Origin of the sequence: Mycobacterium sp. IS-836, assembly GCF_001954275.1 — a bacterium.
In the GTDB taxonomy this organism is placed as follows: domain Bacteria; phylum Actinomycetota; class Actinomycetes; order Mycobacteriales; family Mycobacteriaceae; genus Mycobacterium.
Genome location: NZ_MBEU01000002.1, coordinates 170,858 through 213,709, shown reverse-complemented (window position 1 = coordinate 213,709; position 42,852 = coordinate 170,858). Strand labels below are relative to the sequence as shown.

The following is a 42,852-nucleotide window of genomic DNA, read 5'->3' as shown; positions in this document are numbered from 1 at the left end:
GACGACAACATCGTCACCGGCGTCTTCTCCGTGAAATCCCCCCGAAACTGCAGATACACCAACCACAACACCAACGCCGCAATCAACAAGACCGCCACACCGACCAACTTGTAAGGGCGCGTCGGCGGCTTGTTGACCTTCAATCGCGGAGTTGTCATGGCAGCTACACCGTGAAAGCGAAGTTCGGGTTGACGCCGTAGAGCGCCATTTCGGCCAACAGGACGATGACATTCACCGAGACGAGCGAGAAGCGCATGGACCGCCCGACGGCCTCGCCGACCCCGACCGGTCCGCCGCTGGCGTTGTACCCGTAGTAGCAATGGGTGAGCATCACAACCCCCGCCATGATGATGACCTCGCCGAACGACCAGAACACGTCATTGGGACGCAAGAACGTCCGGAAGTAGTGCTCATAAGTTCCGGTGGCCTGTCCGTACAGCACCGTGGTGACGACGGCCGGAGACAGGAAGGACATGATCAGCCCCAACGAGTACAGCGGGATGATGACCACCAGCCCGGCCAGCGCCCGGGTGGAGACCAGGTATGCCACCGAATCGATCCCCATGACCTCCAGCGCGTCGATCTCCTCGCTGATCCGCATGGCGCCCAGTTCCGCGGTGGCGCCGGCACCGACCGTGGCCGCCAGCACAACGCCGGAGACGACGGGGGCCACAAGACGCACGTTGATGAGCGCGGCGACGAATCCGAGGAGGGCCTGGATACCGATTTGGCTCAGCGACGCGAAACCCTGAAGGGCGACCAGCGAGCCGGCGGATAGCGTCACGAAGGAGATGATCACCGCGGTGCCGCCGACGACGGCCATGGCGCCGGTGCCCATGCCGACCTGGGCGATCAGCCGCAAGATTTCCTTGCGGTAACGGGTCAGCGCCCAGCCCATGCCGCGACCGCCGATTACCGCGAACCAGCCCAGCTTTCCGGCTTCGTCAAGTGACCCGGTGGTGAAGCCACCGACGCGACTAAGGTTGGCGGCCAACCGCGGGAAGCGGGCGCGAACTACTCCGCTCGTCGTCATTTCACTGCGCTCGTTCCGAATTTGACACCGATGGTGGTCAGCACCACGTTCACTGCGTACAGCGCGACCACGGCCATCACGACGGTCTCGTTGACGGCGGTCCCCAAGCCCTTTGCGCCGCCGCGGACGGTCAGGCCGCGGTAGCAGCCGATCAGGCCCGCGATCATGCCGAAGGTCGCCGCTTTGACCGTTGAGATGATCACTTCGGGCAGCCCGGTGATCAGGGTCAGCGTGGCGAGGTAGGCACCGCCGGACACATTCTGGAGGTAGACGCCGAAGAGGAAGCCTCCGACCAGTCCGACCATGCTCACGAGGCCGTTGAGCAACATCGCGACGGTCGCACAAGCCAGAACCCGGGGCACCACCAATCGGTGGATCGGGTCGATGCCGAGCACCTCCATCGCATCGATTTCTTCGCGGATGGTGCGAGCACCGAGGTCGGCGCAGATGGCCGTGGCCGCCGCGCCGGCGACCACCAGCACGGTCACGATCGGGCCGATCTGGGTGACCACAGCGACGCCCGCGCCCGCCCCAGAGATATCGGCGGCGCCGACCTGGAGCAGCAGGATGTTGAACGTAAAGATGAAGAGCACCGTCACCGGCACCGAGACCGCCATGGTCGGCAGCAGCGCGACGCGCATGATGAACCAGCACTGCAAGACGAACTCGCGCCACTGGAACGGCCACCGGAATGTTGCCCTGCCGGTCAGCACACACATCCGGAAAAAACCGCCGACGAGCGTGAGGAAGGGGGCCACGCGGTCGCGGGCATAGTCGGTCAGCCGTGGCCCTGTGGCCGTCGTCGTCACCGCTGTCCCCTCCCGCAGGCACCGCGCGCTTGCCAGCGCCGCGGCGAATCGTGTCGCACGCCCTGTCCTTGCCCGGACCCTTCGTATGTGACCATCGGCTCCCTACTCGCAAGTAGTAACGGAGACCACAGGAATGTACCCGATGGCCGAGCACGTGTGAACCGACATCTGCACAATTAACCCTTCGTCAATAACGGGCAAACGTTTCGGTTTTCGTCAGCCCTCCTCTCCGGCCGTTGAACCACTTGACGCAGAACGGCTTTCAGACGCGTCCGCGCCGCCGTAGCGCAGACGCAGCTCAGTCTTGAGCACCTTCCCGGCGGGGTTGCGGGGCAGCGCATCGACGATCTCGAGCGCCTTGGGGTGCTTGTAGCGGGCGAGCCGCTCGGTCAGGAAGCCGTCCAGGTCATCGAGCCGAAGCTGGTCGCCGCTGACGGCCGCGACCGCTATGGGCACCTCGCCCCACTTCTCGTGAGCGCGCCCGATGACGGCAACCTCGACGATGTCGGGATGGCCGGCGAGGACGTTTTCCACCTCCGCGCAGTAGATGTTCTCGCCGCCGGAGATGATCATGTCCTTTTTGCGATCCACCACCCAGACGTAACCCTCGTCGTCCATCCGCACGAGGTCCCCCGAGTGGAACCAGCCGCCCGCGAACGCCTCCTCGGTGGCCGCCGGGTTGTTCCAGTAGCCGCTCATCAATGTTGGTGCGCGGTAGACGATTTCGCCGACTTCGCCGACGGGCACGTCATTCATGTTCTCGTCGACGACGCGGGCGGCGACGGTGGGGATCACCTTTCCGACCGATCCACGCTTACGGATCGCGTCGTCGCCCAGCAGCATGCAGGTGACCGGTGACATCTCGGTCTGACCGAATGCGGCCAATATCTGGGTGCCGGGGAACGTCGCCGACATCTCGCGCAGCAGGGCGTCGGGGGCCGGAGCGGCTCCCCACGACATCACCCGCAGCCGCAGATCACGCGGTCGCGCCTGCTGTTCGTTGCATACCGCCTGCCATTGTGCGGGCACCAGAAAGATACCGGTGACCTTCTCCGCCGCCAGCACGTCGAGCAGCTGGCCCGGGTCGAACGCACCGAGCGGGTAGATCACGGTGGGGATGCCGAGCAACAGCGACGTCAGCATGTTGCCGATCCCGGCGATGTGGAAGAACGGGACACCGACGAAGCCGACGTCGTTGTTGATGTCGGCGCCGTTGGTGTACAGGCCGGTCATCGTCTGGCCGGTCAGGTTGGTGTGGGTCAGCACGGCGCCCTTGGGGCGGCCGGTGGTGCCCGAGGTGTACATGATCAGGGCGGGCGAGTCGTTCGGGATGTCGACGGGTTCGTGCGGATCACCGGTCTCGTTGATGAGGTCCTCGTAGCCGAAAACCCCGTCGTCGGTGGAAGCGGCCGCGACGATGATCGTGCTCAGCACCGGCTGGATGTCGCGGACCCCGGTGGCCACCGGGGCGAGCACGGGTTCGGTGATCATGACGCGGGCTTCGCAGTCCTCGACGAGGAAGGCGATTTCGGCCGGGGTAAGCCGGAAGTTCAGCGGGACTGCGATGGCCCCGAGCATGTTGGCGGCCAGCACCGACTCGATGAATTCGGTGCGATTGAGCATCAGGATCATGACCCGGTCGCCGAAGCCGACTCCCCGCCGGCTCAATCCGTCGGCCAGTGCCGACACCCGGTCCTGTAGTTCACCCCACGTCACGGTGTTGCCGAGGAAGCGCAGCGCCGTCGCGTTCGGCTGCATCATCGCGTGCCGCTCGAGCTGGTTCACCCAGTTCTGCCGCCGGGCGCGGTAAGGCTGCTCGGTGAGTGCGGACGTCGTGTGGCTGGCCAACTGTGCGGTCAACTACTACCTCCCCTTACACTCGCGCACCGCTTGCGCCAGGTTGATATTTGATAAAACATGGTGTTGTGTGGGTCACACTATGGCTTTAGTGCCCCAAAGACAACCCCCGCCGAGCCCCTGAAAGCCCTGGCAGTCCCCGTGAACGCACCGATTTCCACGAAGCCGCGGAGCCGGCGGCCACTGCGCAGGGCGCAGTTGTCCGACGAAGTCGCGGGTCGCCTGCGCGCGGCGATCATGTCCGGGACATTGCGTCCGGGGACTTTCATACGCCTGGACGAGACCGCGGCCGAACTCGGGGTCAGCATCACCCCGGTGCGCGAGGCGCTGCTGAAACTGCGCGGCGAGGGCATGGTGCAACTGGAACCGCATCGCGGTCACTTCGTGTTGCCGCTGACCCGCCAGGACATTCAGGACATCTTCTGGTTGCAGGCGACGATCGCCCGGGAGCTGGCCGCCGCGGCCACCGACCACATCACCGACGGCGAGATCGAGGAGCTCGACCGCATCAACAAAGCGCTGGAGGCGGCCGTCGGCTCCGGCGACGCCGAGGCCATCGCGGGCATTGAGTTCGCGTTTCACCGCGTCTTCAACCAGGCCAGCGGGCGGATCAAATTGGCCTGGTTCCTGCTGAACGCCGCGCGTTACATGCCGGTGCTGGTGTACGCCGGCGACCCGGAATGGGCTGTGGCCGCGGTCGACAACCACCGGAAGTTGATCGCCGCGCTGCGCAAGCGCGACGCTGCCGCCGTCATCGAGCACACCGTCTGGCAATTCACCGACGGGGCGCAGCGGCTGACCGAGATGCTGAAGCGATCGGGGATCTTCGACTGAGCCCCGGGATTTATTAGGTCGCGGACAGCTGCTCGGCGCGCTGCTTGAGGTTGTCGGCGAGGTGGTCTAGCACGGTGTTGAGCATGGACTTCACCATCGGCGCGGGCACGGGCATCGAGGGTTCGACATCGATGTCGACCGTCAACAGGCTCGATGCACCGATCTCGACCACGCTGAACAGTTGTTCCTGCTTGGCGAACAGGTCGCCCTGCTGCATGACGGTCTGAATCTGGTTCTCGCCGGGGTAGTACACGGCCTGGATATAGGTACCCGCAACGCCTTGGACCTCGGTGTCGAGCCGCAGCTGGCTGGGCCGCCCGTCGTCGTAGCGGGCGAGCACCCACAGGCCCTTGATCTCGTCGTTCCACTGCGGGTACGCCTCGAAATCCGCAACGATGCCCATGATCGAGGCGGCGTCGGCACCGACCTCGACGGTCTTGCTCAGGACTGGCATTGGCGAAGCATAGCCAAGCCGCGAAAAGCCCAGTGCTGGGCGCCATCTCGGCGGCTTCAATTTATTGCTTCTATTTATTGCGGCTCCGCCGGTGCCACGCAGGCCGTCGACAGCAGTGCGCGGATGGTGTCCGGAATCGGGACCGGCTTGCGGCTCGTCCGGTCGACGTAGACGTGCACCCAGTGCCCCAGCGCGGTGATCGGTTGGGCCCGGGCGTCGTCTAGCCCCCCTTCGGACCCGAACAGCCCGAGCCGGTAGGTGACGCTGCTGCGACCCAGCCGGGTCACGGCGAGGCCGACCACCAGGTTTTGCGGGAAATGCAGCTCGGAGAAGTAGCGGCAACCCGACTCGGCGACGATGCCCAGCTCGGGCATGGTGGTCGGGTCGAGCCCGGCGCTGGTGTTGATCCAGGCGTTGATCGCGGTGTCGAACAGCTGGTAGTAGACCGCGTTGTTCAGGTGGCCGAACATGTCGTTGTCGGCCCACCGGGTTCCCACCGGCCACAGGACGGGGAAGTCGCGGCTGGTCAACCCGTCCGGTGCGGGCGGAATCGCTGGAGCCGAAGTCATGCGTCTTGACTACCAGTAGCGCATGGCTTGCCGAAACAAGTCCGCCAGAACGGGCTTGCTCATCTCGCGTGGAGCATTCTGCAGGAGGCGCTGCTGGGGGTGGGCGCCTTCGGTGAGTACCGCCACGTCGTCGTCGGTGTAGCCCACCCCGCCGAGCCCGTTGGGCATGCCCACCGCTCGCATGATGCGGATGAGTTCGTTGGCCAGCACCTCGCCCGCGTCTGGCGCGCCGGCACCGCGCGTGTCGGCGCCGAGCAGCCGCGCGCCCTCCAGGTGGCGCGCCGGGCTGACCTCCGCGGTGAAGCGGAACGACGACGGTGCGTTCAAGATGACGGCCATGCCGTGCGGCACGAGCGGCTCGTCGGCCGGATAGCCCGAGGGCCGGAAGTCACGCACCAGCCCTGCGACGGCGTAGGCCATGCCGTGCGGCGCGTGAACGCCCGCGTTGCCGAAGGCGATGCCCGCAAGCGTTGCGGCCCACATCATCTGCTCGCGGGCCTCGCCGTCGGACGCGTCGCTCACGGAGCGCTCCAGAAACTGCCCCAACAGGCGCAGCGCCTCACGACAGCCGAGGTCGCTCCACGGGTTGGCGCCCTGGCTCATGGGCCGCAGGCTGGGCCGTTCGGGTGCGTGCCGCTGGACGTAGGGCCGCGCCGTGAAGGACTCCAGCGCGTGCGAGAGCACATCGAGCCCGGCCGAGGCGACCACTTCGGGCGGCAGGCTCGCGGTGCAGTCGGGGTCGACGAGCGCCTCCGTGGGACGCAGAGCGTGCGAGGCGATGCCCGTCTTCGCCTTCAGCGACAGGAGATCGAAGATCGTGATGCCGGTTACCTCGCTGCCGGTGCCGGCGGTCGTGGGGCACGCGATATGCGGCTTGAGCGGGCCGGGCACCGGTTTGCCCTCGCCGATCGGCTTGTTGACATAGGTCAGGAAGTCGGCGGGATGGGTGGCGTACAGGTTGGCGGCCTTGCACGTGTCGATGACGGAGCCGCCGCCCAGCGACACGTAGCCGTCAGGGTTCGACTCCCGGGCGAATCGCGCGGCGTCGAGGAAAGACGCGTCGGTGGGCTCGACATGGGCGTCGGTGTAGGTGACGACGTCCAGTCCGGCCGCGACGAGCGACTCGTGCGCCGTCGCGAAGATGGGCAGTTCGGCCACGCCGGCGTCGGAGAACAGGGCCACCCGCCGCACCCCGAGAGCGCGTGCCCTGTCGCCCAATTCCGCCAGACAACCGCGCCCGAAAGTCACCCGCGACGCGTCGACGGTGAAGGCTGCGTCGCAGCCCTCGGCGACGATCGAGAAATCGCAGCACGCCATCGGTGCCATCCTAGGGGCGTTCAGATCTCCCAGGCCCGCCGCAGCGCTTCGCCTTGCAACGCGAACAGCCGCTCGGACACGGACCAGTCGGGCAGCAGCGAATCGAACCCGTGGCAGGTGCGAGCGAACACGTGCAGTTCGGTGGAGACGCCTGCGCGCAGCAGTCGCAGCGCATAGTCCACCGCCTCGTCGCGGAAGGGATCGATCTCCGCGCACGTGATCAAAGTGGGTGGTAGGCCGTCGAATCGGTCTCGGCGCGCGGGCACGGCATCCCCCGAGGCGGCTGCCGGGCCCAGGTAGTGGCGCCACATCAGCTCCGCCGCCTCGCCGTCGAAAGCCGGGCTGGTGCGAAACTGCGCCTTCGACGCGGTGGCCCGATCGTCCAGCACCGGCTGGTGCAGCAACTGGAACACGATCTGCGGTTCGCCCACGGCGCCGTGCGCCAGGCAGGCGGCCAGGGCGGCACCGGCGCTGCTGCCGGCGACGGCCAGGCGTGCCGCATCGATGCCGAGTTCGGCGGCGCCGGCGGCCACCCAGCGCAGCACGGCGATCGCGTCGTCGAGGGCGGCCGGATAGGGATGCTCGGGGGCGAGCCGGTAGTCGACCGACACCACGGTGCACCGGCCGCGCCGCGCGAGCTCCACGCACTGGCGGTGATCGGCGTCCAGGTTTCCCAGCGCGAAGCCCCCGGCGTGGCAGTACACCACCGCCGGGGCCGGCGGCTTTGCGCCGCGATAGATCCGCACCGGCACGCCGCCGGTTTTGGTCGCCGCGGTGTGATCGATGATCTGGATACCTTGCGCCGCAACGTATTCCGCCGCGATGCGGCGCCGCTCGTTGAACGGTCCGCGCATGAGTTCGATGGCGGCCGGCGTGAAGTCCGTCCGCGTGGTGGCGACGGTGCGCAGCGCGGGATCGAGCCGATCGAAGCCGTCCAGTTCGGTCATGTTGTTTCCAGCGCCCCCACCGAGTCCCCGTCCCTGGCGGAGCGGGCCTCGGCCCGGAAGCTGAAGTCGGCGGGCCGGAACCGGCGCGTCATTCCCCAGAAGCTACGCGCGCTTCGCGGCCACTGCGTGACCACCCGGCCGTTCGGGGCTCGGAAGTAGTTGCTGCACCGGGTGGTCCAGACGGTGCCGACCATCCACCTATCGATCTTGGCGACGAACTCCGCCAGCGCCGCGGGCCGCACCGCGATGTACGTCTTGCGTTTGCGTCGCAGGTATTTCAACGCCCGCACGATGTAACGCGCTTGGGCTTCGAGCATGAAGATGACGCTATTGGAGCCGACGTTGGTGTTGGGCCCGTACAGCATGAAGAAGTTGGGAAACCCCGGCACGGCCATGCCGAAGTACGCGTGCGCGCCGTCGCTCCAGGCCTCGCGCAGTGTCGTTCCGTGTTCTCCGGATACGTCGAGTTCCCCCAGATAGTCGGCCGCCGCGTAGCCGGTGGCGCACACCACGACGTCGACGTCGCGTTCGCGGCCGTCCTCGGTGACCAGCGAGCGCGTCCGCAGGTAGCGGGCCGGGCTATTCACCACCTCGACGTTGGGCAGCGTCAATGCGGGCAGATAGTCCGACGAGAACACCAGTCGCTTGCAGCCCATCGGGTGATCAGGGGTCAGCTTTCGGCGCAATTCCTCGTCGGCGACGGCCTTTTCGAGCATGCTCAGGGCTAGCGCGGTGAACTCCTGGGTCTTTTCGCTGCCGTGCTCGATCACCGAGATGTTGGATTCGCTGCGCAGCCACAGCCGGGTCCGGTACAGCTTCTTGGCGAACGGCACGTGGGCGAGAATCCAGCGCTCCCGGCGCGTGTAGTGCCGGTCCGGCTTGGGCAATATCCAGGTCGGCGATCGTTGCACCGAATACACGCGGTCGGCGACCTTGGCCAATTCCGGGACCAGCTGCGAGGCCGTCGAACCCGTTCCCAGGACGGCCACCCGCTTTCCTTCAAGTGGGATCGCGTGATCCCATCGCGACGAGTGCATTACGGTTCCGGTGAACGGCTCCTGCTCGACGAGATCCGGTAGCAGCGGCCGGGTGAACAATCCGACCGCGGAAACCACGACGTTGAAATGATGTCGCGTCCCGTCCGCGGCCGTAAGGCACCAGCGCTGCGTGTCGTCATCCCAGCTGGCGGAACGGATTTCGGTGCGCAGTTTCAGGTGGGGGCGAAGACCGTATTCGTCGGCGCAGCGTTCGAAGTAGGCCAGGATCTCCGGCTGCGGTGACCACAGCCGCGACCAGTGCGGGTTCAGGTCGAACGAGTAGGAATAGAGGTGCGACTTGACGTCGCATGCCAGGCCCGGATAGGTGTTGATCCGCCACGTTCCGCCCACGTCGTCTTCGCGGTCGAAGACGGTGAAGTCGTGAAAACCGGCCCGCTTCAGCAGGATTCCCAGCGCCAAGCCGCCCGGCCCTGCACCGATGATGCCGATCTTCATCGGATCTGCAGGCATTGCCCACCGTCGACGACCAACTCCGAACCCGTGATGAACGACGCCTCCTCGGAGACCAGAAACGCGACGGCGTCGGCGATCTCGCGGGGCTGTCCGAGCCGTCCGAACATCGCCGTCTCGGCCAGCCGTGACTGTGTGTCCGCGTCGAGCATTTCGGTGGCGACCGGTCCCGGGAACACCGCGTTGACGCGAATGCCCGACGGCGCGAGTTCGGCGGCGGCGGTCTGGGTCAGCCCCCGCAATGCCCACTTGGACGCGCCGTACGCGCTGTGGTGCGGGAACGGGCGCATCGCCCCGGTGCTGCAGATGTTGACGATCGCCGCGTGTTCGGCCGCCAGTAGCAGATCCAGGGTGACGCTCATGCCGAGGAACGCGCCCAGACAGTTGACCCGCCAAGCCTTTTCGAAATCCTCGGCCGTCTCGTCGGCCAAGGCTGCCCGGTGCAGCACTCCGGCGTTGTTGACCAGTGCGCTCAGCGACCCGAACGCCTCGACGACGCGCTCGACGGCCTCGCTCCACTGCTCCTGGGACGTCACGTCGAGCTGGACCGCGATCATTTTGTCGTCGCCCAGCTCGTCGACCGCCGCGGCCATTTCACCGGGCCGCACATCGCAGGCCGCCACCGAATATCCGTCTGCGCGTAGCCGTTTAGCGATGGCCCAGCCCTGCCCGCCGGCGGCGCCGGTCACCAGCGCGACACGCTGATTCATGATCACGGAACCTCGGGGCTGTCGGAGAGGCCGTGGCTGGTCACGAACTGGCAGCGCCGCCGCCGGAAAGACCACCGCCCGCTATTCGTGGGGTCACGGGCCAGTTCGTCGTCGTACAGCGCGGGCCGCAGGTGCAGGTCACCGGCGCGGACGAACAGCACCTGGGATCGGGCGGTCGCGGTGTCGACGCGGACATCGATGCGCGAGGCCCCGGTCAGATGCAGGCCGCGCGGCGCATCCCGGAACATCTTCGCTATCTCGTCGAGGCCGGCGAAAGACCGCCCGTAGACGACAAATTTGGCATCGTCGCTGAACAGCCGTAGGCAGCCCTCGATGTCGCCGGCGTCGAGGGCCAGCGCGTAGCCGGCAATCACTTCGCGAATCGCGCCTTGGTCGTCGGTCATTGTCCGGTCGCCTCACGGAGATGCTCCGCGGCGCCGCGCCGCAGCGCCTGCGATTCGGCCGCCAGGGTGATCATCCGAAATCCCAGCTGCGCCATGGCGTGACCGGTCTTGCCCCCTCCGGCATGGATCCCGGTGAGCAGCCCGGCGTCGGTCGCCACGCGATGAATTCGCTCGATCGCGTCCCGCACCTTCGGATGGCCGGTCGCCCCGACGACGTCGACACCCATCGAGATGGCCAGATCGGCCGGCCCGACATAGATTCCGGCCAGGCCGTCGACGGCACAGATCTGATCCAGGACCGACAGCGCCCCGGCGGTTTCGATCATCGCGAACACGCTCACGCGGGATTCGTGCTCGGCCGGGTCGAGACCGAGGCTGGCGCGCAGCGGGCCGAAACTGCGCACGCCCGCCGGCGGGTAGCGGGAGGCGGCCACCGCCGCGGCGGCCTCGTAGGCCGACTCGATCATCGCGATGACGACGGCGTCGGCGCCGGCGTCCAGCACCCGCCCGATGGGTGCGGCGTCGGCGTTGGGCAGGCGCACCACGGTAGCGATGGGGAGGTGTTCGATGCGGCGCAGTATGCCGGCGATGTCGGCGTCGTCGAGGTAGCCGTGCTGGGCGTCGAATCCCAGGTAGTCATACCCGGCGCGGGCGAATTCCTCGGGCCCGATCAGCGTCGGGCCGGTGATCCAGCCACCCCACAGCGGGGCCGGGTGGTCGCCGCCGAAGATGCTCATTGCGCGATCGCGATCTTGATGCGCTCCGGCACCGGCCGGCAGGCCAGCTCGAACGCCGCCTGGACGTCTTGCACATCTTGGACGCCGAAGGTGTGGGTGAGATACGAACCCAGCAGCCCGGGATGGTCCGCGGCGAACTTGCCGGCGAGCTCCAGCATTCGCCGCCGGTCAAGCGTCACACCGGATTTCAGCGTCAGGTTGTTGCGCAGCATGAGTCGCATGCTAATCGGGTAGGCCTCGTCGTCGGCGACGCCGAAGTAGAAGACGGTGCCGCCGGGGGCGGCGGCCTGGATGGCGTGCCCGAGCGTCGAGACCTGGTGGCCGACGGCCTCGATGACGACGTCGGCCCGGTCCGCGGGCGCCAGCTGGCTCACCCAGCGGTCGCTGGTGGCGCGCACCCGGTCGTCGACGCCGAATGCCGTTGCGACGCTGTCGCGGTCGATGGGGTCGACCCCGGTGACGCGCCGGGCCCCGGCCGCCTTGGCGATGTAGGAAAACAGCAGTCCGATCGAACCCTGGCCGATGATCGCGACGTGACGGCCGGCCAGGTCGGGTAGTTGCTCGCAGGCGTAGAGGACACACGCCAGTGGTTGCAGGCCAACAGCTTCGGCGGGGGTCAGCGCCGGGTCGTACGGGGCCACCCCGTTGCCGTCGGTGACGACGAGTTCCATCAGCCCGTCGAATCCCGATGCCCAGCCCACCACCAGATCGCCGGCGCGATGATCGGGATGCCGGCTGGCGATCACCTCGCCGGCGACCTCATGGATCGGGAATCCGTCTTTCTCTGCCGCGCTGGGCCCGTTGTCTCCGGGAAGCCGGCCCTGGGCGCCGCGGAACGCCGGCAGGTCGCTACCGCACACGCCCGCGGCCAGGAACCGCAGCAGCACCTGGCCATCGCCCAGGCGCTCGGGTGTCTTGTCGGCGATCGACGTCCGCTCGAACACGTAGGGCGCGACGATCCTATAGGACCACACGTCAGACCTCCACGGGGATCTTGTTCCATCCCCATTGGAAGCTGGACGGCAGGCGCGTCGCGGACTCGCTCTGGATTGCGTAGCCCGGCACCCGCCGCAGCCATTCGGTCAGCAGCACGTCGATTTCCAGCCGGGCCAGGTGATAGCCGATGCAGAAGTGCTGACCGCGACCGAAGGCCAGCGACCGGCGGATGGGTCGGTTCCAGACGAACTCGTCGGGGTCTTCGTACTCCCGCTCGTCGCGGTTGGCCGACGCCAGCAGGGTGATGACTCGCTGGCCGGGCCGGATCGTCTCGCCATGAATGCTGAAGGGCTTCCGCGCGGTTCGCGCGAACCACTGCGCCGGCGCGCAGAACCGGATCATCTCCTCGCGGGCGACCGGCACGTTGGCATTCGGGTCGGCGCGCACCGCGGCCAATTGGTCGGGCCGCCGGGACAGCTCCCACAGCCCGTGGGCGACGATCTTCGGCACGGTTTCCGTTCCGCCGATGAAGATGCACAACATTTGCGTCGCGGCTTCCACGTCGGACAGGGCGCTGCCGTCGGGCAATCGGTAGCCGAGCAGGCCGTCGACAACGGGCAACGCGGCCCCGGCAGGGTCGGCCCGGCGCCGCTGCACCACAGGCGTGAGGTACTCGAGGTAGTTGGGCCGTGCTTGTGCGGTGTCGACGCCTTCGCCGGGCTCGGCCAAACTGCCGACATTGACCGCTGCCAACACTTTTGGTGCGAGATCGTCTGGCAGGCCCAGCAATCCGCACACGATCGACGCCGCGACGATGCCGCCATACTCTTGCGTCAGGTCGAAGCAACCCCGTGGCAGCAGCTCATCGAGGCGCTCGTTGGCCAGCGTGCGAATTCGGGCTTCCAGCCCGGCGACCGACCTCGGACGCAACGGCTGGGAGTGCGCGCGCCGGATCTCGGCGTACAAATCGGTGTCGAAGACGGCGTGAAACGGTAACGGATGCAGCGGCGGATCATCGAGGGGCCCATCGTTGTGCTGAGCCAGCACCGACGCCGGGGGCAATGTGCCTTCCGTCGCGACGAACGTTCCGTCGTTGACTTCGAGCACCCGCCAGATGTCCTCGAAGCGGGACAGGGCGAAGGTATCCCACTGCGGCATGTAGTACACCGGGTAGCGCTCGCGCAGGATTCGGTAGTACGGCAAGGGGTTTGCCATCACCCGCGCGTCGAATGGGTCGTAGGTGAAGTCCACTAGTGCGCCCGTCACTGCAGCGGCGAGGGCGGTAGGGCCTGCAGAATCGAATCTTCCCAGCCGTCGCGCAGCGCGGGCGCGACGCTCATCCAGGTGACGATCTCGGCGGGTGGGCTGTCCTTCCAGGACGGATAGTGGTTGGCGAAGCATTCCCAGCCACCGTCGAGTGCCCAGTAGTGGATGACCTCGTTGTAGCGGAACGTCGTGGTGAACGAACCCAGCCAACGCTTGCCCGTGCGCTCCGACCAGGGCACGTAGAGCCGCTCCAGCTCGCGGATGTAGTCGTCCTGTCGCCCCGGCTTGGTCTGCATGATCTCCTGAATCACCAGCGGCGCAGTGAAATTGGACTCTCGCAGCTGCGCCAGCGTTTTGTTGCTCGGCCCGGGGTACATGATTCGCCCCTCCCCCGAGGCGCCGATGTCGGACAGAAACGCCGACCATTTTCCGGCCGCCGCCTCGTGGCTGCCGCCGCGTGCCTGCGCCGCTCCGATCCTGGCGTAGTCGGCGAAGGCGTCGATCTCCCAGATGACCGTCACTTGCGGCCAGTGGCCGTTGTAGGGGGTGGATTCCCAGATCGCGAACAGCCGGGCACCGAGTTCGGCCATCATCGGCTGGTAGACCTCGGAGAAGACTTCGGTGAAGCGATCGCTGCGACCGGACCCGAGCGAGATCGTCTCGTGCAGATAGAGCAGGGTGTGGCCGTAGTACTTCTTCATGGGCGAGTCATGGGCTGGTCGGCGCGCTAGTCGATCCGGATCAACTCTGAGTCGGCCCGCGAACACGTAGCCTTGTCACACAGCAGCGGCTCGGTGCCATCGACCGACTCACACGAAATCCCCGCGGCCGCAAGCGCGTAGCCCTTGAACGTCCGCGCCGCGGCGCTCAGTACGTGCTGCGCCCTCGTCGTCGCGCGATTCACTCCTAGGGGCCACCCATCGCCCCACAACGCGACTTCGGTCAAACCGTTGTCCAGGGACTTGAGCACCGCGTCGCGTACCCGCTCGTCTGCGGTGAATGCCTCGGCGCTGACGGCCAGGCTGTGGCCCGGCGAGGCGAGCTGCGCGTCCAGTTCCGCTGTCCGCACGCCGAGGATCCGAAGCGACCGGGAGTCGCGGCCCTTCGGTAGCAGCACGGTCACCTGCCATCCGGCCATCACCCGGTCGTAGAGCCAACCACCGGCCGATTGCACGACGTCGGCCGCGGAGGCCGCGACGACGTCCAGCCGGTATCGCAGGCACTCACCGTCGGCCCGGGTTGCCCGCCCGGCACCGAGCCGGCTGCTCTCGCTGATATAGGGAGTGACCATCAATCCGTTCCTCACCGCCGCACCGAAACGGTGCATCGGCGTTACCGCAACGCTCGTCCTGGGCTGTTGGCCGCCACGCGGCTCACCGGACAGCGTGACACTTCGGCGCAACTTTGTAAAGGTGCGACCGACGGTCACACCCCGCGTCGGGCCTTGAGTTCGGCCAGAATTTCGTCGGTGTGCTGGCCGAGTTCCGGTGCCGCAGAACGCGGCGACCACGGCGTGCCATGGAAATCAGCCGGCGTCGCCACCATCGGGACGCTGGATTCTTTGTCCGGCACGTCGACGATGCCGCCGGCGGCGTGGAACTGTTCGTCGGCGACGACGTCCTCGATGCTGTTGACCGGCGACCAGAAGAAATCGGGTTCTGCCGCGAAGACCTCCGCCCATTCGTCAAGCGGTTTGGTCGCGAAGATGTCGTCCAATTCGGCAATGAGCGCGGCTCCGTTGACGGCGCGGGCGCGGGCATCGCGGAATCGGGGATCGTCGAGCCACTCGGGGCGGCCGACGGCACGACACAGCGGCGGCCAGTGCCGGTCGCCCTCGAGGCCGACGATCCAGAACCGGCGGCCATCGCCGGCGGTGTAGTTGTTCATGCACGGGTTGCCCATGGTTTCGCGCTGCCCGATGGCGATCGGCTGGCCGGTCAGCAGATAGGTGTTGATGTCGAAGCTGACGGTGTAGGCGCCCTGGCGGTACAGCGAGGTGCTCACCAGCTGGCCGGTTCCGGTGCGTTCGCGGGAGAGCAGCGCCGCGCAAATGGCCGCGGCGAGCGTCATGCCGGCCGAATGGTCACCCATGCCGCCGCGCTGAAACGGCGGGGTGTCACCGGGCCGGGTGAGCAGGTGGGCCACGCCGGCGCGCGACCAAAACGCCGCGACGTCGTAGGCGGCGCGGTCGGCGTCGGGCCCGTCTTCGCCGTACCCGGTGATCAGGCCGTAGACCAGGCGGGGGTGGCGCGCCGACACCGACTCGAAGTCGAGGCCCAGCTTTCGCAACGCGCCCGGGCGCACGTTGGTGACGAAAACGTCTGCGTCGGCGAGCAATTCGAACGCGATGTCGTGGCCCTCTTCGGTGGTGAGGTCCAGGACGATGCTGCGCTTGGAGCGGTTGTCCATTTCGAACGGCGGGTTGACCCCGAGGTCGCAGCCCAGCATCCGGCCGAACAGACGCCCGGGGTCCCCGCGCGGGGGCTCGATCTTGATCACGTCGGCGCCCCAGTCGGCCAGGATGCCGCCGGCGGCCGGCCCGGCCACCCAGACCCCGAGTTCGACGACTTTGATGCCCGCTACCGGTCCCGTCATGGCTACGTTCCTACTCCGTGCTGCCGCAAGGTGGCCAACCCGCCGTCACTGACGGATAGGTCAGGCGTGTCCCGGCGTGTCGGGCAGCGCCGCACGCCACTGGCGCCACATAGCCCGGTCGGTCATTAAGTCGAGCAGGCTGCCGAATCCGCTCGGATAGACAAGCGACACCAGCCATTCCCGCGAATCGCCTTGGCTCACACGGAAACCGCCGCGGTAGAACTGACGGAGCCATTTGATGGTCAGTTGGTCTCGGCGAAAGTCGAAGACCACCACCGGCTCACCCGACGAGAGCTTCGCCTTGTAGTCGGTGAGGCCCAGCTCCTCGTCGACCCATTTCGAGTACTCGGAGGCCACACAGCGCAGATTGGTGTCGGTCAGCTGCAACTCGACGTTGACCCACCAGGAATTGCCCCGGTTCTTCAACAGGTAGGCCTTGGTTTGTGGCGGCGCAGTTGCCATCTTGTCCTACTCCGTCGTGGTTTGGGTCTCGTCTGGGCGTCAGCGTAGCGCGTGCTTGAGCCGCTGAGTCGCCTTGGGGGACAATCGCAACCATGACTCTCGTAGCCGGACGTGGTCCGTTAAGCGGTGATCCGGCCGGGCGGTTCTCGCCCGCGCTGCCGTCGGAGGTCGTCTTCGTCGAGCCGCACCCGCGGCGCGTCCAGGCCTTCCGGGACGGGCGAGCGATGATCGACACCGAGCGTGCGCTGCTGGTGCACCGCCGGGGTCGTGCGCTCAGCTACGCGTTTCCGGCCGACGAGGTCGGCGACCTGCCCACCGAACCCGAGCCGGAGGCGCCGGGCTTCGTCCACGTGCCCTGGGACGCCGTCGACACCTGGCTGGAAGAGGGCCGCGAGCTCGTTCACTATCCGCCGAATCCCTACCATCGGGTCGACTGCCGCCCGACGCGGCGCCGCCTTCGTGTCTCGGTCGGCGACGCCGTTTTGGTGGACACCGAGGACACGGTGATCCTGTTCGAGACCGCGCTCGAACCGCGCCTCTACGTCGATCCCTCGCACGTGCGCACCGATCTGCTGCGGCGCTCGGAGACGTCGAGCTATTGCAACTACAAGGGATTCGCGACGTATTGGTCCGTCGTCTCGGGGGACCAGGTCGTCGAGGACGTCGCCTGGAGTTACGCGGACCCGCCCCCGGAAAGCCTTCCCATCAAAGGGTTCCTGAGTTTCGACGCCGCCCGCGCCGATGTGGTCGCCGAGCTGCCGCTCACCCCGGGTAGCTGGGCCGCCCCAGTTTGAGCTCGTGCTGGGCGATCATGTTGCGGAAGACCTCGAGGGTGCCGCCGTAGATCCCGAGCGGCAGCGCCAGCCGGTACAGGTGTTCGGCCGCGCCCTCGGCGACGGAACCGCGGGCATCGGCGGGCAGCGCCGACGCCGTCCCCGCGATGTCCATCAGATCGCCGGAGATGTCGCGCATCGTCTGGGCGACCGCGACGCGCCCGAACATGCCCGGCGTGGACAGCGCCGCCTCCACCCGCGCGACGCTGCGCCCCAGCCGGTACTGCACCGATTCGTCGGCCGCCGGCCCGACGATGCCCGCGACGGTGTCGACCACTTCGGCCATCACGTCGCCGTGAGCTCCCATTGCCGCAAGGTATTGCAGGCCATGGTCTTCGCGATCGACGAGGCCGTGCTCGGAATCCAGCGCCGCGCGCATTACCGTCCAGCCGCCATTGACCTCACCGATCCGGTAGAGATCGTCGACGCGTACGTCGCTGTAGTAGACGATGTTGGTGCGGTCGCCGTCCAGGGTGCGGATGCCCTGAATCTCGATGCCCGGAGAATCGAGCGGCACCAGAAACATCGTCAGGTTCTTGTGTTTCGGCCCCTGCGGGTCGGTATTGGTGAGCAGAAAGACGTACTTGGCGTTCTGCGCATTCGACGTAAACATCTTGGAGCCGTTGATAATCCACGCATCACCGTCGCGCACCGCGCGGGTTTTGCAGGTGGCGACGTCGGAGCCGCCCTCGGGTTCGGTGTAGCCCAGGCAGAGCCCGATCTCACCGGACAGCACACCGGGCACGACTTTGGCGGCGAGCTCCGGCGCACCGAATTGCTGTACGAGCCGCGCGACGACGGACGTGGTGCCCCAGTGATACCAGGGCGTATGCGCCCGGGCGATCTCCAGTTGAAAGATGCGCCGGCGAACCGCGCTGAACCCGCCCTCGGACTCGAGCTTCCAATCCGACGCCAGATAGCCGGCCTCGCCCAGCGCCAAATGCACTTGCTCGTCGAAGTTTTCGCCGAACTCCCGCTGGCGGCGAAGCACCTCGTCGGTGACGTGCTTGGTGATGAACGCCCGGGTCTCCTCGAGGAAGGCCTGGTCCTCGGCGCTGAGTTCGACGTGTGAGAAGTCCATTTACATCGCGTCGATCACCCGAGTGCGGAACCGCTCGAGGGTTTCCAGGGCGTGCGCCATGCTGTCGCCGGGCAACCCGACGCTCACCCACGTCACTCCCAGGGCGGCAAGCTTTTCCAGACCGTCGAGGTAAGCGTCGGCGTTGAATTCGTCGTCGGCGGGGCTGCCGCCCTCGAAGTTGCTGAACGTAACGTCGATCGTCGACCAATCCCTGCCCGCCTCATCGCAGCGGCGGCGCAGATCCTCGATCCCGGCGCTGAGGCGCTGCACCGAATCGATGACGGCGGTGCCGGCGGTCTGCGCCAACTGCGGCGGGGCCGGGAACGGACACCACCCGTCGCCGTAGCGCGCCACGCGCTGGCGCGATGCCGCCGTGTTCCCGCCGATCCAGATCGGCGGGTGCGGGCTGGTGATCGGCCTGGGGTGCGCGGTGATGCCGCGCGCGCTGAAATGCTTTCCCTCAAAGGACATGTCGTCGCTGGTCCAGATCGTCCGGATCACCTGCAGCGCTTCCTCGAACAGCTCCGCGCGCTCGTCGTAGCTCACACCCAATGCGGCGAACTCCCGTTTGAGATAGCCGACGCCGACCGCGAGCGTGAACCGGCCGCCGGAGAGCAAATCCAGCGTGGCGCCGGACTTGGCCACCACGAAGGGGTTTCGATACGGCAGCACCACGATGTTGGGGATCAGCCGCAGCGTGGTCGTCGTCGCCGCCGCGAAACCCAGTGCGACAAAGGGATCCAGGGCGTCGTGGCCGCCTGCTTCCAGCCACCGCTGCGACGGCGCCGGATGGTCGGTGAACCCAAACCCGTGAATGCCCGCCGCCTCGGTGGCCGCCGCCACCTTCCCGATTCCCTCGCCGCTCAAGAACTCCGGGTTGTACGGATGGCTGTGCATCGGGTGGGTGATGGTGAAGCGCATGGCAGTCAGAATCGCGCGCGAGAGTCGATGGCCGTGTCGCTGGTGCGCAGCGGCCGGATCAGCGCCTCCTGAGCGAAGGAGCACAACAGCTCTCCGGCCTCGGCGTGCACGGTGCCGCGCACGTACGACATGCCCGCGCCCACCTGGGTGCTCTCGTGCGTGTAGAGCAGCCACCCGTCCCAGCGCACCGGCTCGTGGAACGCCACGGAGATGCTCATCGGTGCGGTGGACACCGTCAGGTGCGCCTGGCTGGTACCGATGCCCGGGTGCGCGCGCATGGTGGTGGAGATGCCCAGGTGTCCGGTGAAGTACGCGACGAGGGCCTTGGCCAGGTCGTCGCGGTCCGGGATCGGGTCGTAGTGCAGCCACGCATACAGCTCGGGCGGCCCGACCTCGTCTGGGCTGTTGACGTCGACGACGTCGACGAGGCGCAGTTCGCGCCCGATCATCGGCATCTCGGCATGGTTGGCGTCGGCCGGCGCGGCCACGTCGGGCCGCGGCAGGTGGTGGCGGATGACGTCGGCGGTGGGGACGTCGGCCAACACCGTGATGCTCAGGCAGCGTCGCCCGTTCTGGTGCACGGCGACAACCGCGGTAGCCGTGGACCGGCCCTCGGCGACGACGTCGAGGACGAATTCGACCGGCGGGCCGACGGCGATCGCGCGGGAGAACACCGCATGCGCCGAGCGCACCGACTTGTCCGGGAATCGTTTGGCCACCGCGACGATGGCCTGCGCGAGCACCTGGGTGCCCTCCACCACCTGCCGTTCGTCGCCGCCGGCCCCGATGTCGCCGGTGGTGTCGCCGGTGGTGTCGCCGGTGAACCGGTCCTGCCCGTCGGCCCGCACGTCGAACAGATCCAGCAGGACCTGCACGGTCCACTCGGTCTGCTCGGATTCCTCGGAAGCCTTCGTCAAATCCGCTCCACCTCTCGCGCTAGCAGCTCACGGCTCAGCGTGACACTTTGAGTAGGATTTGTAAAGCTTGGCTAACAAGACCGCGCGCGGCTTTCTGCCGCGAGTGCCCGGCGGGCCGGGTGCTGCGCGTCCGACGCCCGGCCAGCCGGGCACTCGGCTACCGGCGACGCGGCACGGCCACTCGACCCGCTAACGGAAAGCGCAGGGGGGCAACGCAATTGGGCATCATCACCAGCACCTCGGAAACCGCATTCAGCCGGTCCGCCGAGGCCGTGTACGACCTCGCGCGGGAGCTCGCCCGGGCGGAAAATTGACACCGGCGCCCGCGGTGCGTGACACTTTTGCGGTGTTTTGTAAAGGCATTGGCGGATGATCCCCGAGCCGCTGGCCAACGGCTTCTGCTTCGGCGAAGGCCCGCGCTGGTTCGAGGGCCTGTTGTGGTTCTCCGACATGCTGGGCGAGGCCGTCCACACGTCGACCATGGGCGGCTCGCTGACCACGTTGCCGCTGCCCGGGCGCTCCCCGTCCGGGCTGGGATTCCGGCCCGACGGGTCGCTGCTGATCGCCTCGGCCGAGGACCGACAGGTGCTGCGCTACGACGGCGAGACCGTCGCCACCATCGCCGATCTCACCGACCTCGCCCCGGCCAACCTCGGTGACATGGTCATCGACGACGCCGGGCGCGCGTACATCGGGTCACAGGCGTTCTCGGGCGGAGTCATCGTCCGGCTCGATCCCGACGACAGCGCCACCGTTGTCGCCGAGGATCTCGACTTTCCCAATGGGATGGTCATCACGCCGGACGGACAGACGTTGATCGTCGCCGAATCGATCGGCCGACGCCTGTCGGCGTTCACCATCGGCGACAACGGCGACCCGGGCGCGCTGCGCGACCGCCGGATTTTTGCCGACGGCCTGGACGGCCCGCCGGACGGCATCGCGCTCGACGCCGAAGGTGCGGTGTGGACGTCGATGACCCTGGCGCACCAGTTCGAGCGGGTCGGCGAAGGCGGCGTCGTGACCGACCGCATCGACATGGGTGAGCGCGTCGCCATCGCCTGCGCGCTGGGCGGTCCCGAGCGCCGCACGCTGTTCCTGCTGTCGAGCACCGACGCGTATCCGCAGCGCCTCGTCGGCACCCGGCTCTCGCGGCTGGACGCCGTGACGGTCGCGACGCCCGGCGCCGGCCTGCCCTGACCCGCAAGACCACGAGGGGGACGAGTGACCGACTCGTACTACGAGCTCATCGCGACGGACGCGGTGGGCGAGAAGTTTCGGGCGACCGACCTGGCGCGCGGCACCTGGTCGGCGGCGATCCAGCACGGCGGCCCGGTGTCCGCGCTGCTGGTGCGCGCGTTGGAGCGATGCGAGCGGCGCGACGACACCCGCCTGTCCCGGGTCGTCATCGACCTGTTGGGCGGGGTTCCGGCCGAGGGCGACCTGTGGGTCAGCTCGCGGATGCAACGCGGCGGCAAGCAGATCGAACTGGTCGGCGCCGAGATGCTGGCCCCCGGTCCCGACGGCGAACTCCGGCCCGTGGCCCGCGCCAGCGGATGGCGGTTGCAGCACCAGGACACCCGGCCCGTGGCGCACGCCGCTGCCCCGTTGCCCCGACCGCGATCCGAGGCCCGCGACCGCAACCTCAAGGCGCGGGACTGGGACCGCAACTACGTGCACAGCCTGGACTGGCTGTGGCTGACCGAACCGCTGAGCGCGGGCCCGGGCGAATCCTGGATCAAGCCGACCGTGGACCTCGTCAAGGGCGAGACCATGACGCCGCTGGAACGGCTGTTCGCGGTGGCCGACTGCGCCAACGGCATCGGCAGCAAGTTGGACATCACCAAGTGGACATTCCTGAACACCGATCTGGCCGTGCACGTGTTCCGGATCCCCGACGGTGACTGGATCGGCATTCGCGCGGAGACCAGCTACGGGCCGGATGGAATCGGGACCACAGTCGGCACATTGTTCGACGAGCAGGGCGCGGTCGGCGCGATTCAGCAGTCGGTGCTGGTGCGCAGCCGGCCCCCGCGGGAAGCGAAAAATCCGTGACACGTTTGCGCGACTTCGTAGGGTTTGTCTTATGAGCCATCCGGTCCAAACGGCGGAGATCGACACCTCGACGCGACAGCGCATCCTGTTGGCGACCGCCGAGGTGCTCGGCCGCAACGGCAAGACCAAGCTCAGCCTGTCCGAAGTGGCCACCCAGGCCGGGGTCTCGCGGCCCACGCTGTACCGCTGGTTCGCGTCCAAAGAGGAGCTGCTGTCGGCGTTTTCGCAATACGAGCGGCAGCTCTTCGAAAGCGGTTTGGTCAAGGCCACCGCCGGCCTCAAGGGCGTCGACAAGCTCGACGCCGTGCTGCGGTTCATCGTCGAGTACCAGCATTCGTACTCCGGGGTGCGCATGGTCGACGTCGAACCCGAGCACACCATCGCCCAGTTCTCCCACGTCATCCCGCAGATGCGCGATGGGCTGCAACGGCACCTGCCCGGCCCCAACGCCGCGGTCAAGGCGGCGACGGTGATCCGGATCGCCATCTCCCACTACATCGTGCCCAGCGATGACGCCGACCAATTCCTCGCGCAGCTGCGCCACGCCGTCGGAATCAAGGGAACCTAGTCGAACAACACCGCCGCATTGAGGTAGCCGGTCGGGTCGAGGGCAGCCTTGACCGCCCGCATCGCGGCGATGTCGGCCGGCTCGCGGGACATCCCGAGATACGGCCGCTTCAGGCTGCCGACGCCGTGCTCGGAGCTGACGTTGCCTCCGCACTGCGCGATGAGACCCATCATCGGCTCGTAGAGCGCCGGCTCGTGCTCGGCCGGGCAACGCAGGACGTTGAGGTGCAGGTTGCCCTCGCCGATGTGGCCGAACAACACCGGCAGCGCGTCGGGCACGCGCGCGTGGACCAGCGCGACCGCCTCGCGGGCGAACCCGCCGATGGCCGACAGGGGTAGCGACACGTCGAACTTCAGCGGCGGCCCGTACACACCGAGCACCTCGGCCAGGGATTCGCGAACACGCCACAACCGTTGCTGCGCAACCACATCCACGCCCACCGCGGGCTCGCCACACATCCGAACACCCTCGAGCAGACCGGCGAGGCGATCGGTCAGATCGTGGTCGGCGGCCAGCTCCACCAACAGCAACCAGTCACCCGACACCGGCGCGCCGACCCCGAGATGCTCGCCGGTCAGGGCGGCGGCGCGGCCGTCGATCAATTCCAGCGCGGCGATTCCGTCGACGTCCCGAAAAGTCCGGCCGGCCTCGACGAGTGCCTCGAGGTCGGCGAACCCGCAGACGGCCGTCACGCGGTGCGACGGGGCGGGGTGCAGCCGCAGATCCAGCGCGGTGATGACACCGAGGGTGCCCTCGGCGCCGACGAACAGCGCCGGCAGGTCGTAGCCGGTGTTGTCGCGGCGCACCAGGCTGTGGCGGCGCAGCAGCGATCCGTCGGGCAGCGCCACTTCCAAACCGAGGACCTGCTCGCCCATGTTGCCGTAACGGACCGTGCGCAGCCCGCCGGCATTCGTCGAGGCCATGCCGCCGACGGTCGCCGTGTCCCGGGCGGCCAGGTCGACGCCGAACACCAAACCCGCTGCGGCGACGGCTTTTTGTACTGTGGCCAGCGGGGCCCCGGCGCCCACCTCGACGCGGCGCTCGAGCGTGTCGACATCGCCGAGGGCACACAGCCGCTCGGTGGACACCAACACGTCATCGTGCTCGGGAACGGTGCCGGCCACCAGCGAGGTCCGGCCGCCCTGCACCGTGACGTGCGCCCCGGCGTCGCGGCACACTCGCAGCACCTCGGCGACCTGCTCGGCCGAACCCGGCCGCACCAGCGCGCTGGCCCGGCCCCGGTAGCGCCCGGTGTGGTCGACGCTGCGGCCGGCCAGCACGTCGGGGTCGGTGACGACGTGGCTCGATCCGACCGCGTCCGCCAGGTTGCGCAGCATGCTCGCGGTTATAGCACCGCCCTAAAATTCCTTGTGATTCACGTCGGTGACCAGCCCGCCGTCCATCACATACTCGCTGCCGGTGGAGTACGACGACTCGTCGCTGGCCAAGAAAAGCACGAACGTCGCGACTTCCCGGACCTCGCCCGGACGCCCCAGTGGGATCGTCACCATGTCCTCGGGCAGATGCGCGGTCATCGGCGTGCGGATGAACCCCGGGTGCACCGAGTTCACCCGAATGTTATGCGGCGCCAGCTCCAGCGCCGCCGACTTCGCCAGCCCGCGCACGCCCCACTTGGACGCGACGTAGGGGTGCACCATGGGCGCGCCGCGCAGCCCCTCGATGGACGACACGTTGATGATCGAGCCGCCCCCGGCCGCGATCATCGGCTCTACCGCGACCCGCATGCCCAGGAACGTCCCGGTCAGGTTGACGTCAATCACCTTCTGCCACTTGGCCAGATCGAAGCTCTTCAGCGGGCCGAGCGCGACGGTTCCGGCGTTGTTGACCAGCACGTTGAGCTTGCCGAATTCGCCGACCGCGGTGGCGACCGCGGCGTCCCACTGGTCAGGCTGGGTGACGTCGAGGTGCACGTAGCGCGCGGAGTCGCCGATCTCGTCGGCCAGCGCCTTGCCCTGGTCGTCCAGGATGTCGCCGATCACGACCTTGGCGCCTTCCTCGACCAGCAGGCGCGCATCTTCGGCTCCCATACCGCCGGCGCCACCACTGATGAGTGCAACTTTTCCGTCTACCCGTCCCACCCGGGTCTCCTTTCGATTTAGTTGGCCACCAAGGCGTTTGGTGCGTACAAGCCTTTGCCCGTAACCAGCGGCAGGTCGAGGGTGGTGCGGATGCCGGCCGGCGCGGCGATCACCGCCGGGATGGCGTTGACGATGCGGCCCGCGGCGCCGACGATCGCGGCGTGGTTGTGGTCGCCCTTGCGGCTGCTCGGGACGATGTCCACGGCATACGACGGTTCCCCGGTGATCTCGACGCGATACGAGCCGCCGCCGGAAGCGGGTTGCGGCCAATCGGGCCGCAGGTCGGGTCGCAAGCGCGTGATGTGCTCGACGACGATGGCCGGGTGGCCCTTGGACATGCCGCGGATCTCGAACTGCAGTGCGGCCTGCGTGCCCTTGGCAATATGCCCCACCGCGATGTCGAAGTCTTCCGGCGCCGGCTCACGCTGGATTGACTGGGTAATCTCGTCGATCTCTACGCCGAGGCCGGCCGCCAGCTGACGGATTGCGGTTCCCCAGGCGAACGTGAGCACGCCCGGTTGCAGCAGCATCGGCACGTCGTCCAGCGGCCCGCCGAATCCCATGTAGCGCATCACTTCTGCGCCGTCGTAGCTCGCGTAGTCGGCGATCTCCATGCAGCGGACCTGATCGATGCGCTGACACGTCCCGGAGAGCGCGAAGGGAATGAGGTCGTTGATGAATCCCGGGTCGACGCCGTTGATAAAGATACTCGAATTCCCTTGTCGCGCCGCATCTTCTACGCGGGCGATGTATTTGTCCGGCATCACGCCCCACGGGTACTGCAGCAGCCCTGGTGACGACCCGACGACGTTGATCCCTTCCGCCAGGATGCGCATGACATCCTTCATCGCGTCGGGCAGCCGGGTGTCGCCCATGGCGCAGTAGACGACGCATTCGGGCTTGGTGGCGAGGATCTCGTCGAGACTTCCCACGGCCTTGATGCCCGTGCTGACGCCCCCGTCCAGGCCAACGCCGCACAGTTCTCCGGCGTCCTTGCCCACCTTCGCCGGTGTCGACACGCACACCCCCGTCAATTCGAACTGCGGGTTGGTGATGAGTTCGGCCAGGGCCAGGCCTCCGACATTTCCGGTTCCGACGTGCGCGACGCGGATCGCCATCAGAGTCTCCGTTTCGTAGAACACTGGAAAACTTTTCTAGACACTAGTCCATAATTTTTGGGCCGCCCACCGGGGCTCAGCCGGCCCGTACAGCCCTCAACCAAACGCGGGACTTCGCGCAGGCACCGCTTTATGCTCGGTTTTGCTGACAGTCGAAAGGGGGTGGGGGCGGGGAGATGTCGTACGTAGTCACCACGCCCGAGATGTTGGCGGCCGCGGCCAACGATGTCGGGAACATCGGTTCGGCGATCAGCACCGCCAGCTCGAACGCGGCGGGCCCGACCACCGGTTTGATCCCGGCGGCCGAGGACGAGGTGTCGATGGCCATCGCAAAGCTTTTCGGCGCGTACGGCCAGGAGTACCAGGCGCTCGTCTCGCAAGCTTCGGCGTTTCACGACGAGTTCACCCAGGCGCTGGCCGCTTCGGGAAACGCCTACCTGGAAGCCGAGGCCGCCAACTCGGCCCTGATGCTCGGGCCGTCGAACCCGCTGAACACGATCGCCTCGCCGATCCAGACGCTGTTCGGCCAACCGGCGCTCACCGGCGGGTCCGGTGAGGCCAGCGCGATGACGTCGATGGCGTCGATGTCGAGGGCGGCCGCCGCGGACCCACTGACCGCGCTGATCATGGGTGGCACCGGCAACCCGACACCCAACCCGGCGTACGTGACGAGCATCTTCAACTCGTACATCCAGCCCAACCCCCTCTTCGCCGGGGCCACTCCGCAAGGCCTCTTCACGCCCGAGCAGTTCTGGCCCATCACCCCCAATCTCGGAAACCTGACGTACGGCCAGTCCGTCGCCCAGGGCACCGGCCTGCTGAACGACGCGCTCGTCGGCCCCAGCGGAGTGCTCACGCAGGGCAACAGCGCCGTCGTCGTCGGGTACTCGCAAAGCGCCGCCGTCGCCAACAACGAAATCAACGCCCTGATGGCGGCGGGCTCGCCCTATCAAGACCAGCTGTCCTTCATGCTGCTGGCCAATCCGAACACCCCCGACGGCGGCATCCTGTCGCGCTTCCCCGGCTTCTACCTCCCGTTCCTGGATGTGCCGTTCAACGGTGCGACGCCGCCGCTCTCGCCGTACCTGACCAGCATGTACACGATCCAATACGACGGCATCGCCAACGCCCCGCAATACCCCCTCAACCTCGTGTCGGACGCCAACGCCGTCGCGGGCTACTTCACCCTGCACAGCACCTATCCCACGCTTTCCGCCGCGCAGGTCGCCAACGCCGTGGCCCTGCCGACTTCCCCCGGCTACACGGGCGCCACCCAGTACTACGAGTTGCTGACGCAGAACCTGCCGCTGCTGCAGCCGATCCGCGATATCCCGTTCCTCGGCAATCCGCTCGCCGACCTCGTCCAGCCCGACCTGCGGGTGCTCGTTGACCTTGGCTACGGCTCGTACGGGCCCGGCCTCAACTACGCGAACATTCCCACCCCGGCCGGCCTATTCGAGGTCGTCAACCCGTTCACGACCGGGCCCGACCTCGCCCTCGGCGCCGTGCAGGGACCCCAGTCCGCGCTGGTCGATCTCGGGCTGCTGCCGCAGTCGGCAACCCCGACCATCTATCCCTACGTTCCGTCGATAGATCCGAACCTGAACTTCTTCCTGGGCCAGCCGAGCGTGACCGGGCTGTCGCTACTCAGCGGCGCCACCGGGGATCTGCTGCATCTGATTCCGCCCATCCACTAAGGGCCTTGACGCGATTGTTTAGCGACAGCTAAATTTAGCGAGTGCTAAATGATGCAGGTCCGCTCGATCCCATCGTCCTGTACCGCTCCGCGACGGATCGAGCCGTCGCGGTCGTGGAGGCGGTCGCGCCCGAGCAGCTGAGCTGGGCGACGCCCTGCTCGGAGTGGACCGTGCAAGACCTCATCGATCACCTGGCCGGCGGAGCGGAGTACCTGTTGTCGGCGGCGACGGGCGCGGAGCCAGTCCCAGCCGATAGTGCGTCGGGGACCGATTACCGAATGCGTGTGGCCCGCGTGCTGACCGCCCTGGAATTGCCCGGCGCGCTGGAGCGCGTCTGTGTCTCCCCGCTCGGCTTCGACTGGCCCGTGGCCGACGCGGTGGCCGGCACGTTCATGGATGTGCTCATCCACACGTGGGACCTGGCCCGCGCGACAGGACAGGACGAGCGGCTTGATGCCCGCCTAGTGGAAGCGTGTACTGCAATGTTTCTCCCCGAAATGCCAAGGCGCGGACGGGAAGCGGGGATCGTCGGCCCTGAGGTCGTGCTGGGCGAGGGCGCGTCTGCGCAGGATCGGCTGCTGGCGGCGATGGGCCGCACACCGTGACCGAGCCGGCCGTCGAGGATGCCATCAGGGCGCTGGCCCATCCGGGCCGGCGGACGATGCTGCGATTGGTGTGGGATCAGGAGCGACCCGCATCCGCTCTCGCCGAGGCCGCGGGCCTGTCGAAATCGGCCGCGAGCCAACACCTCAAGATATTGCGCGACGCCGGATTGGTCGACGTGCGCGCCGACGCTACCCGACGGCTGTATCGCGCCGACCTGGCCCGGGTCGCACAGGTGGCCGCACTGCTCGACGACTTCTGGGCCGCGCCGCTGCAACGCCTGCGCGCCGCCGCGGAAACCGCTCCGCCATGAAGCTGGTCATACAACAGCTCGTGGTGCGGGCGAGCGCCGAGCGCGTCTTCGAATTGTTCACCGACCCAGTGCAATTCGGGCAATGGATGGCCGAGGACGCGGTCCTTGACGCCATCGCCGGCGGCGTCGTGCGCTGGACACACCCCAACGGCGACACCGTGTCCGGCCGCTACGTAGAAGTTGAGCGGCCCCGCCGGATCGTGTTCACCTACGGTTGGGAGCGCGCCGACGTCGGAATCCCGCCGGGATCAACGACCGTCGAGGTCGACCTCATTTCCCAGTCCGACGGCAGCACGCTGGTCAAACTGGTGCATCGCGGACTCGAAGGCGGCGCGGCGGACGCCCACCACGGCGGCTGGGTTCACTACCTCGACCGGCTGCGCCGCACGGCCGAGGGCGAAGACGTCGGCAAGGATCCATGGGCCGACCGTCGGGTGCCAAGTCGCCAGGAGCTACACCGATGAGCGACGGGTCCACCGAGGCCGACTTCTGGGCATTCGCCGAACCGCTGTTGGCCACCGCAACGGTCACGCGCTCGACGATGATGGGCCTGCCCTGCCTGCGGTCCAATGGCCGGTTCTTCGCCTCGTTCGACCGGCGGACCGCCGCCCTTGTCGTCAAGCTGCCCGAAGCCAGGGTCAACGAACTGATCCAATCCGGTGAGGCCGAGCCGTTTGCGCCGTCCGGTCGCCGGTTTCGCGAATGGGCGTCCATCGACGCCGGTCGATCCGAAACCTGGTCCTCGCGTCTTGCCGAAGCCCTGGAATTTGTTGCGGCCCAGTGAGGTTCGGGAGGAGTTTAAGGGTCTGGTAGCAGCGCACGCACCCCGCGGAGCAGGGCGAGGGCATGTTCGGCGTCGCCGCTACGGGCCCTGGCCAGTGCGCCGAGGACGCCGGCCTGAAGAGCATCGGCCAATCTCGCCGGCGTCGAGGGCGTGGCCTGCGCAAGCTCGCCTGCGGCCACCGCACGGCGCAGTGCCCCACGCAGGCCGCGGCGCATGCGTCGCAGGTGCCCGTCAGTCAGGCTCTTGATGCGGGGATCCCGATTGATCGGATCGCGCATGGTCTCCACCGCCAGGCAGCCGGCGGTGCCCATCGGCCCGCGGATGAGTTCCTCGACTTCGTCAAGAAACGCGTGCACGTCGGCGGCGCCGGCGCGGCCGCGTTCGAGGGGGATGAGCATCGCGCACGCCGAGTCGACATAGTTCTGCAGCACGGTGTGCATGATGTCTGCCTTGGTACCGAAGGAACGGTACAACGTCGAGGAAGACAGTCCCGTCGCGGCCAGCATCTCCTCTTGCGTTGCGGCGTCATACCCCTTGCGCCAGAACAGCATCAGTAGCGCATCCAGCGCACACTGCCGATCGAACTGCGGGGGCCGTCCGGGGCGACGCTTACCTAAGGTTGACATTTGGAGTAAGTGTACTCAATACTTCCAACAAATACATTCGGAGTTGTCTAACTCAAAAATCAACGGAGGCCGGTGTGTTAAAACCAGGCGATACGGTCAGCGCGAGGACGCTGCGCACAATCACCGACACCGACGTGGCGGTTCCAGCGCCCGACGCAACCGTGCACCTGCAGTTCCGGCGTTTCGCCGGATGCCCGATCTGCACGTTGCACATGCACGAACTGAGTCGGCGGCACGACGAGATCGAATCCGCCGGCATCACCGAAATCACGGTATTTCATTCCGCGGCCGACGCGCTTCGCCGCTACCAGGCCGACTTACCGTTTGCGGTCGTGGCCGACCCGGATCGCAAGCTGTACAAGGAATTTGGGGTCGAATCCTCCTCAATCGCTGCTAGCTTGCACCCACGGGCGATGCTTGCCGCCGCTCGCGGCATGCGGTGGTCCAAGGCGAGCGGTGCGATCGGCTTGGGCGAGAAGCACACGGGCAAACCGGCGGATTTCCTGATCGGCTCCGACGGCAGCGTGTTGGCGTGCAAATACGGCGCGCACGCCGACGATCAGTGGTCAGTCGATGAATTACTCAAGCTCGCGAAGGACTAGCCGCTAAAGCCCGAGCGGGGAATTCTTGCGAATCGTTTCGTCGCGGATCAGCCCGCGCAGCAGGGCGGTGCTGAACTCGGCGGCGATTTCCTTGGCGGTGCGCCGCCCGCTCGGGCGCAGCCAGCGGTAGCTGCCCAGCGTCATGCCGATGTAGCCCAGCGCCACCACGTGCGAGTCGCACTCGTAGAACTCGCCGCTGGCGATGCCGCGGTCGATGAGGCCGTGCACGTGCTCGTAGACCTGGGCCTCCTTTTCGCGGACCTCGGCGACCTGCTCGGTGGTGAACCACTCGGTGATGTAGGGCTGTTCCTGGAAGTACACGGCGGCCCGCTCGGGATTGCTCGCGATGCCCGTCAGCAGCCGGACGGTGTACTGGTAGAGCGCCTCGCGGGCCGTCCAGGACGGGTCGTCGTGCACCGCGGCCAGGGTGCCCTCGGCGGCCTGACGGTAGATGTCGAACAGGATCAGCGACTTGCTGGCGTAGTAGTGGTAGACCGTCGCCTTGTTCAGGCCGATCACATCGGCAACGTCGTCCATCCGGGTGCCGTGATAGCCGCGGGCGGCGAACAGCTTGGTGGCAACAGCCAGCAACTCCTCGCGGCGTGTCAACCCGTTGGGGGTGATGCTGTCGGATGTCATCTGTACTCACTATCGTCGCTGCCGGCGGGGCCGGATTTGGGTTCCGGCGGGTCCGGATGAGGCAAATTATCAATCAACTGGTTGGACAGTTTAAGGCCTCGGGGACGCTCGCCCGCCTGTCGCACCGGCGACGAGGGGACTAGACTTCGATCGGAATTGTCGCAAGTCGAGAGGTGGGGACGATGGATCCGAATCCGGATTACGACGCAAGCGACGAGCTCGAGTTCTTCATGCGGTACTTCACCTGGGGATTGCGGGGCGTTCAGGACGGCAACGGCTACCCGCCGCCCGCATATCCGCCCGTCTAGAGGCCCGCTATAACGCTTTGAGTTCCTCGGCGACCTCCGTCACCGATTTCTTCGCGTCTCCGAACAACATCGTGGTTCCCTCCGCATAGAACAGCGGGTTGTCGATTCCCGCGAATCCGGAATTCATCGACCGCTTCAGCACGATCACCGACCTGGCCTTGTCCACATTGAGAATCGGCATGCCGTAGATCGGACTCGACGCCTCATTGCGGGCCGCCGGGTTGGTGACATCGTTGGCGCCGATGACGATCGCGACGTCGGTGCGGGCGAACTCGTCGTTGATGTCGTCCATGTCTTTCATGGCGTCATAGTCCACCTCGGCCTCGGCCAGCAACACATTCATGTGCCCGGGCATGCGGCCGGCCACCGGGTGGATCGCGTACTTCACCGGCACGCCCTTGTCCTCCAGCAGCGAAGCCATGTCCTTGACGGCGTGCTGTGCCTGCGCGACGGCCAGGCCGTAACCCGGGACCACGATCACCTGGTTGGCGTAGGCCATCTGGATCGCCGCATCGGAGGCCGATGTGGACTTGACGTGCTTGTCGCCGCCGCCGTCGCCGCTGGGCGCCACGCCGGCGCCGCCGAAACCGCCGGCGACAATCGCGGGGATGGACCTGTTCATCGCCTTGGCCATCAGGTTGGTCAGGATCGAACCCGAGGCGCCGACGATCATGCCGGCCACGATCATCGCGGTGTTGTTCAGCGCCAACCCCGCCGCCGCGGCCGACAGCCCCGTCATCGCGTTGAGCAGTGAGATGACCACGGGCATGTCGGCGCCGCCGATTGGTAGCACCACCATCAGGCCCAGCACGCCGGCCGCGGCCAGCAGGCCGATCATCCACCACAGCGACACCCCGCCGCTGCCGGGGTGTGCGTCCAGGCCGATGACCACGGCGGCCGCGACGGCCGCGGCCAGCAGCAGCACATTGATCGGTTGCTGGGCCCTGCCGAAACCGATCGGCGATCCGGAGATGATCTCCTGCAGTTTGCCGAACGCGATGATCGAGCCCCAGAACGAGATCGATCCGATGATCGCGGCGAACAACGACGCCACCACGATGTGCACGGTCGGCGACTCGTGGTGCTGGAAGGCCGAAAAGCCTGATGTCTCAATGAATTCCGAGAGCGCGATGAGCGCGACGGTGCCGCCGCCGACGCCGTTGAAGAACGCCACCAGCTGGGGCATGGCGGTCATCTTGGTCAACCGCGCCGGCGGAACACCGAGCACGACGCCCACCACGAGGCCGGCGATGATCAATACCCATTGGTCGGTGTGCCGGATCTTGACAAGGGTCGCCGCCACAGCGATGGCCATGCCCACCGCGGCGATCAGGTTGCCGCGCACCGCGGTCTTGGGGCCCGTCAGACCCATCAGACCGTAGATGAAGAGCGCGAACGAAATGATGTACAGGCCGATTACCAAGTAGTTCATTTGGCCGCCGGCTCCTCGGTCTTCGCTTGGGGCACACGCTTTTTGCCCTTGAACATGCCGAGCATCCGGTCGGTGACGATGAAACCGCCGATGACGTTCAGTGTCCCGAACACCACCGCCACGAACAGGATGATCTGCACGGCCAGCGACGGGTGCTCGACCTCGCCGAACACCACCAGCGCGCCGAGCACCACGATCCCGTGGATGGCGTTGGTCCCCGACATCAGGGGGGTGTGCAGCGTGTTGGGCACCTTCGAGATCACCGCGAACCCGACGAACCCGGAGAGCACCAGGATCGCCAGATTGGCCAATAGTTCGTCGTACATCTAGGAGTCCTCCCCGCGGGTCACGCACGACTCCGAGATGACCTCGTCGTCGAAGTCCGGCGCCAGCTTCCCATCCTTGATCAGCAGATCCAGCAGCGCGGTGATGTTCTTGCTGTAGAGCTCGCTGGCGTGCTCGGGCATCGTCGCCGGCAGGTTCAGCGGAGACGCGATAGTGACGTCATGCTTGACCACCGTCTGCCCCGGTTCGGTGAGCTCGCAGTTGCCGCCGGCCTCCCCCGCCAGGTCGACGATGACGCTGCCGGGTTTCATCGCCTCCACCGCCGCGGCGGTCACCAGACGCGGCGCGGGCCGGCCCGGCACCAACGCCGTGGTGATCACCACGTCGAATCCGCTGATCGCGTCTTCCAACGCCTTCTGCTGCTGGGCGCGTTCGTCTTCGGTGAGCTCGCGGGCGTAGCCGCCCTCGCCGGCCGCGTCGATCCCGACGTCCAGCCACTGCGCCCCCACCGAGCGCACCTGGTCGGCAACCTCCGGACGCACGTCGTAGCCGGACGTCCGCGCGCCCAGCCGCTTGGCCGTCGCCAGCGCCTGCAGCCCGGCCACTCCGACGCCGAGCACCAGCACGGTCGCCGGCTTCACCGTTCCCGCGGCGGTGGTCAGCATCGGGAAAAACCGGGTCGACTCCGAGGCCGCCAGCAGCACCGCCTTGTACCCCGCCACGTTGGCCTGCGACGACAGCGCATCCATCGCCTGGGCCCGCGAGATCCGCGGGATCGCCTCCAGCGCGAACGCCTGCACCCCGGCCTGCTTCAGCGCGCCGATCGCGTTGTCGGCATTGCGCGGCGCCAGGAAGCCGATCAGCGTCTGACCGCTGCGCAACCTGCCGACCTCGTCGGCGGTCGGCGGGGCTACCTTGACGACCACGTCGGCAGCCCAGGCGTCCCCGATGCTGGCCCCGGCCTCGGTGTAGAGCCCGTCGGGAAGCAGCGCGCCTTCACCCGCACCGGACTCGACCACCACCGCCAAACCGCTGTTCACCAGCGACGCGACCGCCTTCGGCACCAACGCGACGCGCCGCTCGTCGGTCGCGGACTCGGCGACCACCCCCACCGTCGTCTGCGCATCTGTCATGGCGCGTACATCTACTTTCCTTACTTTGGGCTTCGCGCAGACACCCTATCGGTCGGCTACCAGAGCGGAATCTCTTGGCCATGTTCTGACGCCGGGCGGGGGCCGAAATAGCGGCGCTCGGATTCGTCGATGGGGACGTCGTTGATGCTGGCTTCGCGGCGGGCCATCAACCCCGACGGGGCAAACTCCCACAGTTCGTTGCCGTAGCTCCGGTACCACTGACCGGCTTCATCGTGGCACTCGTATTGAAACCGCACCGCGATGCGGTTGTCGTGGAAATCCCACAGGCTCTTGCGCAGTGAGTAGTCGAGTTCGCGCTGCCATTTGCGGGTCAGAAACGCCACGATCTCTTCCCGGCCGACGATCCGTTCGCTCCGGTTGCGCCAGTGCGAGTCGGGCGTGTAGGCGAGGCTGACGCGCTCGGGGTCGCGAGTGTTCCAGGCGTCCTCGGCGGCCTGCACCTTCTGCAGCGCGGTCTCGAGGGTGAACGGCGGGAAGGGCGGGCGGGATTCGGTCATGACTTTCATCGTGCGCCGAGCCTGTAAATCCGCAGATGCCTACTCGCACTTTCTCTGCAGAATTACAGGCTCGACGGTCCGACGCCCTGAAATTTGGTGCCCCAGCACGTGTCCTATCGTGACGGACATGGACTTCGCGATGTCGGCCAAAGCGAGCGACTACCACAAGCGGCTGTCCGACTTCATGACCGAGTATGTCTTTCCGGCCGAGGCCGATTACGACAAATACCGCCACGAGGCCGGCCCGAACGACCACACCGTTCCGCCCGTCATCGAGGAACTCAAGACCAAGGCCAAAGCGGCCGGCCTGTGGAACCTGTTCCTGCCGGCCGAGTCGGGCCTGACCAACCTGGAATACGCCCCGCTGGCCGAGCTCACCGGCTGGAGCCTCGAGATCGCCCCCGAGGCGCTCAACTGCGCGGCACCCGATACCGGCAACATGGAAACGCTGCACCTGTTCGCCACCGACGAGCAGCGCAAGCAGTGGCTGGAGCCGCTGTTGGCCGGTGAGATCCGCAGCGCCTTTTCGATGACCGAGCCCGCGGTCGCCAGCAGCGATGCGCGCAACATCGAGACCTCCATCGTGCGCGACGGCGGCGACTACGTGATCAACGGCCGCAAGTGGTGGACCTCGGGTGCGGCGGACCCGCGCTGCAAGATCCTCATCGTGATGGGCCGCACCAACCCCGAAGCGGCCAGCCACCAACAGCAGTCGATGGTCCTAGTGCCGATCGATACGCCCGGCGTGACGGTCGTCCGCTCGACGACGGTCTTCGGTTACCAGGACCAGCCCGGGCACTGCGAGATCATCTACGACAACGTCCGGGTACCGGTCACCAACCTGCTCGGCGAAGAGGGCGGCGGCTTCGCGATCGCCCAGGCGCGGCTGGGGCCGGGCCGCATCCACCACTGCATGCGCGCGCTCGGCGGGGCCGAGCGGGCCCTGGCCCTGATGGTGCACCGCGCGAACACCCGGATCGCATTCGGCCGTCCGCTGGCCGACCAGGGTCTGGTCCAGCAGGCAATTGCCAAGTCGCGCAACGAGATCGACCAGGCCAGGCTGCTGTGCGAGAAGGCCGCGTGGACCATCGACCAGCACGGCAACAAGGCCGCCCACCTGCTGGTGTCGCAGATCAAGGCGGTCGCGCCGCAGGTGGCCTGCGACGTCATCGACCGTGCCATCCAGGTGCACGGGGCCGCCGGCGTCAGCGACGACACGGCGCTGGCCCGGCTCTACGCCTGGCACCGGGCGATGCGGATCTTCGACGGACCCGACGAGGTGCACATGCGGACCGTCGCGCGCACCGAACTCGGCCGGGAGCAATCCGCGCTCGCGGCGGCGGTCACGTCGCATGGCTGAGGCCGCCGTCCGGGAACTACCGGGCGCCTGGAACTTTCGCGACGTCGCGGATTCCGCGTCCGTCTTGCGGCCCGGGCGGCTGTTCCGGTCCAGCGAGCTGAGCCGCCTCGACGACGAAGGCCGGGCAACGCTGCGCCGCCTCGGCATCACCGACGTCGCCGACCTGCGCGCGACCCGGGAAGTAGCCCGCCGCGGTCCGGGGCTGGTTCCCGACAGCGTCGAGATCCACCTGCTGCCCTTCCCGGACCTCGGCGAGGACGAGGCCGGCACCGACGACCAGGCACCGCACGAACACGCGTTCCAGCGCCTGCTCACCGGCGAAGGCGCCGACTCCGACATGTCGGTCAACGAGGCCGCCGCCCGCTACATGGTCGATGAATACCGCCAATTCCCAACGCGTAACGGGGCACAACGCGCGCTGCACCGCGTCATCACGCTGCTCGCTGCCGGACGCCCGGTGCTCACGCACTGCTTCGCGGGAAAGGATCGCACCGGCTTCGTGGTCGCCACCGTGCTGGAGGCGATCGGCGTCGACCGCGACACCATCGTCGCCGACTTCCTGCGCAGCAATGACGCGGCCCCGCAGCTGCGGGCCCGGATCTCCGAGATGATCGCCCAGCGCCAACAAAGCGAACTCACCCCGGAAGTGGTGACCTTCACCGAGGCCCGGCTGTCCGACGGGGTACTCGGCGTCCGCGAGGAATACCTGGCCGCGGCACGCCAAGCGATCGACGAGGAATTCGGATCGCTCGACGGCTACCTGCGCGGCGCGGGCATCTCCGCGGCCGACGTGGACAAGCTGCGCGACGCGCTGCTCGGCTGAGTCAGAGCTTGAATCCGGCCTTCTGCGCCGCGGAGAGGTCGGTGATGTCGCTCCACTGGGCGGCGATGTCCTGAACCGACGGCGGCTTGTCGAAGTTGACGCCGTCGTTCTGGAACAGCGCCACGCGTTGCACCTTGCCGCCACCGACGACGAAAACCGATGCGCTGTCGGCACATTCCTCGGTGCACAGGTAGGCCACCACGGGAGCGACGAACTCCGGCGTGAGCTTCTCCAGCACCTCGGGCGGCATGATGTCCTGGGTCATCCTGGTCGCCGCGATCGGGGCGACCGCGTTGGCGTTGATGTTGTACTTGGCGCCCTCCAGCGCCAGCGTGTTGATCAGGCCGACAAGGCCGAGCTTGGCCGCGCCGTAATTGGTCTGGCCGAAGTTGCCGAACAGGCCACTGGTGGAGGTGGCGACGACGACCCGCCCGTAGCTCTGCTCACGGAAGTGCGGCCACGCGGCGCGGATGACGTTGTACCCGCCGTAGAGGTGCACCTTGAGCACGGCGTCCCAGTTCTCGAACGACATCTTGTGGAAGGTGCCGTCGCGCAGGATCCCGGCGTTGCTCACCACACCGTGCACCGCGCCGAACTCGTCGAGCGCGGTCTTGATGATGTTCTCGGCACCCTCGGGCTCGGCGACGCTGTCGTAGTTGGCGGCCGCGCGCCCACCCGCGTCGCGGATCTCCTTGACCACCTCGTCGGCCATGTTGTGGCCGGCGCCGGTGCCGTCGCGGGCCCCGCCGAGGTCGTTCACGATGACGCTGGCGCCTTCGGCGGCGAGGGTGAGGGCGTATTCACGGCCCAATCCCCCACCGGCTCCGGTGACGACGATGACGCGATCCTGCACTCCGGGCATCAGGTTCCTCTCTGCGGTGAAAATTTGTGTTTAGCAAGCGATTTGGCGCGACAGGAATGTCAGAACATCCTGCGGGCCATCTTGAAGGCCCGCTCGGTATAGGGCGGGTAGATGAAGCTTGACAGGTCGGGCCGCGTCGGCTTGGTCAGCACCGACTTGCGGTGGCTGAACTCCTCGAAGCCATAGCGGCCGTGATACGCACCCATGCCCGACGCGCCGACCCCGCCGAACGGCAGCTTGGCCGTCGACACCTGGAACGCGAGATGGTTGACGAGCATGCCGCCGGCCGGCACCTCTTTGATCACCCGCTCGCGGGTCTCGCGGGTTTTGGTGAACAGGTACGCGGAAAGCGGTTTGGGCCGCGAATTGACGAAACGTATTGCGTCGTCCAGGGATTGGACGGTGACCACCGGAAGCACCGGTCCGAAGATCTCGTTGCGCATCAGCGGGCCGTCCGGATCCGGATCGACGACGACGGTGGGCTGGATGCGTAGGCTCGACGCGTCGCAGGCCCCGCCGACGGCGACCTTGCCGTCCCCGCCGGACAAATAGCCTCTGATGCGGTCGAACTGACGCTGGTTGACGATCCGCATGCCGTTGGGCTTGTCGGACGTGAACTTCGTGATGGCGGCGCCGATCTTGTCCACCAGCTCGTCACGAATCGTGGCGTCCGCCAGCACATAGTCGGGAGCCACACAAGTCTGGCCGGCGTTCAGCAGTTTCATCCAGGCGATGCGCTTGGCGGCGACTTCCACGTCGGCGTCGGCCGCCACGATCACCGGGCTCTTGCCGCCGAGCTCGAGCGTGCACGGCGTCAGGTGCGGCGCCGCACCCTCGTATACCTTGCGGCCGATCTCGGTGCCGCCGGTGAACAGCACGCGGTCCAGGCCCTGCGCAATGAGCGCCTGGCTCACCGAGCCGTCGCCCTCGACCACGGCGATCGCGTCGTTGTCGAGATATCGAGGCACCAGCTCGGCCATCAAGTGCGCCGACGCCGCGGCGATCTCCGACGGCTTGAGAATGACGGCGTTGCCCGCGGCGATCGCGCCGACGGCCGGACCCAGCGTCAGGTAGAACGGGTAATTCCACGCGCCGATGATCAGCACGGTGCCGTAGGGCTCGTATTCGATCCAGCCCCGGCCGGGAAGCTGCGGCATCTCGAGCAATTGGTATTTGCGCTTCGTCCAGCGGCGAACCTTCTTGGCCGCGTACTTCGCCTCGCCTGCGGTCGTTGCGACGTCGGCGATGAACGCCTCGAACGGGCTGCGGTCCAGATCTTCTGCCAGCGCGGCGGCGATCGCGGCCTCGTTTTCTTCCATCAGCTTGGCCAGCTGCAGCAACTGCTGCTTGCGCCATTCGACGTCCCGGGTGCGGCCGGTGGCGAAGGTCTCGCGAAGCCGGTCCACGGTCGCGGCGACGTTGTCCGGTTGAGCTGCCGGGGCCCCGTTGAACTCAGATGTCTTCGGCGTAACCGATTCGGTGGTCATCATTGACTTCCTTCCCGGAGGCTGCCCACTGCTCGTCGCGCGAGCGCTCATGGGTGATACCCGCGATCCTAACCATCCGGTTGGGAGAGCAGAAAGGAAGATCCTGGGCGGCTGCCGCTACAACCGCTCCGCGATCACGAAGTCGGAGAACGCGTCCTTGTCGTCGGCCAACGGGACGCTGTCGATCCAGCGGCCCAGCCGTCGCATCTCGTCCGCCGACGGCTGCGCGCGGGCGCGCCAGCCGTGATCGTTCAGCCAGTCCGCGACGTTCGCCCGGTGGTCGTCGCGGTACATCAGCTCCCCGACGTCGATGGTCTCCTCCAGGCCGAGTTCGTCGGCCACCTTCCGGAACCGCTCGCGCATCTGCTGCCGACGCTCGTCGGCGTGCGCGGGCGCGGTTTCGGCCGAGACCCGGCTGCCGGCCGGACTGAGCTCGCCGATCTGGGTGAACAACCGGTCCTGGGCTTCCGCCGGCAGATACATCAGCAGTCCCTCGGCGAGCCAGGCGGTGCGCGCCGCGGGGTCGAAGCCCGCGGCACGCAGCGCGGCGGGCCAGTCCTGACGCAGGTCGATCGCGACCTCGCGGCGATCGGCCGAAGGCGCCACACCGTTTTCGGCGAGCGTCGTGGACTTGTAGGCCAACACATCGGGCTGGTCGATCTCGTACACCGTGGTGCCCGCCGGCCAATCCAGGCGGTAGGCGCGGGAATCCAGGCCCGACGCCAGGATCACCACCTGCCGGATCCCGTCGGCGACGGCGTCCTTGAAAAAGGTGTCGAAGAAATTCGTGCGCACCGCCTGGTAGCCGCGCATGTGATGGAGGTGCGCCGCGGAGTCGGAATCGAGGGCTTCGACCCTGGCCGCGATCTCCGGATCGAGCATGGCCTCCCACAGGACACCGGCACCCGCATTGGTGACCAGCAGCTTGGCGTACGGGTCGCGGATGAGCGCGTCGGGCCGCTCGGTTTCGACGGCGCGGGCGGCGGCGACCATCACGGCGGTCGTGCCGACGCTGGACTTGATGTCCCAGCTGTCGTCGTGGGTGCGCAGTGAGCTCATCGCGTGCTCCTTGGTAGGGGGGTGGGCGCGGGTCAGTGGGTCGGGGCGCCGAGGCGTGCGCGCAGCAGCGTGCTGCGGACGGCCTCGTCGGCTAGGTCGTCGGGTACCGGCCGGCCCAGCCGGGCCATCTCGTCGCGGTTGTTCACGCTGTTTACCTGCCAGCCGTGCTCGGCCAGCCACTCGACGGGATCCGTGCGGTCCGGCTCGTGATAGGTCAGCGCCTGGACGTTGACATCCAGGCCGAGCCGCTCCCGCATCCGCAGCCAGCGCTGCGAGTTGCTCCGCGAATTCATGCCGAACGCCTCGATGGCCACCTGGCTGCCCGGCGCGCTCAGCGCGGTGAACATCTCGAAGAGCCGGTCCTGGGCATCGCCGGGCAGATAGGGCAGCAAGCCCTCGGCAAGCCAGGCGGTCGGTTGGGTGCGGTCGAAGCCGGCTGCGGTCAACGCTGCCGGCCAGTCATCCCGCAGGTCCACCGGGACCGGGCGCCTGCTGGCAGCCGGAACCGCGCCGTGCCGCTGCAGGATTGCGGTCTTGTACTCCAGCACCTGGGGCTGATCGATCTCGTAGACGGCGGTATCCGCCGGCCAATCCAACCGGTAGGCACGCGAGTCCAGCCCGGCGGCCAGAATCACCACCTGCCGGATACCGGCGCTGACGGCGTCGGCAAAGTACTCGTCGAAGAAGTGCGTGCGCACGGCCTGATAGTCGATGCCCAGCCGATGTGCACGCCGCGCGTGCGGGTCGTCGTCGAGCCAAGCCAGTTCGGCGTCGGCCAGGCGTTCCCACGCGGGACCGGCCGAGGACACCAGCACCCTGGCGAAGTCGTCACGTATTAGTGGATTGGGTCCGGCCGTTTCCACGGCACGCGAGGCAGCGACGCCCAAGGCGGTAGCGCCGACGAGTTCGGTGATGGACCACGAGTCACCCGCGGTGCGTAATGAGGGCGGTAAGGAAGGCTCTACGGAGGTGTCGTCAAGCTCAGTCATATCGGCACCATGCTACCGAATAAGTTAGTTAGCCTATACGCTTTGTGCGCGATTTCACTGGCGCCGGACACCCGGTGTCGAGTCAGCGTTCGGGGCGCAGCAGCGCGCCTTCCAACAGCCGCCGGAGCACGTCGGTGGCGGCCAACATCTCTTCGTAGTTGCTGACGTAGCCGGCATAGAATCCCACCCCGCAAAGCACCACGACCAGCGTCTCGACCAGTGCCTGCGCGTCGATATCGGCGGCGACTTCGCCACGCTCGATCGCCTCGCCGACCACCCACGTCAGAAATTCGCGGCCGATTCTCATCGAATCGTTCTCGGTCTGGCTCAATTCCGGATGCCGCTGCGATTCCAGCACGGCGGTGATCAGAAACGCCGACACGGCAGGATTGTCGGAATTAGCGCGTACCGCGGTGGTGATGAACGCCGTCAGCCGCCCGGTCAACGTGGTCTCGCGCTGTGCCGCCCGAATAGCGTCCCGGATGACGACGTCGTTGGCATGCCCCAATACCTCGCGGTACAACAGCCGTTTGCTGGAAAAGTAGTGATTGATCGCCGGCCTCGTCAGGTCGGCCTGGACCGCAATCGCCTGGAACGTCGCACCGTCGTAACCGCGTTCACTGAACACCCGACGAGCGGCCTGCATGATCCGCTGACGCGTCTCGTCAGCCTTTGCTGCGGGCGGTCGGCCCGGGCGGCGACTCGCCGTTATCGCCATTATTGAAGTGTGCCACCCCGTGATGTGGCATTAACGCGTTCGGCGGAATATTGCCGAATTTCCCAGCTTGGTAGTCCTGCAGCGCCTCGACCAATTCCGCGCGAGAGTTCATTACGAAAGGCCCGTAGTGGAATACCGGCTCGCGAATGGGCTGCCCGCCCAAAAGCAGCACATCGATTGCTGTGGTGCGGGACGACTCCTGGGTTGATTGGGCGCCGACGGTGATCCGGTCGCCGGGTCCGAGCACGGCCAGTTGCCCCTGCCTGATCGGGTGCGCGAGGGGACCCACATACCCGCTTCCCGACAGGACGTAGACCAGCGCGTTGAAATCGCGCCGCCACGGGATGTTGAGCCGGGCCCCACGTTGAATCGTCGCATGCGCCAACGTGATCGGCGTGTGGGTGATACCGGGACCGCGGTGACCGTCGATCTCACCGGCGATGATGCGAACCAGCGCCCCGCCGTCATCGGATGCGAGCAGCCGGGCGTCGGTGCCTTCGATGGCCTGGTACCGAGGGGGCGCGAACTTGTCTTTCTTCGGCAGATTCACCCACAACTGGACACCGTGGAAAAGGCCGCCGCTCTCG

General features: G+C 67.2%; 49 protein-coding genes (1 of these 49 running past the window's edge). 14 read left to right on the top strand and 35 right to left on the bottom strand.

Going from position 1 to position 42,852, the window contains the following annotated elements:
* Positions 1 to 163 precede the first annotated feature (163 nt).
* The 3 genes from A5747_RS01035 to fadD5 form a co-directional block, all read right to left on the bottom strand.
* Positions 164 to 1,033, bottom strand: coding sequence for an ABC transporter permease (locus A5747_RS01035; RefSeq protein WP_076121586.1), 870 nt, complete (start codon positions 1,031 to 1,033; stop codon positions 164 to 166).
* The gene (locus A5747_RS01030; RefSeq protein ID WP_369804962.1) at positions 1,030 to 1,752 is read right to left on the bottom strand and encodes an MlaE family ABC transporter permease; all 723 of its coding nucleotides are present in this window, start codon (positions 1,750 to 1,752) and stop codon (positions 1,030 to 1,032) included. Before A5747_RS01030 ends, A5747_RS01035 begins: the two co-directional genes overlap by 4 nt.
* A gap of 306 nt (positions 1,753 to 2,058) precedes the next feature.
* Positions 2,059 to 3,702: a fatty-acid--CoA ligase FadD5 gene (gene fadD5 / locus A5747_RS01025; RefSeq protein ID WP_076121584.1), complete on the bottom strand. Its 1,644-nt coding sequence runs from the start codon at positions 3,700 to 3,702 to the stop codon at positions 2,059 to 2,061.
* A gap of 138 nt (positions 3,703 to 3,840) precedes the next feature.
* On the opposite strand from fadD5, the gene A5747_RS01020 reads away from it, so the two are divergent.
* The gene (locus tag A5747_RS01020) at positions 3,841 to 4,533 is read left to right on the top strand and encodes a GntR family transcriptional regulator (RefSeq protein ID WP_076121582.1); all 693 of its coding nucleotides are present in this window, start codon (positions 3,841 to 3,843) and stop codon (positions 4,531 to 4,533) included.
* A gap of 13 nt (positions 4,534 to 4,546) precedes the next feature.
* Here A5747_RS01020 and A5747_RS01015 read toward each other — a convergent pair whose 3' ends face one another.
* The 14 genes from A5747_RS01015 to A5747_RS00950 form a co-directional block, all read right to left on the bottom strand.
* Complete coding sequence (locus A5747_RS01015) at positions 4,547 to 4,987, bottom strand: SRPBCC family protein (RefSeq protein ID WP_076121566.1); 441 nt, start codon at positions 4,985 to 4,987, stop codon at positions 4,547 to 4,549.
* A 74-nt stretch (positions 4,988 to 5,061) separates the two neighbouring features.
* Complete coding sequence (locus A5747_RS01010) at positions 5,062 to 5,556, bottom strand: thioesterase family protein (protein WP_076121563.1); 495 nt, start codon at positions 5,554 to 5,556, stop codon at positions 5,062 to 5,064.
* 9 nt (positions 5,557 to 5,565) lie between these two features.
* Positions 5,566 to 6,873 carry a hydroxyacid-oxoacid transhydrogenase gene (locus tag A5747_RS01005; protein ID WP_076121561.1) on the bottom strand — a complete coding sequence of 436 codons (1,308 nt, stop codon included), beginning with the start codon at positions 6,871 to 6,873 and terminating at the stop codon, positions 5,566 to 5,568.
* A 20-nt stretch (positions 6,874 to 6,893) separates the two neighbouring features.
* The gene (locus tag A5747_RS01000; protein ID WP_076121558.1) at positions 6,894 to 7,820 is read right to left on the bottom strand and encodes an alpha/beta hydrolase; all 927 of its coding nucleotides are present in this window, start codon (positions 7,818 to 7,820) and stop codon (positions 6,894 to 6,896) included.
* Positions 7,817 to 9,328, bottom strand: a complete 1,512-nt coding sequence (locus tag A5747_RS00995) for an NAD(P)/FAD-dependent oxidoreductase (protein WP_076121556.1) — start codon at positions 9,326 to 9,328, stop codon at positions 7,817 to 7,819. The genes A5747_RS01000 and A5747_RS00995 overlap by 4 nt, the downstream gene beginning before the upstream one ends.
* Entirely contained in the window at positions 9,310 to 10,038 is a 729-nt protein-coding gene (locus A5747_RS00990; protein ID WP_076121553.1) for an SDR family NAD(P)-dependent oxidoreductase, read from the bottom strand. The genes A5747_RS00995 and A5747_RS00990 overlap by 19 nt, the downstream gene beginning before the upstream one ends.
* A gap of 2 nt (positions 10,039 to 10,040) precedes the next feature.
* A complete protein-coding gene (locus tag A5747_RS00985; RefSeq protein WP_076121551.1) occupies positions 10,041 to 10,442 on the bottom strand; it encodes a nuclear transport factor 2 family protein in 402 nt (133 codons plus the stop codon).
* Positions 10,439 to 11,179, bottom strand: coding sequence for an HpcH/HpaI aldolase/citrate lyase family protein (locus tag A5747_RS00980; RefSeq protein ID WP_076121549.1), 741 nt, complete (start codon positions 11,177 to 11,179; stop codon positions 10,439 to 10,441). Before A5747_RS00980 ends, A5747_RS00985 begins: the two co-directional genes overlap by 4 nt.
* The gene (locus A5747_RS00975) at positions 11,176 to 12,153 is read right to left on the bottom strand and encodes a zinc-binding dehydrogenase (RefSeq protein ID WP_076121547.1); all 978 of its coding nucleotides are present in this window, start codon (positions 12,151 to 12,153) and stop codon (positions 11,176 to 11,178) included. The genes A5747_RS00980 and A5747_RS00975 overlap by 4 nt, the downstream gene beginning before the upstream one ends.
* Before the next feature lies 1 nt (position 12,154).
* A complete protein-coding gene (locus A5747_RS00970; RefSeq protein WP_076121647.1) occupies positions 12,155 to 13,366 on the bottom strand; it encodes a cytochrome P450 in 1,212 nt (403 codons plus the stop codon).
* A gap of 11 nt (positions 13,367 to 13,377) precedes the next feature.
* A complete protein-coding gene (locus tag A5747_RS00965; protein ID WP_076121545.1) occupies positions 13,378 to 14,082 on the bottom strand; it encodes an NIPSNAP family protein in 705 nt (234 codons plus the stop codon).
* A gap of 26 nt (positions 14,083 to 14,108) precedes the next feature.
* Entirely contained in the window at positions 14,109 to 14,672 is a 564-nt protein-coding gene (locus tag A5747_RS00960) for a hypothetical protein (RefSeq protein ID WP_076121645.1), read from the bottom strand.
* A gap of 134 nt (positions 14,673 to 14,806) precedes the next feature.
* A complete protein-coding gene (locus A5747_RS00955; protein ID WP_076121543.1) occupies positions 14,807 to 15,976 on the bottom strand; it encodes a CaiB/BaiF CoA-transferase family protein in 1,170 nt (389 codons plus the stop codon).
* Between the two features lie 60 nt (positions 15,977 to 16,036).
* Entirely contained in the window at positions 16,037 to 16,438 is a 402-nt protein-coding gene (locus A5747_RS00950; protein WP_076121541.1) for a hypothetical protein, read from the bottom strand.
* Positions 16,439 to 16,530: 92 nt separating this feature from the next.
* Here A5747_RS00950 and A5747_RS00945 point away from each other — a divergent pair, with 92 nt between their 5' ends.
* On the top strand, positions 16,531 to 17,232 hold the full coding sequence (locus A5747_RS00945) for a DUF427 domain-containing protein (protein WP_076121539.1): 702 nt from the start codon (positions 16,531 to 16,533) through the stop codon (positions 17,230 to 17,232).
* On the opposite strand, the gene A5747_RS00940 is transcribed toward A5747_RS00945, so the two are convergent.
* From A5747_RS00940 to A5747_RS00930, 3 genes are read right to left on the bottom strand one after another with little or no spacing between them, the layout of a single operon-like run.
* Positions 17,201 to 18,352, bottom strand: coding sequence for an acyl-CoA dehydrogenase family protein (locus A5747_RS00940; protein WP_076121537.1), 1,152 nt, complete (start codon positions 18,350 to 18,352; stop codon positions 17,201 to 17,203). The two genes, A5747_RS00945 and A5747_RS00940, sit on opposite strands and share 32 nt — an antisense overlap.
* Positions 18,353 to 19,273, bottom strand: a complete 921-nt coding sequence (locus tag A5747_RS00935; RefSeq protein ID WP_076121534.1) for an LLM class F420-dependent oxidoreductase — start codon at positions 19,271 to 19,273, stop codon at positions 18,353 to 18,355.
* A gap of 5 nt (positions 19,274 to 19,278) precedes the next feature.
* Positions 19,279 to 20,190, bottom strand: a complete 912-nt coding sequence (locus A5747_RS00930) for an acyl-CoA thioesterase II (RefSeq protein ID WP_076121532.1) — start codon at positions 20,188 to 20,190, stop codon at positions 19,279 to 19,281.
* Between the two features lie 369 nt (positions 20,191 to 20,559).
* Here A5747_RS00930 and A5747_RS00925 point away from each other — a divergent pair, with 369 nt between their 5' ends.
* Genes A5747_RS00925 through A5747_RS00915 form a run of 3 tightly spaced genes read left to right on the top strand, consistent with a single transcriptional unit; the run spans position 20,560 to position 22,810 of the window.
* Positions 20,560 to 21,387: an SMP-30/gluconolactonase/LRE family protein gene (locus A5747_RS00925; RefSeq protein WP_076121530.1), complete on the top strand. Its 828-nt coding sequence runs from the start codon at positions 20,560 to 20,562 to the stop codon at positions 21,385 to 21,387.
* A 24-nt stretch (positions 21,388 to 21,411) separates the two neighbouring features.
* The gene (locus tag A5747_RS00920; protein WP_076121528.1) at positions 21,412 to 22,242 is read left to right on the top strand and encodes a thioesterase family protein; all 831 of its coding nucleotides are present in this window, start codon (positions 21,412 to 21,414) and stop codon (positions 22,240 to 22,242) included.
* 31 nt (positions 22,243 to 22,273) lie between these two features.
* Positions 22,274 to 22,810 (top strand): TetR/AcrR family transcriptional regulator, encoded by a 537-nt coding sequence (locus A5747_RS00915; protein ID WP_076121526.1) that lies wholly within the window; start codon positions 22,274 to 22,276, stop codon positions 22,808 to 22,810.
* Here A5747_RS00915 and A5747_RS00910 read toward each other — a convergent pair.
* The 3 genes from A5747_RS00910 to A5747_RS00900 are packed head-to-tail and all read right to left on the bottom strand — an operon-like array spanning position 22,807 to position 26,027.
* On the bottom strand, positions 22,807 to 24,147 hold the full coding sequence (locus A5747_RS00910) for an FAD-binding oxidoreductase (protein ID WP_076121524.1): 1,341 nt from the start codon (positions 24,145 to 24,147) through the stop codon (positions 22,807 to 22,809). The genes A5747_RS00915 and A5747_RS00910 overlap by 4 nt on opposite strands.
* Before the next feature lie 21 nt (positions 24,148 to 24,168).
* Positions 24,169 to 24,909, bottom strand: a complete 741-nt coding sequence (locus A5747_RS00905) for a glucose 1-dehydrogenase (protein WP_076061249.1) — start codon at positions 24,907 to 24,909, stop codon at positions 24,169 to 24,171.
* Positions 24,910 to 24,926: 17 nt separating this feature from the next.
* Positions 24,927 to 26,027, bottom strand: coding sequence for a diacylglycerol kinase (locus tag A5747_RS00900; RefSeq protein WP_076121643.1), 1,101 nt, complete (start codon positions 26,025 to 26,027; stop codon positions 24,927 to 24,929).
* Between the two features lie 176 nt (positions 26,028 to 26,203).
* Here A5747_RS00900 and A5747_RS00895 point away from each other — a divergent pair, with 176 nt between their 5' ends.
* From A5747_RS00895 to A5747_RS25175, 5 genes are read left to right on the top strand one after another with little or no spacing between them, the layout of a single operon-like run.
* Positions 26,204 to 27,724, top strand: coding sequence for a PE-PPE domain-containing protein (locus A5747_RS00895; RefSeq protein ID WP_076121522.1), 1,521 nt, complete (start codon positions 26,204 to 26,206; stop codon positions 27,722 to 27,724).
* Positions 27,725 to 27,765: 41 nt separating this feature from the next.
* Positions 27,766 to 28,329, top strand: coding sequence for a TIGR03086 family metal-binding protein (locus A5747_RS00890; RefSeq protein ID WP_083699988.1), 564 nt, complete (start codon positions 27,766 to 27,768; stop codon positions 28,327 to 28,329).
* Positions 28,326 to 28,640, top strand: coding sequence for a helix-turn-helix transcriptional regulator (locus A5747_RS00885; RefSeq protein ID WP_076121520.1), 315 nt, complete (start codon positions 28,326 to 28,328; stop codon positions 28,638 to 28,640). The genes A5747_RS00890 and A5747_RS00885 overlap by 4 nt, the downstream gene beginning before the upstream one ends.
* Complete coding sequence (locus A5747_RS00880) at positions 28,637 to 29,104, top strand: SRPBCC domain-containing protein (protein ID WP_076121518.1); 468 nt, start codon at positions 28,637 to 28,639, stop codon at positions 29,102 to 29,104. Before A5747_RS00885 ends, A5747_RS00880 begins: the two co-directional genes overlap by 4 nt.
* Positions 29,101 to 29,424, top strand: a complete 324-nt coding sequence (locus A5747_RS25175) for a hypothetical protein (protein WP_198938099.1) — start codon at positions 29,101 to 29,103, stop codon at positions 29,422 to 29,424. Before A5747_RS00880 ends, A5747_RS25175 begins: the two co-directional genes overlap by 4 nt.
* 14 nt (positions 29,425 to 29,438) lie before the next feature.
* On the opposite strand, the gene A5747_RS00870 is transcribed toward A5747_RS25175, so the two are convergent.
* Positions 29,439 to 30,050, bottom strand: a complete 612-nt coding sequence (locus tag A5747_RS00870; RefSeq protein WP_083699985.1) for a TetR/AcrR family transcriptional regulator — start codon at positions 30,048 to 30,050, stop codon at positions 29,439 to 29,441.
* A 74-nt stretch (positions 30,051 to 30,124) separates the two neighbouring features.
* On the opposite strand from A5747_RS00870, the gene A5747_RS00865 reads away from it, so the two are divergent.
* Positions 30,125 to 30,652, top strand: coding sequence for a peroxiredoxin-like family protein (locus A5747_RS00865; protein ID WP_076121513.1), 528 nt, complete (start codon positions 30,125 to 30,127; stop codon positions 30,650 to 30,652).
* Positions 30,653 to 30,655: 3 nt separating this feature from the next.
* Here A5747_RS00865 and A5747_RS00860 read toward each other — a convergent pair whose 3' ends face one another.
* The gene (locus tag A5747_RS00860; protein ID WP_076121510.1) at positions 30,656 to 31,291 is read right to left on the bottom strand and encodes a TetR/AcrR family transcriptional regulator; all 636 of its coding nucleotides are present in this window, start codon (positions 31,289 to 31,291) and stop codon (positions 30,656 to 30,658) included.
* Positions 31,292 to 31,473: 182 nt separating this feature from the next.
* On the opposite strand from A5747_RS00860, the gene A5747_RS24705 reads away from it, so the two are divergent.
* A complete protein-coding gene (locus A5747_RS24705; protein WP_139329499.1) occupies positions 31,474 to 31,599 on the top strand; it encodes a hypothetical protein in 126 nt (41 codons plus the stop codon).
* Positions 31,600 to 31,606: 7 nt separating this feature from the next.
* Here the strand turns inward: A5747_RS24705 and A5747_RS00855 are convergent, their stop codons facing one another.
* The 4 genes from A5747_RS00855 to A5747_RS00840 are packed head-to-tail and all read right to left on the bottom strand — an operon-like array spanning position 31,607 to position 34,967.
* On the bottom strand, positions 31,607 to 33,031 hold the full coding sequence (locus tag A5747_RS00855; RefSeq protein WP_076121508.1) for an NAD(P)(+) transhydrogenase (Re/Si-specific) subunit beta: 1,425 nt from the start codon (positions 33,029 to 33,031) through the stop codon (positions 31,607 to 31,609).
* Positions 33,028 to 33,357 (bottom strand): NAD(P) transhydrogenase subunit alpha, encoded by a 330-nt coding sequence (locus A5747_RS00850; RefSeq protein WP_076121505.1) that lies wholly within the window; start codon positions 33,355 to 33,357, stop codon positions 33,028 to 33,030. The genes A5747_RS00855 and A5747_RS00850 overlap by 4 nt, the downstream gene beginning before the upstream one ends.
* Entirely contained in the window at positions 33,358 to 34,449 is a 1,092-nt protein-coding gene (locus A5747_RS00845; RefSeq protein WP_076121503.1) for a Re/Si-specific NAD(P)(+) transhydrogenase subunit alpha, read from the bottom strand.
* Positions 34,450 to 34,505: 56 nt separating this feature from the next.
* A complete protein-coding gene (locus A5747_RS00840) occupies positions 34,506 to 34,967 on the bottom strand; it encodes a nuclear transport factor 2 family protein (protein ID WP_076121637.1) in 462 nt (153 codons plus the stop codon).
* A 139-nt stretch (positions 34,968 to 35,106) separates the two neighbouring features.
* Between A5747_RS00840 and A5747_RS00835 the strand changes: the two genes are divergently transcribed.
* Both A5747_RS00835 and A5747_RS00830 read left to right on the top strand, forming a co-directional pair.
* Complete coding sequence (locus A5747_RS00835) at positions 35,107 to 36,327, top strand: acyl-CoA dehydrogenase family protein (RefSeq protein WP_076121635.1); 1,221 nt, start codon at positions 35,107 to 35,109, stop codon at positions 36,325 to 36,327.
* A complete protein-coding gene (locus A5747_RS00830; RefSeq protein ID WP_076121501.1) occupies positions 36,320 to 37,150 on the top strand; it encodes a tyrosine-protein phosphatase in 831 nt (276 codons plus the stop codon). Before A5747_RS00835 ends, A5747_RS00830 begins: the two co-directional genes overlap by 8 nt.
* A gap of 1 nt (position 37,151) precedes the next feature.
* Here the strand turns inward: A5747_RS00830 and A5747_RS00825 are convergent, their stop codons facing one another.
* The 6 genes from A5747_RS00825 to A5747_RS00800 all read right to left on the bottom strand — a co-directional run.
* Positions 37,152 to 38,012, bottom strand: coding sequence for an SDR family oxidoreductase (locus A5747_RS00825; protein ID WP_076061275.1), 861 nt, complete (start codon positions 38,010 to 38,012; stop codon positions 37,152 to 37,154).
* 59 nt (positions 38,013 to 38,071) lie between these two features.
* On the bottom strand, positions 38,072 to 39,502 hold the full coding sequence (locus A5747_RS00820) for an aldehyde dehydrogenase family protein (RefSeq protein ID WP_076121499.1): 1,431 nt from the start codon (positions 39,500 to 39,502) through the stop codon (positions 38,072 to 38,074).
* Positions 39,503 to 39,616: 114 nt separating this feature from the next.
* Positions 39,617 to 40,549 carry a class I SAM-dependent methyltransferase gene (locus A5747_RS00815; protein WP_142245413.1) on the bottom strand — a complete coding sequence of 311 codons (933 nt, stop codon included), beginning with the start codon at positions 40,547 to 40,549 and terminating at the stop codon, positions 39,617 to 39,619.
* A gap of 41 nt (positions 40,550 to 40,590) precedes the next feature.
* Entirely contained in the window at positions 40,591 to 41,547 is a 957-nt protein-coding gene (locus A5747_RS00810; RefSeq protein WP_076121494.1) for a class I SAM-dependent methyltransferase, read from the bottom strand.
* Between the two features lie 82 nt (positions 41,548 to 41,629).
* Complete coding sequence (locus tag A5747_RS00805) at positions 41,630 to 42,265, bottom strand: TetR/AcrR family transcriptional regulator (RefSeq protein ID WP_076121492.1); 636 nt, start codon at positions 42,263 to 42,265, stop codon at positions 41,630 to 41,632.
* Positions 42,213 to 42,852, bottom strand: partial view of a pirin family protein gene (locus A5747_RS00800; protein ID WP_083699982.1) — the 3' portion only. It continues 398 nt past the right edge of the window; only the last 640 of its 1,038 coding nucleotides appear in the window; the start codon falls outside the window, past its right edge; the stop codon is at positions 42,213 to 42,215. Before A5747_RS00800 ends, A5747_RS00805 begins: the two co-directional genes overlap by 53 nt.

Bases quoted from the DNA above. Each gene is read 5' to 3' on its own strand.
- A5747_RS25175 (WP_198938099.1), top strand. From the start codon at position 29,101: ATGAGCGACGGGTCCACCGAGGCCGACTTCTGGGCATTCGCCGAACCG.
- A5747_RS01000 (WP_076121558.1), bottom strand. From the start codon at position 7,820: ATGACCGAACTGGACGGCTTCGATCGGCTCGATCCCGCGCTGCGCACC.
- A5747_RS00960 (WP_076121645.1), bottom strand. From the start codon at position 14,672: ATGGTCACTCCCTATATCAGCGAGAGCAGCCGGCTCGGTGCCGGGCGG.
- A5747_RS00910 (WP_076121524.1), bottom strand. From the start codon at position 24,147: ATGCTGCGCAACCTGGCGGACGCGGTCGGATCGAGCCACGTCGTCACC.
- A5747_RS00830 (WP_076121501.1), top strand. From the start codon at position 36,320: ATGGCTGAGGCCGCCGTCCGGGAACTACCGGGCGCCTGGAACTTTCGC.
- A5747_RS00915 (WP_076121526.1), top strand. From the start codon at position 22,274: ATGAGCCATCCGGTCCAAACGGCGGAGATCGACACCTCGACGCGACAG.
- A5747_RS00825 (WP_076061275.1), bottom strand. From the start codon at position 38,012: ATGCCCGGAGTGCAGGATCGCGTCATCGTCGTCACCGGAGCCGGTGGG.
- A5747_RS00995 (WP_076121556.1), bottom strand. From the start codon at position 9,328: ATGCCTGCAGATCCGATGAAGATCGGCATCATCGGTGCAGGGCCGGGC.
- A5747_RS00950 (WP_076121541.1), bottom strand. From the start codon at position 16,438: ATGGCAACTGCGCCGCCACAAACCAAGGCCTACCTGTTGAAGAACCGG.
- A5747_RS01030 (WP_369804962.1), bottom strand. From the start codon at position 1,752: ATGTGTGTGCTGACCGGCAGGGCAACATTCCGGTGGCCGTTCCAGTGG.
- A5747_RS00985 (WP_076121551.1), bottom strand. From the start codon at position 10,442: ATGACCGACGACCAAGGCGCGATTCGCGAAGTGATTGCCGGCTACGCG.
- A5747_RS00850 (WP_076121505.1), bottom strand. From the start codon at position 33,357: ATGTACGACGAACTATTGGCCAATCTGGCGATCCTGGTGCTCTCCGGG.
- A5747_RS00860 (WP_076121510.1), bottom strand. From the start codon at position 31,291: ATGACATCCGACAGCATCACCCCCAACGGGTTGACACGCCGCGAGGAG.
- A5747_RS01005 (WP_076121561.1), bottom strand. From the start codon at position 6,873: ATGGCGTGCTGCGATTTCTCGATCGTCGCCGAGGGCTGCGACGCAGCC.
- A5747_RS00855 (WP_076121508.1), bottom strand. From the start codon at position 33,031: ATGAACTACTTGGTAATCGGCCTGTACATCATTTCGTTCGCGCTCTTC.
- A5747_RS00895 (WP_076121522.1), top strand. From the start codon at position 26,204: ATGTCGTACGTAGTCACCACGCCCGAGATGTTGGCGGCCGCGGCCAAC.
- A5747_RS00945 (WP_076121539.1), top strand. From the start codon at position 16,531: ATGACTCTCGTAGCCGGACGTGGTCCGTTAAGCGGTGATCCGGCCGGG.
- A5747_RS00840 (WP_076121637.1), bottom strand. From the start codon at position 34,967: ATGACCGAATCCCGCCCGCCCTTCCCGCCGTTCACCCTCGAGACCGCG.
- A5747_RS00880 (WP_076121518.1), top strand. From the start codon at position 28,637: ATGAAGCTGGTCATACAACAGCTCGTGGTGCGGGCGAGCGCCGAGCGC.
- A5747_RS00955 (WP_076121543.1), bottom strand. From the start codon at position 15,976: ATGACGGGACCGGTAGCGGGCATCAAAGTCGTCGAACTCGGGGTCTGG.
- A5747_RS00870 (WP_083699985.1), bottom strand. From the start codon at position 30,050: ATGTCAACCTTAGGTAAGCGTCGCCCCGGACGGCCCCCGCAGTTCGAT.
- A5747_RS00935 (WP_076121534.1), bottom strand. From the start codon at position 19,273: ATGCGCTTCACCATCACCCACCCGATGCACAGCCATCCGTACAACCCG.
- A5747_RS01015 (WP_076121566.1), bottom strand. From the start codon at position 4,987: ATGCCAGTCCTGAGCAAGACCGTCGAGGTCGGTGCCGACGCCGCCTCG.
- A5747_RS00835 (WP_076121635.1), top strand. From the start codon at position 35,107: ATGTCGGCCAAAGCGAGCGACTACCACAAGCGGCTGTCCGACTTCATG.
- A5747_RS00990 (WP_076121553.1), bottom strand. From the start codon at position 10,038: ATGAATCAGCGTGTCGCGCTGGTGACCGGCGCCGCCGGCGGGCAGGGC.
- A5747_RS00810 (WP_076121494.1), bottom strand. From the start codon at position 41,547: ATGACTGAGCTTGACGACACCTCCGTAGAGCCTTCCTTACCGCCCTCA.
- A5747_RS00940 (WP_076121537.1), bottom strand. From the start codon at position 18,352: ATGGACTTCTCACACGTCGAACTCAGCGCCGAGGACCAGGCCTTCCTC.
- A5747_RS00980 (WP_076121549.1), bottom strand. From the start codon at position 11,179: ATGAGCATCTTCGGCGGCGACCACCCGGCCCCGCTGTGGGGTGGCTGG.
- A5747_RS24705 (WP_139329499.1), top strand. From the start codon at position 31,474: ATGGATCCGAATCCGGATTACGACGCAAGCGACGAGCTCGAGTTCTTC.
- A5747_RS00965 (WP_076121545.1), bottom strand. From the start codon at position 14,082: ATGAAGAAGTACTACGGCCACACCCTGCTCTATCTGCACGAGACGATC.
- A5747_RS00845 (WP_076121503.1), bottom strand. From the start codon at position 34,449: ATGACAGATGCGCAGACGACGGTGGGGGTGGTCGCCGAGTCCGCGACC.
- A5747_RS00900 (WP_076121643.1), bottom strand. From the start codon at position 26,027: ATGGCGATCCGCGTCGCGCACGTCGGAACCGGAAATGTCGGAGGCCTG.
- A5747_RS00925 (WP_076121530.1), top strand. From the start codon at position 20,560: ATGATCCCCGAGCCGCTGGCCAACGGCTTCTGCTTCGGCGAAGGCCCG.
- A5747_RS01035 (WP_076121586.1), bottom strand. From the start codon at position 1,033: ATGACGACGAGCGGAGTAGTTCGCGCCCGCTTCCCGCGGTTGGCCGCC.
- A5747_RS00820 (WP_076121499.1), bottom strand. From the start codon at position 39,502: ATGATGACCACCGAATCGGTTACGCCGAAGACATCTGAGTTCAACGGG.
- A5747_RS00805 (WP_076121492.1), bottom strand. From the start codon at position 42,265: ATGGCGATAACGGCGAGTCGCCGCCCGGGCCGACCGCCCGCAGCAAAG.
- A5747_RS01010 (WP_076121563.1), bottom strand. From the start codon at position 5,556: ATGACTTCGGCTCCAGCGATTCCGCCCGCACCGGACGGGTTGACCAGC.